Origin of the sequence: Ureibacillus chungkukjangi (assembly GCF_044795995.1) — a bacterium.
In the GTDB taxonomy this organism is placed as follows: Bacteria; Bacillota; Bacilli; order Bacillales_A; family Planococcaceae; genus Ureibacillus; species Ureibacillus chungkukjangi.
Genome location: NZ_CP085009.1, coordinates 2,436,856 through 2,494,526, shown reverse-complemented (window position 1 = coordinate 2,494,526; position 57,671 = coordinate 2,436,856). Strand labels below are relative to the sequence as shown.

61 protein-coding genes, 1 other RNA gene and 1 other annotated feature (1 of these 63 running past the window's edge) are annotated in these 57,671 nt (G+C 36.4%); of the genes, 52 read left to right on the top strand and 10 right to left on the bottom strand.

All coding sequences use genetic code 11. From position 1 onward, the window contains the following. The first annotated feature begins 89 nt into the window (after window positions 1-89). Window positions 90-330, top strand: a binding site (T-box leader). Between the two features lie 80 nt (window positions 331-410). The 4 genes from hisS (at window position 411) to LG296_RS12390 (ending at window position 4,886) form a co-directional block, all read left to right on the top strand. Continuing rightward, window positions 411-1,679, top strand: a complete 1,269-nt coding sequence (hisS, locus tag LG296_RS12405) for a histidine--tRNA ligase (RefSeq protein ID WP_107934585.1) — start codon at window positions 411-413, stop codon at window positions 1,677-1,679. Window positions 1,680-1,707: 28 nt separating this feature from the next. Next, the gene (aspS, locus tag LG296_RS12400; RefSeq protein WP_107934584.1) at window positions 1,708-3,480 is read left to right on the top strand and encodes an aspartate--tRNA ligase; all 1,773 of its coding nucleotides are present in this window, start codon (window positions 1,708-1,710) and stop codon (window positions 3,478-3,480) included. Window positions 3,481-3,787: 307 nt separating this feature from the next. Next, a non-coding RNA gene (gene ssrS / locus LG296_RS12395) (6S RNA) lies at window positions 3,788-3,983 on the top strand. Window positions 3,984-4,124: 141 nt separating this feature from the next. Next, complete coding sequence (locus LG296_RS12390) at window positions 4,125-4,886, top strand: ThiF family adenylyltransferase (RefSeq protein ID WP_107934583.1); 762 nt, start codon at window positions 4,125-4,127, stop codon at window positions 4,884-4,886. A gap of 42 nt (window positions 4,887-4,928) precedes the next feature. Here the strand turns inward: LG296_RS12390 and LG296_RS12385 are convergent, their stop codons facing one another. Further along, on the bottom strand, window positions 4,929-6,389 hold the full coding sequence (locus tag LG296_RS12385; RefSeq protein ID WP_107934582.1) for a methyl-accepting chemotaxis protein: 1,461 nt from the start codon (window positions 6,387-6,389) through the stop codon (window positions 4,929-4,931). Window positions 6,390-6,552: 163 nt separating this feature from the next. On the opposite strand from LG296_RS12385, the gene LG296_RS12380 reads away from it, so the two are divergent. The 5 genes from LG296_RS12380 to LG296_RS12360 all read left to right on the top strand — a co-directional run bounded on the left by LG296_RS12380 (window position 6,553) and on the right by LG296_RS12360 (window position 8,948). Continuing rightward, on the top strand, window positions 6,553-6,951 hold the full coding sequence (locus tag LG296_RS12380) for a hypothetical protein (protein ID WP_107934581.1): 399 nt from the start codon (window positions 6,553-6,555) through the stop codon (window positions 6,949-6,951). A gap of 210 nt (window positions 6,952-7,161) precedes the next feature. Next, on the top strand, window positions 7,162-7,680 hold the full coding sequence (locus LG296_RS12375; RefSeq protein WP_107934580.1) for a hypothetical protein: 519 nt from the start codon (window positions 7,162-7,164) through the stop codon (window positions 7,678-7,680). 347 nt (window positions 7,681-8,027) lie between these two features. Further along, window positions 8,028-8,588, top strand: a complete 561-nt coding sequence (locus LG296_RS12370) for a sigma factor-like helix-turn-helix DNA-binding protein (protein WP_181417915.1) — start codon at window positions 8,028-8,030, stop codon at window positions 8,586-8,588. Next, the gene (locus tag LG296_RS12365) at window positions 8,581-8,739 is read left to right on the top strand and encodes a YvrJ family protein (protein WP_107934578.1); all 159 of its coding nucleotides are present in this window, start codon (window positions 8,581-8,583) and stop codon (window positions 8,737-8,739) included. Before LG296_RS12370 ends, LG296_RS12365 begins: the two co-directional genes overlap by 8 nt. Further along, window positions 8,736-8,948: a hypothetical protein gene (locus tag LG296_RS12360; protein ID WP_107934577.1), complete on the top strand. Its 213-nt coding sequence runs from the start codon at window positions 8,736-8,738 to the stop codon at window positions 8,946-8,948. Before LG296_RS12365 ends, LG296_RS12360 begins: the two co-directional genes overlap by 4 nt. A 148-nt stretch (window positions 8,949-9,096) precedes the next feature. Here the strand turns inward: LG296_RS12360 and LG296_RS12355 are convergent, their stop codons facing one another. Beyond that, complete coding sequence (locus tag LG296_RS12355; RefSeq protein WP_107934576.1) at window positions 9,097-10,383, bottom strand: replication-associated recombination protein A; 1,287 nt, start codon at window positions 10,381-10,383, stop codon at window positions 9,097-9,099. A 115-nt stretch (window positions 10,384-10,498) separates the two neighbouring features. Between LG296_RS12355 and cymR the strand changes: the two genes are divergently transcribed. The 5 genes from cymR (at window position 10,499) to LG296_RS12330 (ending at window position 15,487) form a co-directional block, all read left to right on the top strand. Then, window positions 10,499-10,918 carry a cysteine metabolism transcriptional regulator CymR gene (gene cymR / locus LG296_RS12350; RefSeq protein ID WP_107934575.1) on the top strand — a complete coding sequence of 140 codons (420 nt, stop codon included), beginning with the start codon at window positions 10,499-10,501 and terminating at the stop codon, window positions 10,916-10,918. 81 nt (window positions 10,919-10,999) lie between these two features. Further along, a complete protein-coding gene (locus tag LG296_RS12345) occupies window positions 11,000-12,142 on the top strand; it encodes a cysteine desulfurase family protein (RefSeq protein WP_107934574.1) in 1,143 nt (380 codons plus the stop codon). Between the two features lie 21 nt (window positions 12,143-12,163). Then, window positions 12,164-13,285 carry a tRNA 2-thiouridine(34) synthase MnmA gene (gene mnmA, locus LG296_RS12340; RefSeq protein ID WP_107934573.1) on the top strand — a complete coding sequence of 374 codons (1,122 nt, stop codon included), beginning with the start codon at window positions 12,164-12,166 and terminating at the stop codon, window positions 13,283-13,285. Window positions 13,286-13,387: 102 nt separating this feature from the next. Next, window positions 13,388-14,047 carry a lipopolysaccharide assembly protein LapB gene (locus LG296_RS12335; protein WP_107934572.1) on the top strand — a complete coding sequence of 220 codons (660 nt, stop codon included), beginning with the start codon at window positions 13,388-13,390 and terminating at the stop codon, window positions 14,045-14,047. A 225-nt stretch (window positions 14,048-14,272) separates the two neighbouring features. Next, complete coding sequence (locus LG296_RS12330) at window positions 14,273-15,487, top strand: NupC/NupG family nucleoside CNT transporter (protein WP_107934571.1); 1,215 nt, start codon at window positions 14,273-14,275, stop codon at window positions 15,485-15,487. 71 nt (window positions 15,488-15,558) lie between these two features. Here LG296_RS12330 and hisA read toward each other — a convergent pair whose 3' ends face one another. Beyond that, complete coding sequence (gene hisA / locus LG296_RS12325) at window positions 15,559-16,317, bottom strand: phosphoribosylformimino-5-aminoimidazole carboxamide ribotide isomerase (protein WP_107934663.1); 759 nt, start codon at window positions 16,315-16,317, stop codon at window positions 15,559-15,561. A gap of 178 nt (window positions 16,318-16,495) precedes the next feature. Here hisA and LG296_RS12320 point away from each other — a divergent pair, with 178 nt between their 5' ends. The 6 genes from LG296_RS12320 to LG296_RS12295 all read left to right on the top strand — a co-directional run bounded on the left by LG296_RS12320 (window position 16,496) and on the right by LG296_RS12295 (window position 22,758). Continuing rightward, window positions 16,496-18,988 (top strand): ATP-dependent RecD-like DNA helicase, encoded by a 2,493-nt coding sequence (locus LG296_RS12320; RefSeq protein ID WP_107934570.1) that lies wholly within the window; start codon window positions 16,496-16,498, stop codon window positions 18,986-18,988. Beyond that, window positions 18,985-19,377 (top strand): VOC family protein, encoded by a 393-nt coding sequence (locus tag LG296_RS12315; RefSeq protein WP_107934569.1) that lies wholly within the window; start codon window positions 18,985-18,987, stop codon window positions 19,375-19,377. The genes LG296_RS12320 and LG296_RS12315 overlap by 4 nt, the downstream gene beginning before the upstream one ends. A 72-nt stretch (window positions 19,378-19,449) precedes the next feature. After that, complete coding sequence (locus LG296_RS12310; RefSeq protein ID WP_107934568.1) at window positions 19,450-20,100, top strand: SIMPL domain-containing protein; 651 nt, start codon at window positions 19,450-19,452, stop codon at window positions 20,098-20,100. 130 nt (window positions 20,101-20,230) lie between these two features. Then, complete coding sequence (locus tag LG296_RS12305; RefSeq protein WP_107934567.1) at window positions 20,231-20,653, top strand: DUF1801 domain-containing protein; 423 nt, start codon at window positions 20,231-20,233, stop codon at window positions 20,651-20,653. 65 nt (window positions 20,654-20,718) lie between these two features. Next, entirely contained in the window at window positions 20,719-21,489 is a 771-nt protein-coding gene (locus LG296_RS12300; protein ID WP_107934566.1) for a sporulation protein, read from the top strand. A 114-nt stretch (window positions 21,490-21,603) separates the two neighbouring features. Further along, window positions 21,604-22,758 carry an MFS transporter gene (locus tag LG296_RS12295; RefSeq protein ID WP_107934662.1) on the top strand — a complete coding sequence of 385 codons (1,155 nt, stop codon included), beginning with the start codon at window positions 21,604-21,606 and terminating at the stop codon, window positions 22,756-22,758. A 15-nt stretch (window positions 22,759-22,773) separates the two neighbouring features. Here LG296_RS12295 and LG296_RS12290 read toward each other — a convergent pair whose 3' ends face one another. Continuing rightward, window positions 22,774-23,457: a TerC family protein gene (locus tag LG296_RS12290; RefSeq protein ID WP_107934565.1), complete on the bottom strand. Its 684-nt coding sequence runs from the start codon at window positions 23,455-23,457 to the stop codon at window positions 22,774-22,776. A gap of 166 nt (window positions 23,458-23,623) precedes the next feature. On the opposite strand from LG296_RS12290, the gene LG296_RS12285 reads away from it, so the two are divergent. From LG296_RS12285 to greA, 12 genes are all read left to right on the top strand, one after another. After that, entirely contained in the window at window positions 23,624-24,418 is a 795-nt protein-coding gene (locus LG296_RS12285) for a GNAT family N-acetyltransferase (protein WP_107934564.1), read from the top strand. A 607-nt stretch (window positions 24,419-25,025) separates the two neighbouring features. Further along, complete coding sequence (gene alaS, locus LG296_RS12280) at window positions 25,026-27,686, top strand: alanine--tRNA ligase (protein WP_107934563.1); 2,661 nt, start codon at window positions 25,026-25,028, stop codon at window positions 27,684-27,686. Window positions 27,687-27,856: 170 nt separating this feature from the next. Further along, on the top strand, window positions 27,857-28,123 hold the full coding sequence (locus LG296_RS12275) for an IreB family regulatory phosphoprotein (protein WP_107934661.1): 267 nt from the start codon (window positions 27,857-27,859) through the stop codon (window positions 28,121-28,123). 8 nt (window positions 28,124-28,131) lie between these two features. After that, window positions 28,132-28,548: a Holliday junction resolvase RuvX gene (gene ruvX, locus LG296_RS12270; RefSeq protein WP_107934562.1), complete on the top strand. Its 417-nt coding sequence runs from the start codon at window positions 28,132-28,134 to the stop codon at window positions 28,546-28,548. A gap of 265 nt (window positions 28,549-28,813) precedes the next feature. Continuing rightward, window positions 28,814-29,119 (top strand): DUF1292 domain-containing protein, encoded by a 306-nt coding sequence (locus tag LG296_RS12265; RefSeq protein WP_107934561.1) that lies wholly within the window; start codon window positions 28,814-28,816, stop codon window positions 29,117-29,119. A gap of 221 nt (window positions 29,120-29,340) precedes the next feature. Then, window positions 29,341-29,868 carry a DUF1292 domain-containing protein gene (locus LG296_RS12260; protein ID WP_107934560.1) on the top strand — a complete coding sequence of 176 codons (528 nt, stop codon included), beginning with the start codon at window positions 29,341-29,343 and terminating at the stop codon, window positions 29,866-29,868. Window positions 29,869-30,446: 578 nt separating this feature from the next. Next, window positions 30,447-31,592 (top strand): endolytic transglycosylase MltG, encoded by a 1,146-nt coding sequence (gene mltG / locus LG296_RS12255; RefSeq protein ID WP_107934559.1) that lies wholly within the window; start codon window positions 30,447-30,449, stop codon window positions 31,590-31,592. A 223-nt stretch (window positions 31,593-31,815) separates the two neighbouring features. Next, window positions 31,816-32,448 carry an O-methyltransferase gene (locus LG296_RS12250; RefSeq protein ID WP_107934558.1) on the top strand — a complete coding sequence of 211 codons (633 nt, stop codon included), beginning with the start codon at window positions 31,816-31,818 and terminating at the stop codon, window positions 32,446-32,448. Window positions 32,449-32,454: 6 nt separating this feature from the next. Next, window positions 32,455-33,387 carry a peptidase U32 family protein gene (locus LG296_RS12245; RefSeq protein ID WP_107934557.1) on the top strand — a complete coding sequence of 311 codons (933 nt, stop codon included), beginning with the start codon at window positions 32,455-32,457 and terminating at the stop codon, window positions 33,385-33,387. 28 nt (window positions 33,388-33,415) lie between these two features. Further along, the gene (locus LG296_RS12240) at window positions 33,416-34,681 is read left to right on the top strand and encodes a U32 family peptidase (protein WP_181417924.1); all 1,266 of its coding nucleotides are present in this window, start codon (window positions 33,416-33,418) and stop codon (window positions 34,679-34,681) included. Continuing rightward, entirely contained in the window at window positions 34,682-35,320 is a 639-nt protein-coding gene (gene udk / locus LG296_RS12235; protein WP_107934555.1) for a uridine kinase, read from the top strand. A 238-nt stretch (window positions 35,321-35,558) separates the two neighbouring features. After that, entirely contained in the window at window positions 35,559-36,041 is a 483-nt protein-coding gene (greA, locus tag LG296_RS12230; protein ID WP_107934554.1) for a transcription elongation factor GreA, read from the top strand. Window positions 36,042-36,072: 31 nt separating this feature from the next. Here greA and LG296_RS12225 read toward each other — a convergent pair whose 3' ends face one another. Further along, a complete protein-coding gene (locus tag LG296_RS12225; RefSeq protein WP_404427000.1) occupies window positions 36,073-36,216 on the bottom strand; it encodes a hypothetical protein in 144 nt (47 codons plus the stop codon). 102 nt (window positions 36,217-36,318) lie between these two features. On the opposite strand from LG296_RS12225, the gene LG296_RS12220 reads away from it, so the two are divergent. Both LG296_RS12220 and mtnN read left to right on the top strand, forming a co-directional pair. Next, window positions 36,319-37,002, top strand: coding sequence for a YrrS family protein (locus LG296_RS12220; RefSeq protein WP_404426999.1), 684 nt, complete (start codon window positions 36,319-36,321; stop codon window positions 37,000-37,002). A 67-nt stretch (window positions 37,003-37,069) separates the two neighbouring features. Further along, the gene (gene mtnN, locus LG296_RS12215; RefSeq protein WP_107934552.1) at window positions 37,070-37,762 is read left to right on the top strand and encodes a 5'-methylthioadenosine/S-adenosylhomocysteine nucleosidase; all 693 of its coding nucleotides are present in this window, start codon (window positions 37,070-37,072) and stop codon (window positions 37,760-37,762) included. A gap of 215 nt (window positions 37,763-37,977) precedes the next feature. On the opposite strand, the gene sigK is transcribed toward mtnN, so the two are convergent. Together sigK and pssA are read right to left on the bottom strand one after the other, a co-directional pair. Next, entirely contained in the window at window positions 37,978-38,724 is a 747-nt protein-coding gene (gene sigK / locus LG296_RS12210; protein WP_107934551.1) for an RNA polymerase sporulation sigma factor SigK, read from the bottom strand. A gap of 297 nt (window positions 38,725-39,021) precedes the next feature. After that, window positions 39,022-39,561 (bottom strand): CDP-diacylglycerol--serine O-phosphatidyltransferase, encoded by a 540-nt coding sequence (pssA, locus tag LG296_RS12205; protein ID WP_107934550.1) that lies wholly within the window; start codon window positions 39,559-39,561, stop codon window positions 39,022-39,024. Window positions 39,562-39,681: 120 nt separating this feature from the next. On the opposite strand from pssA, the gene LG296_RS12200 reads away from it, so the two are divergent. From LG296_RS12200 to LG296_RS12145, 12 genes are all read left to right on the top strand, one after another. Next, complete coding sequence (locus LG296_RS12200) at window positions 39,682-40,464, top strand: phosphatidylserine decarboxylase (protein ID WP_107934549.1); 783 nt, start codon at window positions 39,682-39,684, stop codon at window positions 40,462-40,464. A gap of 85 nt (window positions 40,465-40,549) precedes the next feature. Beyond that, complete coding sequence (locus LG296_RS12195; RefSeq protein WP_107934548.1) at window positions 40,550-41,068, top strand: YqeG family HAD IIIA-type phosphatase; 519 nt, start codon at window positions 40,550-40,552, stop codon at window positions 41,066-41,068. After that, window positions 41,068-42,171 (top strand): ribosome biogenesis GTPase YqeH, encoded by a 1,104-nt coding sequence (gene yqeH / locus LG296_RS12190; RefSeq protein WP_107934547.1) that lies wholly within the window; start codon window positions 41,068-41,070, stop codon window positions 42,169-42,171. The genes LG296_RS12195 and yqeH overlap by 1 nt, the downstream gene beginning before the upstream one ends. Window positions 42,172-42,220: 49 nt before the next feature. Further along, window positions 42,221-43,054, top strand: a complete 834-nt coding sequence (aroE, locus tag LG296_RS12185; RefSeq protein WP_107934546.1) for a shikimate dehydrogenase — start codon at window positions 42,221-42,223, stop codon at window positions 43,052-43,054. A gap of 16 nt (window positions 43,055-43,070) precedes the next feature. Then, window positions 43,071-43,376 carry a ribosome assembly RNA-binding protein YhbY gene (gene yhbY, locus LG296_RS12180; RefSeq protein WP_107934545.1) on the top strand — a complete coding sequence of 102 codons (306 nt, stop codon included), beginning with the start codon at window positions 43,071-43,073 and terminating at the stop codon, window positions 43,374-43,376. Window positions 43,377-43,388: 12 nt separating this feature from the next. Next, the gene (locus LG296_RS12175) at window positions 43,389-43,961 is read left to right on the top strand and encodes a nicotinate-nucleotide adenylyltransferase (protein ID WP_107934544.1); all 573 of its coding nucleotides are present in this window, start codon (window positions 43,389-43,391) and stop codon (window positions 43,959-43,961) included. After that, entirely contained in the window at window positions 43,948-44,511 is a 564-nt protein-coding gene (yqeK, locus tag LG296_RS12170; protein ID WP_107934543.1) for a bis(5'-nucleosyl)-tetraphosphatase (symmetrical) YqeK, read from the top strand. The genes LG296_RS12175 and yqeK overlap by 14 nt, the downstream gene beginning before the upstream one ends. A 27-nt stretch (window positions 44,512-44,538) precedes the next feature. Continuing rightward, window positions 44,539-44,886 carry a ribosome silencing factor gene (gene rsfS / locus LG296_RS12165; protein WP_107934542.1) on the top strand — a complete coding sequence of 116 codons (348 nt, stop codon included), beginning with the start codon at window positions 44,539-44,541 and terminating at the stop codon, window positions 44,884-44,886. Next, entirely contained in the window at window positions 44,883-45,626 is a 744-nt protein-coding gene (locus LG296_RS12160; protein ID WP_107934541.1) for a class I SAM-dependent methyltransferase, read from the top strand. Before rsfS ends, LG296_RS12160 begins: the two co-directional genes overlap by 4 nt. A gap of 121 nt (window positions 45,627-45,747) precedes the next feature. After that, window positions 45,748-46,374, top strand: a complete 627-nt coding sequence (locus LG296_RS12155) for a helix-hairpin-helix domain-containing protein (protein ID WP_107934540.1) — start codon at window positions 45,748-45,750, stop codon at window positions 46,372-46,374. A 78-nt stretch (window positions 46,375-46,452) separates the two neighbouring features. Further along, the gene (locus LG296_RS12150) at window positions 46,453-47,025 is read left to right on the top strand and encodes a ComE operon protein 2 (RefSeq protein WP_107934539.1); all 573 of its coding nucleotides are present in this window, start codon (window positions 46,453-46,455) and stop codon (window positions 47,023-47,025) included. A 100-nt stretch (window positions 47,026-47,125) separates the two neighbouring features. Next, complete coding sequence (locus LG296_RS12145) at window positions 47,126-49,303, top strand: DNA internalization-related competence protein ComEC/Rec2 (RefSeq protein WP_107934660.1); 2,178 nt, start codon at window positions 47,126-47,128, stop codon at window positions 49,301-49,303. Between the two features lie 52 nt (window positions 49,304-49,355). Here the strand turns inward: LG296_RS12145 and LG296_RS12140 are convergent, their stop codons facing one another. Continuing rightward, window positions 49,356-49,520, bottom strand: coding sequence for a YqzM family protein (locus LG296_RS12140; RefSeq protein WP_107934538.1), 165 nt, complete (start codon window positions 49,518-49,520; stop codon window positions 49,356-49,358). A gap of 171 nt (window positions 49,521-49,691) precedes the next feature. On the opposite strand from LG296_RS12140, the gene holA reads away from it, so the two are divergent. The 3 genes from holA (at window position 49,692) to LG296_RS12125 (ending at window position 52,809) form a co-directional block, all read left to right on the top strand. After that, window positions 49,692-50,702 (top strand): DNA polymerase III subunit delta, encoded by a 1,011-nt coding sequence (holA, locus tag LG296_RS12135; protein WP_107934537.1) that lies wholly within the window; start codon window positions 49,692-49,694, stop codon window positions 50,700-50,702. 98 nt (window positions 50,703-50,800) lie between these two features. Then, window positions 50,801-51,490 (top strand): hypothetical protein, encoded by a 690-nt coding sequence (locus tag LG296_RS12130; protein ID WP_107934536.1) that lies wholly within the window; start codon window positions 50,801-50,803, stop codon window positions 51,488-51,490. Then, entirely contained in the window at window positions 51,487-52,809 is a 1,323-nt protein-coding gene (locus LG296_RS12125; protein ID WP_107934535.1) for a hypothetical protein, read from the top strand. Before LG296_RS12130 ends, LG296_RS12125 begins: the two co-directional genes overlap by 4 nt. 60 nt (window positions 52,810-52,869) lie before the next feature. On the opposite strand, the gene LG296_RS12120 is transcribed toward LG296_RS12125, so the two are convergent. Then, a protein-coding gene (locus LG296_RS12120) for an IS3 family transposase (protein WP_235867716.1) occupies window positions 52,870-54,200 on the bottom strand; the annotation gives its coding sequence in 2 pieces (ribosomal slippage) (window positions 52,870-53,819 and window positions 53,819-54,200; 1,332 coding nt in all). A 197-nt stretch (window positions 54,201-54,397) separates the two neighbouring features. Then, entirely contained in the window at window positions 54,398-54,649 is a 252-nt protein-coding gene (gene rpsT, locus LG296_RS12115; RefSeq protein WP_107935387.1) for a 30S ribosomal protein S20, read from the bottom strand. 165 nt (window positions 54,650-54,814) lie between these two features. Here rpsT and gpr point away from each other — a divergent pair, with 165 nt between their 5' ends. The 3 genes from gpr to lepA all read left to right on the top strand — a co-directional run. Then, window positions 54,815-55,843: a GPR endopeptidase gene (gpr, locus tag LG296_RS12110; protein WP_107935388.1), complete on the top strand. Its 1,029-nt coding sequence runs from the start codon at window positions 54,815-54,817 to the stop codon at window positions 55,841-55,843. Between the two features lie 48 nt (window positions 55,844-55,891). Next, window positions 55,892-56,755 carry a stage II sporulation protein P gene (gene spoIIP / locus LG296_RS12105; protein WP_107935389.1) on the top strand — a complete coding sequence of 288 codons (864 nt, stop codon included), beginning with the start codon at window positions 55,892-55,894 and terminating at the stop codon, window positions 56,753-56,755. Window positions 56,756-57,076: 321 nt separating this feature from the next. After that, a protein-coding gene (gene lepA, locus LG296_RS12100; protein WP_107935390.1) for a translation elongation factor 4 crosses the window boundary here: on the top strand, window positions 57,077-57,671 show its start. It continues 1,244 nt past the right edge of the window; the window shows 595 of its 1,839 coding nt (coding positions 1-595); it begins with the start codon at window positions 57,077-57,079; its stop codon lies beyond the right edge, outside the window.

The following is a 57,671-nucleotide window of genomic DNA, read 5'->3' as shown; positions in this document are numbered from 1 at the left end:
TGTAATATGCAATAAAATCTACACTTTTTTGAAAATAGTTGACAAATCTGCCATAGCACAATTAAGATAGGATATATTATATAAAGCAATGAATGCCATTGACCAAGAAAGTAGAAATTACCTCTGTAGACAAGAGAGGGAAAGACTTAGGCTGAAATCTTTCCTACTACAAGTAGTAACGAACAACACTTGAGAGGCTCTTTTTCGAAAAACAATACTGTTTAGTAGGGAAAGACGGAAAACGGCCGTTATCCGTTTACGAGAGGATGTACTTTTTGTACATCAACTAGGGTGGAACCGCGGAAGTAACTACAAGCTTTCGTCCCTTGCTATATGCAAGGGGCGAAGGCTTTTTTATTTTCCCTAAAAAAATACCACGAAGTAATAGATGAAAGAGAGGAGTTTTTTTTATGTCTTTTAAAGTACCAAGAGGAACACAAGATATACTGCCTGAACAAACACCTAAATGGCAAAAAGTTGAGTCAATCCTAAGAGAACTAACTCATGTTTATCGTTATAAAGAAATCCGTACACCAATTTTTGAACAAACAGAACTTTTCCAACGCGGTGTTGGCGATACAACTGATATCGTTCAAAAAGAAATGTATACGTTTGAGGATCGTGGAGGACGTTCGTTAACGCTTCGTCCTGAGGGAACTGCATCAAGTGTTCGCGCCTATGTAGAACATAAAATGTTCGGATATCCAGATCAACCTGTAAAGCTTTCATATATGGGGCCGATGTTCCGTTATGAGCGTCAGCAAGCAGGGCGTTATCGCCAATTTGTACAATTCGGTGTAGAAGCCATTGGTAGTAGCGACCCAGCAATCGATGCTGAAGTAATCTCACTTGCAATGGACATTTACCAAACAGTTGGTTTAAAAGATTTAAAATTGGTCATAAATTCTCTTGGAGACAAAGAAACGAGAGAGGCACACAGAACAGCCTTAATTCAACATTTTGAACCGAGTATTGGGGAATTCTGTATGGATTGCCAAAATCGTTTAGCAAAAAACCCTTTACGGATTTTAGATTGTAAAAAGGATCATGATCACCCACTAATGCAGTCAGCTCCAGCCCTAACTGACTACCTAACAGAAGCATCGGCAAAATATTTTGACCAAGTGAAGCAATATCTAGATGTATTAGGGATTACGTATGTAGTGGATCCAAACTTAGTTCGTGGTCTTGACTACTATAATCATACTGCATTTGAAATTATGAGTACTTCTGATGGTTTTGGTGCTATTACAACTCTTTGCGGTGGTGGTCGTTACAATGGATTAGTAGAAGATATTGGTGGACCAGATATGCCGGGTATCGGATTTGCAATGTCGATTGAACGTCTACTTTTAGCACTTGAAGCTGAAGGCGTAGAGCTAGATGTGGAAGATAGCCTAGATATCTATCTAGTAGCAATGGGCGACGAAGCAAAATTGAAGTCTGCTGAACTAATGAGCTCTTTCCGTGCAAAAGGAATTTCTGCTGATATGGACTATATCGATCGGAAAATGAAAGCACAAATGAAGTCAGCGGACAGACTGAGTGCCAAATTTGTCCTTGTAATGGGTGAATCAGAGCTTGAAGAAATGGCTGTTAACGTAAAAGAGATGGCTACAGGAAATCAAGAGAAGGTTCCATTCGCTGAACTTGTTACTTACTTATTAGAACATAAATAATGATTTGTTAAAAAATGGAGGAAAGAAAATGGCTCATAGAACACATGCATGTGCACAAATTACCGAACAACAGCAAGGTGAGAAAGTAGTATTAAAAGGATGGGTACAAAAACGTCGTGACTTAGGTGGGTTAATCTTTGTAGATGTCCGTGACCGTAGTGGAGTCGTACAGGTAGTATTTGGCGACGAAGCAAAGGACGCACTAGCTGTTGCTGAAAAAATTCGTAACGAATATGTCGTTGAAATTGAGGGGACAGTTGTACTTCGCGACGAAAGTCAAATCAACCCGAACATTAAATCAGGTAAAATTGAAGTAATTGCTTCTTCTATTATCATTATAAACGAAGCAAAAACTCCTCCATTTGCAATTGATGATAAAGTAGAAGTTTCTGAAGACTTACGTTTAAAATATCGCTATTTAGATCTAAGACGTCCAGCAATGTTTAACACATTTAAATTACGTTCAGATATTACACGCTCGATTCGTAATTTCTTACAAAATGAAGGCTTCCTAGAAGTAGAAACACCAATTTTAACAAAATCAACTCCAGAGGGTGCGCGAGACTATTTAGTGCCATCCCGTGTACATGAAGGTGAATTCTATGCATTACCACAATCACCACAGTTATTTAAACAATTATTGATGGTGTCAGGCTTTGAGAAGTACTTCCAAATCGCACGCTGCTTCCGTGACGAGGATTTGCGCGCAGACCGTCAGCCAGAATTTACACAAGTAGATATTGAAACTTCATTCATGTCAATGGATGAGATTATCGGCATGAACGAGCGTTTAATCCAAACGGTTATGAAAGAAGCAAAAGGTGTGGACGTACAACTGCCATTCCAACGTATGTCATATAAAGAAGCGATGGAACGCTATGGCTCAGATAAACCAGACGTTCGCTTTGGCTTAGAGCTAGTTCAGCTTTCAGAAATCGTTCGTGATTCTTCGTTTAAAGTATTTGCTCAAGCTGTAGAATCGGGTGGCGAAGTAAAAGCGATCAATGTAAAAGGCAATGCAGACAAATATTCTCGTAAGGATATCGATGCTTTAACAGAGTTTGTTAAAATCTACGGTGCAAAAGGCTTAGCTTGGTTAAAAGTCACGGACGAAGGATTAAACGGACCTATCGCAAAATTCTTTGAAGGTGAAGTTGCAGAGAGCCTGATGTCAGCAACAAATGCAGAAAGCGGGGACCTTTTATTATTCGTAGCTGACGCATCACCTATTGTAGCAGCGAGCTTAGGAGCTTTACGTAACAAATTAGGTAAAGAGCTAGGCTTAATCGATGAGTCTGTTTATGCGTTCTTATGGGTTACAGACTGGCCATTACTTGAGTATGATGAAGAAGCAGGGCGTTACTCAGCTGCTCACCATCCATTTACTCGTCCGTTCGAGGAAGATATCGAAAAAATGGAAACAAATCCTGCTGATGTACGGGCACAAGCGTACGATATCGTATTAAATGGTTATGAACTAGGTGGAGGTTCATTACGTATTTACGAACGTGACCTTCAAGAAAAAATGTTTAAATTGCTAGGCTTTACACAAGAGGAAGCTCAGGAACAATTTGGTTTCCTATTAGAAGCATTTGAATATGGTGTTCCACCGCACGGAGGACTTGCATTCGGTTTAGATCGCTTAGTAATGCTATTAGCTGGTAGATCGAACTTGCGTGATACAATCGCATTCCCGAAAACTGCTACAGCAAGCTGTCTATTAACTTCTGCTCCAAGTGAAGTTTCAGATGCACAATTGCAAGAGCTTAGCTTAGCTGTAACTAAGAAAAAAGAAGACTAATTACATTAGAATAAAGTTAACGCAAATGGCTATGGAATATTCAGCTGTTTGCGTTATTTTTTGGTCAGATTGATTACCTATTAAAATTTACAATCTATACTCACGTGTAAATAATACATTGCTTGAAAAAACTTTTCTAATATATAAAAAATCCCTACTATGGATTTAGTATTCTGCCAATCAATATGATGATAAATAAGACAAATCTACTAATCGCGAATAAAATATAGTAATAAAGAAAGAAAATTAATATTTTCACTTTTTATTATTGAAAATTCAGATAATGAGTGTTATTATATTTTTAATACGAATCCTAAAGTGTTTGATAAGCTTTTTATACTGTTTTGACCGAACAACAAATCGTCGGGAATTCATATTTTGCTTTGACGAACAAGCCCTGCAAATGGACGAGGGAAGTTTAAAGAAGTGAAGAGAGTACCCACCTGTGAATAATGCGGGTTCAAAACGATGCTTTCCATGCTTGCGGCATATTTGGGATTCGTCATGCCAAAACTCTCCTACTAGTTAGGGGAGTTTTTATTTTCTTTAGAGATTCAGTTTTGGTTTAGGATTCAAATTTACAGTAAGGACTTTAGTATGTTATAATTCCGAGTAGTAAAATACAGATTGAGAGGCATACAATTATGTTACATCAGTTTTCAAGAAACGAACTAGCTATCGGAAAAGAAGGCCTTGAGAAGTTAAAAAATACGACTGTAGCCATTTTAGGAATTGGTGGAGTAGGATCTTTTGCTGCAGAAGCTTGCGCACGCAGTGGTGTTGGTCGAATTATTTTAGTAGACAAGGACAATGTTGATATTACAAATGTGAATCGTCAATTAGTTGCGTATCTTTCAACAGTTGGAAAGTCGAAATCAGCTGTTATGAAAGAACGAATTGCAGATATAAATCCTGAGTGTGAAGTCATTGATATGCATATGTTCTATACAGAAGAAACTTATGAAAATTTCTTTGCACAGAATATCGATTTTGTTATTGATGCATCTGATACCGTGATGTACAAAATCCATCTGATGAAGGAATGCTTAAAAAGAGGGATTCCGATCATTTCAAGTATGGGTGCCGCGAACAAAATGGATCCAACGAAGTTCCAAATTGCTGATATTTCAAAAACACATACAGATCCACTAGCAAAAGTAATTCGTACAAAGCTTCGTAAAGAGGGGATTACAAAAGGAGTTACTGTAGTATTTTCAGATGAATCACCAATTGTTGTTCGTCCAGATGTAGTGGAAGAGGTAGGGAATCCGAATGCTCAAATTCGAAAGGCCAAAATGCCTCCTTCGTCAAATGCATTTGTCCCTTCTGTTGCAGGTTTAATAGCAGCAAGCTGGGTAATCAATCAAATTTTAAAAGATGTGCAAATTACAAGAGTAAATCACTAATACAAAAGGAGGTGTCCAGTGAAATGGGGCACCTCCTTTTTGTTATTGACGGATATTTAATGTTTCTTGATACGTTTCTTCAACATGCTTTGAAACCTGCTGCTGTTCTTGATTCACACTAGTCAGGATAGAGCTTAATTGGTCAACAGCTGCAGTGGATTCTTCAATGATTGCAGCGAAATCTGTTGTACTTTCTTGAATCGCTTTACTATTCATTTCAATCATCTCAACGGCTTTAACAAAATGATTAAGATCAGTTTTTAGTGAGTTCATCGACTCGAATAATTCAGTAAAGGTTTGATTTGATCGTTCTGCAGTCTCGATTTGGTTTGTCATATGCTTTAAACCGTTTTCTAGCTTTGATAAAGCATCCTGATTATAAGCATTTACTTCAGAAAGATTCTGATCAATTTTGATGAGGGTTTCATCGGTAGTACCAGCTAATTTACGAATCTCTTCTGCTACTACTGCAAACCCTTTTCCATGCTCACCAGCTCGTGCAGCCTCTATAGAAGCATTAAGAGCAAGTAAATTTGTTTGGTTTGTAATACCTTGAATTGCTAACGCAAATTGATTTGTTTCATTAATCTTTTTCGAAAGAATATGGAATGTGTCATTTAATTGAGTAAAGAAGGTTTTGAATGAATCTATTTCTGATGAAAGTTCATTCATTGCGTCCGCACCCGAAAAGGCACTTTTACTCGCCACTTCTGCATTATTTACAATGGTATTCAATTGCTCTTGAATTCGTGAAATTTCAGCTGTAGTAGCCTCGGTACTATGTACAATTTCAAAAACATGATCAGCTTGGCGTTGTGAGCCAGCACTTACTTCCTGGATAGATGTAATCATGTCATTTTGAGCAAGAGAAGCGTTCATCATACTGTTTGTAATCGTTTCTAATTTAGAAGTAATATTTTGCACAGCTAAGTCTAAGTGACCATTTAAGTTTTGCTCGTGTATGGCTTTTTCATTTGCTACGCTTATTAAGCCTTCAATGTTATGAACCATTTTTTTGTTTTGACGAACTTGAAGAAACACGCCTAAAGCCATTAATGTATGAACAACGAACACGTTCGCTGGATCAATTGCAAACCCTTGCGTATCTAAAACAAAATTTAAAATTAGGCAAATCAAAGAACCGATATAGCCAAGAATAAAGACTTTATAATGGTTGTGTATACTACCAATTATTAAAGTAAAGAAGCTTAATACAATTGTTGCTAAAGTTACTTTGTTAGATATGATCGTTCCATAAACAGTAAATACAACCGCAATAATTGTTAGATATGGAAATGCAGAGCGAAGTATTTCTATTTTTCTTTGGATTAGAAAATAGAAAAATACAATGATTACTGGAAGTAGGACAGATAAAGCAATGCCGATTGGTCGTCCAATTATAAATTGAGCAATTCCTCCAAGTAATCCGGCAATACCGTAAACTAACATTAAAATTGTATTTTTTTCAAATAGGTCTTCCTTTTTTAATTGTTCCAAATTCATGATGTAACCCCCTTTAGTACTATCTATTAACGATGAAAAATTAAGTATATTTGATTAATTTATACATTAATTTCTTTCTTTTGTCACTATATTAATAGAAAAAAAGGTAAACTTGTTTAAATATATAAGAGAATATAATTAGACAGGAAATGAGGGGATAATTTTGAGTGGAATTTTCGAGCTAGAATATAGAGGTTTAAATCTATTAGATGAAATTAGTTCTGTAGAAATAGCTATTGATAGTCTTCAAAAAGTGATTCATATTTATGATATCAACCAAGTTGTAGAGCCTGAATTTAACTTTTCTACAAAACAATATCAAATGTGTGAGGGCTTTTATAAAATGGCGAAAGTATTAGCCGATAAGAATTTTTTTCAGTCAGAAAATCATAAACAGGCTCATTGGATAGACGAAGTAACATGGATATTCTACGGTTCTAGAAATTCTATTTTGAAAATTGTAAAGGACACAATAATTGAGATTCCCAAAGAAGGGCTTTCAAGTGAAAAATATAATTTAGTTCATGGGCTATATCCCAAATATGTATTAAGGGTATTATAGAAAATATTATTTTACTTATATAATGATTTTCGACATATTTTGCAGTGGAAAAATCGAAGGATAACAGTGGAAAGAAAGCTAAAAAAAGAAACTTTTTTACATTTATATCACATTTTTTGCGTGAATTTTTAACTTCCTTAAAATTATGCTAGTAATATTGTTATAGTATTCTTACCTTTATAAAGGGGAGTAACGGGGAGGGGGATATAAGTGTCAACAAAAGTACCTTTGAAGAATGCTGTGTATTTACTTCAAATTAAAGAGCAATTGGATGAGATTGTGTTTAATTATATAGATACATCTCAAAAATGGGAAGTAGCCTACGATAAGTTAGACGAACTACTTGAAAAGGCTACAATCTATTACAATGGCTTTATGGAGGCTAATGGGGATAAGCCTAAGGAGAATACGTCTGCCATTTTATTTTTAAACATTTCATTCAGATTAATCTATTTCCATACGATTTCTTATTATCATTTAAAAGTAACAAATAAAGAAGCGGTAAAAAATCAAGTTTTAGAGTTGATTACGCTAGCTGCTAACTGTATTCCGGATGTACAAAAGGAAGGACATGCGGAATACTTAAACGAGATTGCTAAAAGCTATGAGGAAATTTCACAAGTTAAGGGAAAACAAGTGGAATTTGAACAATCCATTATAGAGCAAGATAATAGAATAGTTGATTGCTTTAATTATTATTCAAAAGCATCGAGTTTATTCTTAAAATAACTGTTTAAAAGGTAGAGTCGCATTATTGCAACTTTACCTTTTTTTACATGAAAACATAATTCCTTTTCCTCATTTTACTGTTTAAAGTTATAAAAGGTTGTTATTTTAGGGAAAGATTGTCCTTTATAAGATACATAAATGCTAACTTGATTATTTCAACATACCACAATTCTATTTAAAAAAATCCTAAGTTCTCCAGTCTAAAACGAATAACTATCGTTTCAAAATTAGTCGAAATTATAGGCTATTTTATTAAAAAATACTTCAATAATTTGGTATATGTACTCTTTTAAGTATTTTTAGGTTTAACTATAATGAAACAAATGTTCTTTTAAGGGGGTATGAGGATGGAGGAAACTCAATTTAAGAACCCATTATTAAAAGCGTTTTTAAGAGAACTGGAGCATTGGGAGCTTTATAAGCAATACTGTGAGTCGCCTAGTGAATGGTTGAAGAAATTACTTGATGAACGATTTGTACAATTTTATATTCGTATTCGTGCTATTGCTTATTTTTCTAAAATAATCTATTTTACTGCTCGCCACTTTGATATGGAAAGAAGAAAATACGAAAAACGTTATGTATTAACGCTAGATAGCTCTAGTAACGATGGTAACGGGAGTAAAAATGAAGGCTACAACTCTTTCAAGGAAATGATTGTGGATGAATCGGCTACTACACGTTTTCAAGAAAAGCTGAGTCATGAGTTAAATCAGTATATTCAGCATCCGAGGTTGTTCAAAGCTATACAGTCGTTAAATGAGCGGCAACAGCAAATTTTATATCTGGCCTATGTTATTAATATTTCAGACACAGAAATAAGTAAAAAGTTAAATGTGACGCAACAAGCTATATCAAAATCCAAAAATAACGCTTTAGCGAAGGTGAGGCGATTGATAAATGCTTGAAGATCAATTAGTTAACTTAATTAGTAACAATGGTTTTCCTATTGTCATCTCGATGTACCTATTATTCAGGTTCGAAAAGAAAATTGAATGTCTTGAACAATCGATTCAGGCACTAAGAATTGAAATGGATTATAGAAGAGACAAGGAGTGATTCCTATAAAAGAGCATATCTCGCCCTTAGAGCTGATTGAGCTGCTTAAGCCGAAAATTAAGAAAGAGTTAACACAAACAGATCCAAAAAATCGTGACGATTTAGAACATGAGATAATTCTAAAGATTTTGGAAGGGTTAAAGACAAGGACATTCCAAAGAATCCCAACATTTTTTGAATTACTCGAAAAAGAACAACAGAAAGAATAGGTTAAATAATCGAACTGATTTAATACACATTTATTAAAAGGGGGTTGGAAAGTTCAAATAACAACCTTTTTATTAAAATTTTAAATATGTTTAATTATTAGATGAAAAAGAGGTTATCCGATGACCGTGGATAACTTCTTTTACTTTGTTATTTTTTATTTTTGAACGTTTTTAATTTTTCATAAATGGCAGCAGTACGCTTTTCTTCCCCTGCTAAAACTGGTTTGTAAAATTCTATATTTGTTAGGCTTTCAGGCAGGTATTCTTGATTTACCCAGCCTCCAAATGTACCTATTGGATAGTCATGGGGATATTGATATCCAACATGTCCTAGAACCTTGGCCCCTGCATAATGGCTATCTCGAAGATGGGATGGAATATCTCCGGTTTTACCTTCGTGGATAGCTGCTGTAGCTGCATCTAATGCAGAGTATGCAGAATTTGATTTAGGAGATAAGCACATTTCAATGACTGCGTTTGCTAATGGAATTCGTGCTTCGGGTAGCCCCAAGGTTTTAGCTGCTTCCGTTGCTGCATAGACGTGTGCACCCACAGCGGGATTCGCAAGACCAATATCCTCGTATGCCATCACTAGTAGTCTTCTACATACAGCGATTAAATCTCCATTTTCAAGAAGATGGGCTAAATAATATACCGCTGCATTTGTATCACTGCCTCGCACTGATTTTTGTAGCGCCGAGAGTAAGTTGTAATAATGTGAGCCGCCTTTATCTCCATAGACACCAATTCTTTGCGATAGGTGCTCAATGATATGATCCTCAACAATAGCCTTGCCATCTACTTCATCAGAAGCATAGAAAATCGATTCTAAAAGTGTTAAAGCTTTTCTGGCATCCCCATTTGAAGCTAAGGCAATTCTGTCTATTTGCTCTTCAGTAATTTCGATAACCTCTTTACCAAGCCCTCTGTCCGCGTCAGATAGAGCAGCTGAAACTAACTGTGCAATATCCTCCTGGCTATGTCGTTTAAGCTGAAGAATTTCACCACATCTTGAACGGATAGCTGGATTCACATCATGAAAGGGGTTTTCAGTTGTAGCTCCGATTAAAACAATTGACCCGTTTTCTACATGTGGTAAAAGTGTATCTTGCTGTAATTTATTGAAACGATGGATTTCATCTAGAAATAATATGACCTTCCCCGCAATTCTTGCTTCTGAAACGATTTGTTCCACATCTTTTTTTCCTGCATTTGTTGCATTTAGAGCGAAAAAGGGAAGCTTTGAGCTGCCGGCAATAGCGTAGGCAATTGAAGTCTTGCCGATTCCTGGCTCACCATATAAAAGCATTGAAGGGACATGACCGTTATAGATCATTTTGTACAGTGCTGTATCTTTTCCAACTATATGCTGCTGCCCGATAACCTCGTTTAGATTTCGTGGGCGCATTCGATATGCTAAAGGTTCGTTGTGCATGTCTTCCTCCTCCATATGACTTTACTACTTCTATATTAGTGCTTTTCCAAGTGGAATTAAAGGATTTATGATATACTTGAGCTAAAGAATGGACAAGAAAAATAGAGGTGTTATAATGAAAATTTCTACAAAGGGTAGATACGGATTAACAATTATGATTGAATTAGCAAAACATTATGGAGATGGACCCATTCCATTGCGACAAATTGCAGCAGAAAAAGGATTATCAGAAGCCTATTTAGAGCAGCTTGTTTCACCATTGCGTATTGCTGGTTTAGTTAAAAGTGTCCGTGGAGCATATGGTGGTTATTTATTGGCATTACCTCCAAATCAAATCTCAGCAGCTGATGTGATTAAAGTGTTAGAGGGACCAATTCAACCAGTCGAAGGAATTGAAAACGAGGAGGTACCACAGCAGCAGCTATGGATGAGAATTCGTGACGCTGTGAAAAACGTACTCGATACAACTTCGATTGAAGACCTTGCAAATTACAATGATGAAACCGATGTAGATGGTTACATGTTCTATATTTAATAGAGGCTAACCCGTAACTAATAATTACTTTTATATACTAATAACTGTTTATACAGTTCTTAAAGGAGCTTTTGATTTACGATGGAAACAATATATCTAGACCATGCCGCGACATCACCAATGCATCCTGAGGTAATTGAAGTGATGAGCCAAGCTTTTAGAGAAACTTTCGGCAATCCTTCTAGCATTCATACAGCAGGTAGAAAAGCGCGAAAGGTTTTAGATGATGCTCGTACTAGTTTAGCCCGTGCAATTGGTGCAAAGGATACGGAAATTATCATGACAAGCGGTGGAACTGAAGCAGATAATACGGCGATTTTTGGTGTAGTCAATGCTCTTCAATCTAAAGGAAACCATATTATCACAACTCAAATCGAGCATCACGCAGTACTAAATGCATGTGAAAAGCTTGAAAAAGAAGGATATGCGGTTACTTATTTACCGGTAGACAAGAGCGGTCGAATCTTGATTGAAGACTTTAAAAAGGCACTACGTGAGGATACTATTCTTGTAACAATTATGTACGGTAATAATGAAGTAGGGACAGTTCAGCCAATTGCAGAGATTGGTGAGGTTTTGAAGGCGCATCAAGCTATTTTTCATACAGATGCAGTTCAGGCATTTGGAATTGAAAAGTTAAATGTGGATGAGCTTCAGGTTGATTTACTAAGTGTCTCTAGTCATAAGTTAAATGGACCAAAGGGAATTGGTTTTTTATATCAACGTTCAGGTACTCCATTAAGTGCAACGTTTTTTGGTGGCTCGCAAGAAAAGAAAAGAAGAGCAGGTACAGAAAATGTACCAGCAGCAGTTGGTTTTGCAAAGGCTGTAGAGATCGCTCAAAACGAGATGAAAGTAAAACAAGCACAATATAAACATTTTAGAGATATTTTCCTAAATGTATTAGATAGTGAAAAGATTGATTACAAGGTTAATGGAAATGCTGAGCATGCATTGCCACATGTATTAAATATTAGCTTTAAAGGGATGGAAGTAGAATCCTTCTTAGTTAATTTGGATATGTCAGGTGTTTATGCTTCGAGTGGCTCTGCGTGTACTGCTGGTTCAATTGATCCGTCTCACGTACTAGTAGCAATGTTTGGCAATGATACAGAAGAACTCCGTAACTCAATTCGGTTTAGTTTTGGACTCGAAATAACAGAAGAAATGATTAAGCAAGCAGCCGAACGTACAGCGAAGATTGTAAAAAGGCTAGCGAATTAATATAGAAAAGGTGAAACGACAATGGTAGAAACAAGAGACCCATCACAAATCCGTGTTGTTGTTGGAATGTCTGGTGGGGTCGATTCGTCAGTTGCAGCCTACTTATTAAAAAAACAAGGCTATGATGTAATCGGAATATTTATGAAAAACTGGGATGATACAGACGAATTTGGAGTATGTACAGCAACAGAGGATTATGATGATGTTATTAAAGTGTGTAACCAAATTGGTATCCCATATTATGCAGTAAACTTTGAAAAACAATATTGGGACAAAGTATTTTCTTATTTCCTTGAAGAATATAAAGCAGGTCGTACACCAAATCCGGATGTTATGTGTAATAAAGAAATCAAGTTTAAAGCGTTTCTTGACCACGCTATGAAGCTGGGTGCAGATTATTTAGCAACAGGTCACTATGCTCGTGTAGAAGAACGTGATGGTGAGGTAGCTATGCTGCGCGGTGTGGATAATAATAAGGACCAAACCTACTTCCTAAATCAATTATCTCAGGACCAATTAAAGCATGTTATGTTCCCGATTGGGGATATCGCAAAGCCAGAGGTTCGTAAAATTGCTGAAGAAGCAGGCCTTGCAACAGCAAAGAAAAAAGACTCTACAGGTATTTGCTTTATCGGTGAGCGTAATTTCAAAGAATTTTTAAGTCAATACCTACCTGCACAGCCTGGTAAAATGGAAACGTTTGATGGACGTGTTATGGGTACCCATGATGGTTTAATGTACTATACAATTGGTCAACGTCACGGCTTAGGAATTGGTGGAGACGGTGATCCTTGGTTTGTTATTGGGAAGGATTTAGAACGCAATGTACTATATGTTGAACAAGGCTTCCACCATGATGCGCTTTACTCGACTTCTTTAAAAGCTGTAAAAATGAGCTTTACATCGAATAAGGACAAATCTTCTAAATTTAGCTGTACAGCAAAATTCCGTTACCGCCAAGAGGATACTCCTGTTGAAGTAGAGCTTTTAGAGGACGGGACAGCACTGATTACTTTCCAAGAGCCTGTACGTGCTATTACACCTGGTCAAGCGGTCGTATTATACGATGGCGATGAATGTCTAGGTGGCGGGACTATTGATGAAGTATTCAAAAATAGTGAAAAATTAACGTATGTAGGATAAGGACACTCAACTTTGTCCTTTACTTAAAAAGTTCTACATAATTCAAACGAAGGCTTAGTGTTATAAAAATGGCAGTATGCCCTTAGTTTAGAGGTGAAGATAATGGATTATAACGAAATAGGAATTATTGCATTCCAGGAAAAACGATATGAAGATGCAGCAAAAGCATTTACTGAAGCAATTGAAAATAATCCCGATGAAGCTATAGGTTATGTTAATTTTGGTAATTTATTAGCAGCGATGAATGATAGTGAACGAGCGGAGCGTTTTTTCCAAAAAGCAATAACGGTTGATGAAAAAACTGCTACTGCATACTATGGCTTAGCTAACTTATACTACGATGCAGAACGTTACATTGAAGCAGCAAAGCTGTATCAAAAAGCGATCGAGCATGGGATTCAAGGTGCAGATGCTTACTATATGCTTGCCAAATCCTTCGAAAGAGATGAAAAAGTAAAGCTTGCACTTCCATATATGCAAAGAGCTGCAGAGCTTGCCCCGAACGATTTGCAAATTCGATTATCATATGGGATTTTACTCTGTACATTAGAAATGTTTGATGTAGCAAAGGATGAGCTTGAATTTGTGTTAGTCAAGAATCCGAAAAGTGCAGATGCTCATTATAATTTAGGCGTTCTTTACGCAGTATCTACTGAAGATACAGCATTAGCTATGGAGCATTTGAAGGAAGCCTATACAATCGATTCAAATTTTGACCAAGCAAAATATATTTACGATATGATTAGTCAAAGACATAACTAATTCATAAAAGGATATAAGGAGTTGTTCTCGAGTGATTGAGACACAACTCCTTTTTTGCTTTGCAAATTTAATTAGAATGATTTTGCCAAGAAGCAGGATACTAAGAAAAGAAATTTAGTTTCTTTCAATGGACTTAGGGAATGAAATGAGTAGTAAAATGCGCTTCTTATTTGTCCCTTGTTTTAGTGAATTCAAGTTTTTTAAATTTGTAAAGCAGGTGTTTATATGAATATTTTATGGGGTATTTTAGGGATTTTCGTTGTGTTATTAATTGCATATGTCTTTTCTAGTAATAGGAAAGACATTAATTGGCGTACAATCGGCGGAGGTTTAGCAATTCAGTTGATCTTCGCATTTATCGTTTTGAAGTGGGAATTTGGCAGAAATATTTTAGTTGAAATATCAAATGCTGTACAAAAACTAATAAGCTATGCCAATGAAGGGATTTCATTTTTATTTGGTCCTTTAGCTGATCCCGAATTTACTGGTGGGATGGTTTTTGCATTAAGTGTTTTAACCATCATTATTTTCTTTTCAGCATTAATCTCTGTTTTGTACTACCTGCAAATTATGCAACTAATCATCAAGTTTTTAGGTGGAGGATTGTCCAAATTACTTGGAACGAGTAAAGCAGAATCTGTGAATGCAGCGGCCAATATCTTTGTTGGTCAAACTGAAGCACCACTAGTTATTAGACCGTTTCTAGGGAAGATGACAAAGTCAGAGCTCTTTGCTGTTATGACAGGTGGGTTGGCATCTGTATCGGGTTCAGTGCTTGTGGGCTATTCATTACTAGGTGTTCCATTAGAATATCTAATAGCTGCAAGCTTTATGGCTGCTCCGGCAGGGTTGGTGATGGCAAAGCTAATGTTGCCAGAAACGGAAGAAGTCAATGAATCGAACTTTAAGCTAGATAAAGACACTGAATCGGCAAATGTCATAGATGCTGCTGCGCGTGGAGCAGGAGACGGATTAAAGCTTGCGGTGAATGTAGGAGCGATGCTGCTCGCTTTCATTGCCTTAATAGCATTAATCAATGGGATATTAGGTGGCATTGGTGGGCTATTTGGTTTTGGAGGCTTAACACTTGAAGGAATTTTAGGTTATGTGTTTTCTCCATTGGCATTTGCAATCGGAGTACCATGGAGTGAGGCAATAGAAGCCGGTTCATTTATAGGGCAGAAGCTTGTTTTAAATGAGTTTGTTGCTTACTCAAACTTTGGACCAGTTATACCGGAGCTTACCGAAAAAACTGTCATGATTATTAGCTTTGCGTTATGTGGATTTGCAAATCTTAGCTCAATGGCAATATTGATAGGTGGTTTAGGTTCAATGGCACCAAGCAGAAGGCCAATTATTGCAAAGCTAGCCGTAAGAGCTGTAATCGCTGGTACCTTAGCATCGCTAGTCAATGCTGCTATAGCGGGTATGTTTTTATAAAAATAAGCGTACAAATCGAAAAGTGATTTGTACGCTTTTAATTGTTGGATATTAAAAGGAGATGTCTACTATTATTCCATTTTACAAAAAGAAACAACATCGTGATAACTCAAATCTCCTCCGAAAATATCTAGTGCACTTCCGATTGTTACATGTAATTTTCCGTTAGAAAGGTCTTTAAATTTTTGCAGGTCTTCTAGTGAGCGTACACCACCTGCATATGTAGTAGGGATGGATGTCCAAAGGGCTAAGTCTTTTACCAATTCTTCTTGCATCCCACTTCTTTTTCCTTCCACATCCACCGCATGGATTAACAGCTCGTCACAAAACTGTTCGATATAGCTGATGGATGCTTCATTTACCTCAAAATCACTAAATTTTGTCCATTTATCAGTTACAACAAACCATTTGCCATCGCGTTTTCTACAGCTTAAATCAATTACTATATGTTCTTTGCCAACAGCTTCTACGAGCTTTTCTAATCGAGCTAAGTCTAATTTCCCGTCGTGAAAAATATAGGAGGTTACAATAATATGAGATGCACCGGCTTCGATATATTTTTTTGCATTCTCGGAGGTAATGCCCCCCCCGATTTGTAAACCGCTTGAATAGCTTTGCAGTGCAAGCAGTGCTGCTTCCTCGTTACCGGAACCGAGCATAATGACATGCCCTCCAGTTAAGCCATCTTCTTTAAACATTGTCGCAAAATAAGCTGAATCATTTTCTGATATAAAGTTTTCAACTACACTTTTGTCTTGATGGCCTAACGTGCTTCCGACGATTTGTTTAACTTTTCCATCATGCAAATCAATACAAGGTCTAAATTCCACTTCTTTCACAAATCCCTTCTCAATTAAAAAGTTGCTGTATTTAAATACGAATAGTTACATAATTATCATAGCATTCAAAATCAAAAAATTCGAGGTAGCCAATCTTTTTCATTATAAGACAGTTATCCTTTCATATGGTAAAATTATAAGTATTATGGCAAGAGAAGAGGTAGTAAGGATGGCAGAAAATCTTAATTTATTTGAAGTGAATAAATTGTTTATTCTTGGCCGTCCAATTGTGTCCATTTTTCATAATGCGACGAATATGTATTCAATTGTTCGAGTAAAAATACAAGAAACAAATTTACAATATGACGACAAGGAAATTATCGTAGTAGGCTATTTTCCAAAGCTAAACGAAGAAGAGTTATATCGATTTACGGGCGTTTTAAAAACTCATCCGAAATATGGGCAACAATTTCAAGTGGAAACCTTCGTCAAAGAGGTGCCAGCTACGGAACAGGGGATTATCCATTATTTATCGAGTGACTTATTTTCAGGTATAGGACGAAAAACTGCTGAAATAATTGTGGAAAAATTAGGTGTTGATGCAATCCGTATTATTATGGAGGATCCCTATGCGCTAGATAGCGTCCCACGTTTAAATGACGAGAAAAAGTCCAAAATTCGTGAGACCTTAGAACAAAATCTCGGTCTAGAGAAGGTAATGATTAAGCTCAACGAATGGGGTTTTGGTCCGCAACTTGGGATGAAAATCTATCAAACGTACCGTGAAGAAACCATAACACTTCTTACCGAAAATCCGTTTCGACTTATAGAGGATGTTGAGGGTGTCGGATTTGGGCGGGCAGATGAGCTGGGAAGTAAGCTAGGAATCACTGGAGCACATCCAGATCGCATAAAAGCGGCGGTATTACATGTGTTAACCAACGCATCGCTTTCGGATGGACATGTGTATTTAGACGCAGAGCATGTTTTACCAGAAGTAAAATCGATGCTTGAACAACGCCAACCCCAACAAATTCCTTACGAGACAATCTCGAAAGCCATTATTGAAATGAGAGAGGAAAGTAAAATTTGCGGTGAAGAAACGCGACTTTATTTACCTTCTCTATTCTATAGTGAGGTTGGGATCGCCTCTAAAATTTTGGAGCTGTTAAATCAAAACGGAAAACCACGATTTTCAAAGGATGAAATTCGGAAAGCTATTGGGGAAGTTGAAGAACGGTTAGAGGTTTCTTATGCTGAAACACAAGCGAAGGCCATCGAGTGTGCACTTAATTCCTCTCTTATGATTTTAACTGGTGGACCTGGGACAGGGAAAACAACTGTAATTCGAGGGTTTGTAGAGGTATATGCAGAGCTTCATGGCCTGTCATTAAATCCAAAGGAATATGCACAAAAAGAAGAGCCGTTTCCAATTGTATTAGCTGCACCTACAGGAAGAGCTGCGAAAAGATTAGCAGAGTCGACGGATCTTCCTGCAATGACGATTCATCGTTTGCTCGGATTTAACGGGCAAGAAAAAGAAGAAGAAACAGAACGTGAAATCGAGGGACGTCTTATCATTATTGATGAGATGTCGATGGTCGATACTTGGCTAGCACATCAACTTCTAAAAAGTATAAGTGAGGATGTACAGGTTGTTTTTGTAGGAGACCAAGACCAATTGCCGCCAGTTGGACCTGGACAAGTATTAAAGGATTTGTTGGCATCTAAAAAAGTGCCCACAGTAGAATTAATCGATGTTTACCGTCAAGCTGAGGGCTCTACGATTATTGAATTAGCCCATCAGATTAAAAAAGGAAATATCCCAAGCTCTGTAGAAAATAAAACAAGTGATCGTTCTTTCATTAAAGCATCAGCAGATCAAGTTGCAAGTGTAGTTACACAGGTAGTTAAAAGTGCTGTTGCAAAAGGTCAATCGATTCGTGATATTCAAGTATTAGCTCCAATGTACAAGGGACCAGCTGGAATCGATATGTTAAACAAAAAAATTCAGGAATTAGTTAATCCTAATAATGATGGGAAACGAAAAGAGCTTGTCTTTGGAGATGTAACCTATCGAATTGGTGATAAAGTATTACAGCTTGTCAATCAACCAGAAAGTAATATCTTTAATGGTGACATGGGGGAAGTTATTGCAATCCTTCGAGCAAAGGAGAACATCGAAAAGCAGGATTTACTTGTTGTTTCCTATGATGGTAATGAAGTTACATACCAACGGGGAGATTTGAATCAAATTACCCTTGCCTATTGTTGTTCCATTCATAAGTCACAGGGGAGCGAATTCCCAACGGTCATTATGCCGATTGTGCGAGGCTATTCAAAAATGCTTCGGCGTAATCTCCTCTATACAGGAATTACGAGAGCTAAAAACTTTTTAATTTTATGTGGAGAACCAGATGTCTTTACTGCCGGTCTGTCCAAAACAGATGATTTGTTGCGTTTAACAAGCTTAAAGGCAAGATTGAATCCAATGGAAATCGATGAAATTGAAAAGGTTGAGCAAGGTGTTACGAAGGAAGCTTCAAAGGCCTTGAATCAATCGACAGAAGTAAACGAGCAACAAGAAGCGGTGCAAGTTAATGGAGAGGTAATCGCGCCAGTCTTAAATGTGGAAACCGCTCCTTATATTCATCCTTTAATAGGGATGAAAGGTTTATCGCCGTATGATTTTTTAGAGGATGAAAAGGAGAGTGTAAAATGACAAAGTTAACCCCGTTTTTAATGTTTCAAGGTCAAGCTGAAGAAGCTATCCAGTTCTACGCTTCTGTTTTTAAAGATTTAGAAATCGTTTCGATGGTGAAGTATGGACCAGAAGCTCCTGAGATTGAGGGAAAAATAGCAAATGCAGTAGTTAAGCTACATGGCCAAGAATTCTACTTTAATGATAGTAATATCAAGCATGAATTTACCTTTACCCCGTCAATTTCGATGTTTTTAGATTTCGATACAGAACAAGAGCTAGATGAGGCTTTTACGAGGTTTGCTGAAAATGGGCTGGTTTTAATGCCTCTTGCTAGCTATGGGTTTAGCAAAAAGTTTGGCTGGGTTCAAGATACCTTTGGTGTATCATGGCAGTTAAATCTTCACTAACTAACTGAAAAACGTGGCAAATTTCTACTTTTCAAGCATATAGTAGTTCTATGAAAAGGAAAGGGGATATTGATGGATTATCAAAATTTAATTCAACATCCTTCTCACAAGCCTCGTATAATTTCAGTAGTAGGGAATAGTAAAATTGAAGTGAAGCCTGATTATGCAGAATTGCAAATTGAGGTCGTAACCCAATCAAGTGACTTATCTACAGCTCAAAGAGAAAATGCTCAAAGAATGAATCAGGTCATACAAGCTTTATTGGCATTGAATATTAATCGGAATGATATTCAAACTGCTTTTTTTAATGTTTTTCCACGCTATGATTTTGTAGAAGGAAAGCAAGTATTTCGAGAATACGAGGTTTCAAACGGACTAACAGTAAATGTGCATGATGTAAATAGTGTAGGCATAGTTATTGATACAGCTATAAAAAATGGTGCCAACCGCATTTCTCAGTTAGAGTTTAAGTTAGCAAACGATTCTCTCCACTATCAGAAAGCGTTACAATTGGCACTTCAGAATGCGCATGAAAAAGCGGATGCTATTGCATCATCCCTTAGACTTACTTACAAGCCGCTACCAGTTGAGATTATAGAAGAAACTTCCGGTGGTCCGATTCTTTTAAGAACGGTTGCTGTAACGCAAAGCTCCTTTGAAACCCCAATTGAACAGGGCATGATTACTGTAGAAGCAACTTTAAATGTAAAATATCAATTTTAAATGCTGGAGAACTTATATTTTGTAGGTTCTCTTTTTTTATGAAGAGGAAAAGTAACAGTAAATGAAGAAGTTAGAGTGGATAAAATATATTTACCTTGCAGCAATACTGACAAGAAGGAGAGGGTGCATTATGGCGGAATATGAACAAAAAACAAAAGAAACAGATCAAAGCGTAATTGAATTTATAGAATCTGTTGATAGCGCCAAAAAAAGAGAAGATGCATATAAGCTTTTAAAAATATTTGAAGAGACTTCGGGTTTCGAAGCTAAAATGTGGGGGCCGAGTATTATTGGCTTCGGTTCTTACCATTATAAGTATGAATCTGGGCATGAAGGGGATGCACCACTTGTTGGGTATTCTCCTAGAAAAGCAAAAATCAGTTTATATTTTGCAACAGGTGATAGCGCTAGGGAAAAACTATTAGAGCGTTTCGGAAAGCACACATCTGGTAAAGCCTGTGTCTATATAAATAAGTTAGCTGATGTAAATGAAGACGTGTTAAAGGAATTAATAACAGACTCGATATTTTTTTTACAAAAAATGTATCCATAAGTTGAAACCTTCAGTACCTTATATCCGTATTAAAAAACATTATAACTTTGATGGGAGTTTTTGAAATGGCATTTTTTAAAAAATTTGGTGCAAGTATCGGCATTGGATCGGCAAAGGTCGATACAAAATTAGAGAAATCTGCTTATGAAGCAGGGGAGGAAATCAAAGGTGAAGTTGAAATCTATGGTGGTAATGTAGAACAACAAATTAATACGATTTATTTAACTTTATATACGACATATATTAAAGAAGCGGATGATAAGAAGTATACTGCTAATGCAGCAATCCAAAAGTTTAAAGTAAGTGATCCGTTTATTATTAATGCGAACGAAACGAAAATCATTCCTATTTCATTTAATATCCCTCTTGATGTTCCGATTACAGTTGGTAAAACAAAGGTATGGGTTGCTACCGAGTTAGATATTAAAAATGGATTGGATTCAGGGGATCGAGATTATATAGATATCCGTCCATCAAAAATTGCTTCAAGAATATTAGATGAAGTACAGCAATTAGGTTTTAGACTGCGAGAGGTAGAATGTAAACAAGCCTCTCATAAACTAAGAGGGAACTATCCATTTAGTCAGGAATTTGAATTTGTTCCGACAAGTGGTGCTTTTCGAGGGAAACTAGACGAGTTAGAAATTGTTTTTCTTTCTCAATCTGATAACCAAGTTGAAATACTTATGCAGGTAGATCGAAAAGCAAGAGGGCTAGGTGGGTTCTTTGCTGAAGCACTTGATACCGATGAAACTCATGTCAGAATGACAATCACTCAACAGGACTTACATTTATTAGGTCGACAATTAGGACAAATTATTTCAAAATACTCATAAGAAAAAAAGAAGTCGCTAAAAGTAAAATTGCTTTTAGTGACTTTTTACATTTTTTATCAATTTCTCATTTTAAATATGCTATTATTCAACTATATGGGAGGTTGAATGACGATTATGAACGATCAGCGATGGTTGTCCCAAAATTTCTTTATTTTTTTCTTTACTTGGGGCGTATATTTACAGTATTGGGCAGGTTGGTTGAGTGAGGCAAAAGGATTATCTGTCTCTGAGGTTAGTCTTATTATGGGATTTGGTTTAGTAGCGCGTGCTATATCAACAATGTTTATTTTCCCGTTTGCATCAAAATATTTAAGTGATAAAAAGTTAACACAATTTTTAGTGATAAGTGCATTGATTGCTGCAATTTTATATATTCCTTTTAATCATTTCATTACTTTGTTTATTGTAACGATGATTTTTAGTTTGTTTTATCCTTCGTTATTACCGGCAATCGAAAGTAGTGCATCAACCCTTGTTCAGCAAGGGAAAGTACATTATGGAAAAAGTCGTTCCTATGGCTCAATAAGTTTTGTGATTTCTGTTTTCATTCTTAGTATTATTATTGGCTACCTAGGTGAGGATGCAATTTTATGGAGTATGATCGCTTATTTAATCATTATGCTGGGCTTACAAGCTATGCCTGCACCAGAAGTATTATATGTGAAGCCAACAGTAGAAGACCGTTCTCAAAAATTTTCTATGAGAAGCTTGTGGAAAATAAAAGGGTTCCCAATTATCATGATACTAGCAATTTTACTACAGGGCTCACTAGCGTCCTATTATAACTATAGTTATATCTATTTACAGCAATATTTACAGGTCAATACCTTTTATATTGGGTTAATCTTAAATGTAGCTGTGATTTTTGAGATTTTATTCTTTTTAAAGGTGGATCACCTTTTTGTTAAGTGGAAAACATCATCCTTATTCCTTCTAGCAGCAGCAGGTTCAACCTTAAGATGGATTATGATTTTCCTATTCCCGAATGTATGGGTGTTTGTCTTATCACAGTCCTTACATGCCCTAGCATTTGCAATGGCTCATTATGCATTTGTTCAATACATAACGCGCAATTTACCTAAACAACAATTATCTAATGCACAGGGTCTATATTCTGCGTTAGCTATGAGCTTAAGTGCAGCAGTATTAACCTTATTTGGAGGGTTTTTATATGAGATTACTCCCGGCCTAGCCTTTTTAGGTATGATTGTTTTTACAGTGCCGGCTATCTTCATCATTCTATTCACAAAAAAAGTCTATCAATATTAAAAGAAAAAGTCGTCCCTAGCTAGGGACGACTTCTCTACGTCTAAACAGATATTTTACAGATAATCCAATGATCAGTACCACGCCTACAACGATAATTTCAAATGTATAAATATCCTTTTGCGTTGTGAAAAAAGGTGAAATATAGCTGTCCTTTACAATCATTTTCGCAGCTGTCCATGTTAAAAGTGCTGACCCTAGCACAATGATAAGTGGGAATTTCTCCATCAGTTTGGTAACAAAGGCACTACCCCAAACTACGATAGGGATTGAAACGATTAGACCAATAATCACCAGTAAGGTACTGCCATGAGCTGCCCCAGCAACTGCAATAATATTGTCTACCCCCATTAAAACATCTGCAAGCAGAATTGTGCCGATTGCTCCCCAAAAATTCTTTTTACTTGGCTTCACATGCATATCTTCTTCTGTCAATAGAAGCTTATAGGATATGTACAGAAGTAATACGCCACCAACTAATAGGAGACCGTCAAATTGAAGTAGTTTGACTGCGACCAATGTCAGAAGGATACGAACAAAAATGGCACAGAAGGTTCCCCAAAAAATGACTCGCTTTTGCTGATTCTTAGGTAAATTTTTAGCAACCAGTCCAATCAGTAAAGCATTATCCCCTGCAAGTACTAAATCAATCATGATAATAGTAACTAAAGCAGTTAAAAATTCACCGGATAATATTTCCATTACATACTCTCTCCCGTCTTTTCTAAGCAATGTTCGTCCACTTTACCATCAATATATGAAAAGAGAGTTCTATTAAGAAGAGAGATTATGGTTAAACCTTACTTGAATTATGTAGAAAAATATGGTAATTTCTTAATAATTTTATAGTCGATATGGGGGGATAGATATGATAAAAAAACTTACAGAAGCAAATCGTAAGCAGCTTATGGAATTTATAGGGAAAAAACCTGCAGAGAATTTATTTATAATCGGGGATGTTGAGGCCTTTGGGTTTGAAAGTGATTTCCAAACACTTTGGGGTCAATTCAATGAGGCTAATGAGCTCGTTGCAGTACTATTAAGATATGAAAGTAATTATATTCCTTATGCAGAGGGAGTCTATGATGTAGAAGGCTTTGCTGAAATTATAAACAGTGATCCAAATATGCGCGAGTTATCAGGACTAAAAGAAGTAGTAGAAAAACTTGAGCCCTTGATTCCAAAGAAAAAGAAAACAAATAGCTCCTTTTACTATGCAAAATGCCAGAAGCTACTAGAAACAAAGAGTGATGATGAGTTAGCTCGTGTTGAAAGGTTAAGCTTAAATGAGCTTGTAGAAAATGTTGAGCTGTTAAAGGGTGTACCAGAGTTTCAAGCAAGTAATATTACTGTAGAATCCAAGAAGCGTATGATTGAAAATAACACTGGCCGTACATACTTTATTCGAGTAGATAAAGAGATGGCGACAACTGCTTCAACAACGGCAGAAAATAGTTCCTCAGCAATGGTTATTGCAGTTGCGACAAAGGAAAAATTCAAACGCAGGGGTCTTGCTTCAGATTGTATGATTAAATTATGTAAAGATCTTTTAGAAGAGGGAAAAGAGCTTTGTCTGTTTTACGATAATCCGGAGGCAGGAAAAATATATAAGCGTCTTGGATTTGAAGATATTGGCTTTTGGAATATGTATCGTTTTGAATAATCGAAAAAAGTAAATTAGTTATAATTGACACAATCAAATCCATTTCATATAATTTATTAGAAAATACGAATTTACCTATTATTGGTTTCGTATACTAATTTCTCATACTTTTAAAACAATGATGGAAAAAGTACGTTTATGCGTTTCGAACAGAAAGAGATTCCTAAGGCTGAAAGAATCTTACGTAAACCTTTAACGGAAAAGCTACTCCTGAGTGCAGCTAATCCCTGACGTTCACTTACGTTACAGTGCTTGAGATATAAGTTTGGTTTCGTGAAAATGATTGATTTTAACTTTTAAATAGAGGTTAAAAAGAAATCGTTTCTCAGTTGAGTCGTAAAGGTGAAAACCTTTGACTTTAACCGACTTATAAATTAGGGTGGTACCGCGAATACAGTCTTCGTCCCTTCACTGGGATGAGGGCTTTTTATTTTGTTTAAAAATTGGCGGAATTAGCTATTGTTTTTGCGACACTTTGAACAAGCATCGCATATTTTCATGACTTAACCGGATTTTTATCCAAATCTGGTGAAAACTATCTACTATCATTGAATTTTGACACCATCATGTAAAAACAAATTAAATTAATTTTGGAGGTATTTTTAAGATGAAGGCATCAGATATTCGTAACAAATATTTAGAATTTTTTATTGAAAAAGGACATGCACAAGAACCCTCAGCACCATTAGTACCAATTAATGACGCATCATTGCTTTGGATTAACTCAGGTGTGGCAACATTAAAAAAATATTTTGATGGTCGTGTAATCCCGGATAATCCACGAATTACAAATGCTCAAAAATCAATTCGAACAAATGATATTGAAAATGTGGGGAAAACAGCTAGACACCATACATTCTTTGAAATGCTAGGAAACTTCTCCATCGGTGATTACTTTAAAAAAGAAGCTATTCACTTTGCATGGGAATTTTTAACGGATCCAAAATGGATGGGCTTCAATCCAGAACTTTTATCTATCACGATTCATCCAGAGGACCAAGAAGCATATGATATTTGGAGAAACGAAATTGGCATACCAGAGGATCGTTTAATTCGTATTGAGGGGAACTTCTGGGATATCGGTGAGGGTCCATCAGGTCCAAACTCAGAAATTTTCTACGATCGTGGATTAGAGTATGGGAATGATGAAAATGATCCTGAGCTATATCCAGGTGGAGAAAACGAACGCTATCTTGAGATTTGGAATTTAGTATTCTCACAATTCAACCATAATCCTGATGGCACATACACACCACTTCCAAAGCAAAATATCGATACGGGTATGGGTCTTGAGCGTATGGCATCTGTTGTTCAAAATGTACCAACAAACTTTGATACAGATTTGTTTATGCCAATTATCAAGAAAATTGAAGATTTTTCAAACCGCGGCTACAAACGTCCTGGTGAAATTGACTTAAAAGAAATCTTCGGTAGTGAAGAAGATGTGAATACACCGTTTAAAGTAATCGCAGACCATATTCGTACGGTTGCTTTTGCAATTGGAGATGGAGCACTACCATCAAATGAAGGACGCGGTTATGTATTACGCCGTTTATTACGTCGTGCGGTTCGTTATGCTAAACAAATTGGAATTGAAAAGCCATTTATGTTTGAGCTAGTTCCAACTGTTGGAGAAATTATGAAGGACTTCTACCCAGAGGTAAAAGAAAAAACAGAATTTATCCAACGTGTTATTAAAAATGAGGAAAATCGATTCCATGAAACACTTGATGGTGGATTGGCGATTCTTTCAGAGGTTATTAAAAAAGAACAAGCTGCTGGATTAAATGTGATTCCAGGTAGTGATGCCTTCCGTCTATATGACACATATGGTTTCCCTGTTGAGCTTACAGAGGAATATGCACAAGAAGCTGGTATGACAGTTGACCATAAAGGCTTTGAATCAGCAATGGAGGAGCAACGTGAACGTGCTCGTGCAGCTCGTGCTGATGTGGATTCAATGCAGGTTCAATCAGAAGTTCTTGCTAACTTAAAGCAAGAATCGAATTTTGTTGGCTATGATACATTACAAACGGAAACCAAAGTAGTCGCATTGGTTGCAAATGGTCAAATCGTTGAGACTGCTTCTGAAGGTGAAGAGATTCTTGTTATTTTAGCAGAAACACCTTTCTATGCTGAAATGGGTGGTCAGGTTGCTGACCATGGAACAATTGAAAACGACACATTTAAGGCTTTTGTAAAAGATGTACAAAAAGCGCCAAATGGTCAATCACTTCATACGGTTGTAATTGAATCTGGTGAAATGAACTTAAATGACAATGTAGTGGCAAGGGTTGATCGTGATGTGCGAAACCTAGTTGTGAAAAACCACACAGCTACACATATTATGCAACGTGCATTAAAAGATGTATTAGGTGACCATGTTAACCAAGCAGGTTCTTATGTGGGTCCAGATCGTCTACGCTTTGACTTCTCTCACTTTGGTCCAGCAACAAAAGAAGAGATTGAAAAAATTGAACGTATTGTTAATGAAAAAATTTGGGATGATATTGAAGTAGTTATCGAAGAAATGCCAATCTCAGAAGCGAAAGCAATGGGAGCTATGGCATTATTCGGCGAGAAATATGGTGATCTTGTTCGTGTTGTTCAAGTAAGTGACTACTCTGTTGAGCTTTGCGGTGGTATCCATGTTAAACGTTCATCAGAAATTGGTTTATTCAAAATCGTTTCTGAGGCAGGTATTGGGGCAGGAACGCGACGTATTGAAGCTGTTACTGGAAAAGCTGCTTACGAGGCTGTTAAAGAAGAACAACGTATTTTAGAAGAGTCTGCTGGACTTTTAAAGGCAAATCCAAAAGATTTAGTGGCACGTGTTGAAAATCTACAGCAAGAGTTAAAGGAACAGCAACGCGAAAATGATGCTCTATCCCAAAAAATTGCTAATTCTCAAGCAAGCGCAGTACTTGATGCTGCTCAAAAATTGGGAGATGTAACAGTTTTATCGACAAAAGTTGATGCGAAGGATAATAATCAACTACGTCAAATGATGGATGATTTAAAAGGGAAATTAGATAAAGCTGTCATTGTACTTGGAGCTGTTGATGGTGACAAAGTAATGATTTGTGCTGGAGTATCGAAGGACCTAGTTGGAGGAAACTATCACGCAGGCAATATCGTGAAAATAGTGGCTGAAGCTTGTGGTGGTAAAGGTGGCGGTCGTCCAGATATGGCGATGGCTGGTGCGAAGGATGCTTCCAAACTTGAAGAAGCATTAGTTTCTGTGTATGATTACGTTAAATCATTCTAATTTCACCTCAATAGAAGAGTGAAATTTTCATATTGCAAATTTACTTCATGTAAAAAATGGTAAGAATACCATTCCAATATTTGATTGCAAACAATAATAAGTTATAATAAAGAAAACGGGGATGTAGTACGTCGTTGCATTTCCTAATTTCTGAAAGCGAGGTGCTGGTCTTGAGTTCGTTTGATAAAACAATGAAATTTAGTTTCCCAGAAGAATCAATGGAACAAGAAGTAAAGCAAGTGATGCTGAAGGTGTACTCTTCACTAGAGGAGAAGGGGTATAATCCTACAAATCAAATCGTAGGGTATCTTTTATCTGGTGATCCGGCATATATCCCTCGCCATCAGGATGCAAGAAATCTAATACGTAAGCTTGAGCGAGATGAAATTCTTGAAGAGCTAGTAAAGTTTTATATTAAGATGAATAACGAGGCATAAAAGTAACTATGAGAATCATGGGTTTAGACGTAGGTTCAAAAACAGTCGGCGTTGCAATTAGTGATGCGTTAGGCTGGACAGCACAAGGAATTGAGACTGTAAAAATTAACGAAGAATCAGGCGATTTTGGTATTGACCGTATAAAAGAGCTTGTGAAGGAATATGCTGTTACCGAATTTGTGGTAGGTTTTCCAAAGAATATGAATAATACAGTCGGCCCTCGTGGAGAAGCCTCTAATAATTATAAAGCATTATTAGAAGAAACCTTCCAATTACCTGTTAAACTGTGGGATGAGCGATTAACAACTATGGCTGCAGAGCGTATGCTTATCGAAGCTGATGTTAGCCGTAAAAAGCGCAAACTAGTAATCGACAAGATGGCGGCTGTAATGATCCTACAAGGATATCTAGATAGTAAGAACTAAGTTTCAATTTCTTGAAAGTTAATTCTTTTGCTCCTCGAGTTTGAGGCATGGGCAAATGCCAATGACCGAAGTTTATCGTACAAGGCAATTATTATATCCTTGAGCAAGTTAACATCAAATTGTAACAAGCTCAAGGGTTATAGCTTGCTGCAAACGTGTATGACAGTGTAATATATTCACTGCTTGTTAACGAGTAACAAAGAGCAAATAAACTTTCGCACTAGAGATGTAGCAAAGTTAAAAATTAATGAAGAGGTGACCAATAATGGTACAAGAACACGATCACGAACAACGAAATATTACAATCGTAGACGAAAATGGTAACGAGCAGTTATGCGAAGTAATCCATACTTTCGACTCAGAAGATTTTGGTAAATCATATGTACTTTATTCTTTAGTTGGTGCAGAAGAAGATGATGAAGGCCAAATCGAAATCTTTGCTTCTGCGTTTACTCCATCAGAAAACGGTGAAGACGGAGAATTAGAACCGATCGAAACTGAAGCTGAATGGGATTTAATTGAAGAAGTTTTAAACCAACTTGAAGATCAATTAGACGAAGAAGAAGAATAATAACTAAATGAAAAGGTAGGCGTAAATTTGCCTACCTTTTTTAGCTTATAGAAGCATATGTTTTTAAAAAATACCTTGAAGTTGTAACAGGTGCTTTGCCTCTTTTTGGCCGAGCTGTTTTTCTCCTCTTGCTGATAAGAAGCAGCAAATTTAGGGGATTGATATAAAATAATACTGCTATTTGCAAAGATATTATTAATCAAAATATGGAGGTGCCTAATATGGATGAGCAAAATTTTAAAATTCAATTAGAGGATGGTACAGAACAAGAGTGTAGAGCGATTATTACATTTGATAGTGATGACCATTCTTATGTGTTATATTCAATAGTTGATGAGGCTGGAAATGATAGCGAGGAAGTGTCAGCACTTCGTTTTGAGTTAGATGAGAACGGTCAAATGACAGATTTCACATCTCTGGAAACAGAAGAAGAGTGGGAAATGGTAGATGAAGTCCTAAACACCCTAATCGCTGAATTTGGAGATGGCGAAGAAGATTTCTTTACCATTTCAGATGAAAACGGTAAAGAGGTTGTGTGTGAAGTAATCCATCGTTTTGAATTAGAAGAGTTTAATAAATCCTATATTCTTTATACTTTTGCAGACCAAGAAAATATGGAAATCGGCGAGATTTTTGCAGCCTGCTATATTGCGGGTGAAAAAGGTGAAGTTCAAGACCTATTACCGATCGAAACTGATGAAGAATGGGAAAAAGTTGAACAAGAGCTAGCATCGTTAAATCAAAAATAAAATGAATAAGGCTGGTCGAAAAAGTATTAGTAAAATACTTTTCGACCAGTTTTTTGTTTTCCGCGCGATTGGTTCTTGCTGAACATAGAGGATGGTTTTGAGGGAGTGTGTGCTTTGGAAAGGTGGGGCGAGTTTTTTGTTACCGCGTGGAGAGAGAAACTGTTTGAATCGTAGTAATAGAGTGTGCTTTGTTACCGTGTGGAGAGAGAAACTGCTGGGATCGTAGCAATAGAGAGTACTTTGCTACCGTGTAGAGAGAGAAATTGGTTGAACCGTAGCAATAGAAAGCACTTTGCCACCATGTGGAATGAATTACTGGTTGGAACGTCGCAATAGAGGAAGTTTTGCTACCATGTGGAGAGAGAAACTGCTTGGATCGTAGCAATGACACATGCATTGCTACCTGGTGAATCGAGAAACTGCAAGGAAAGTAGTAATAGAAAGTGTTTGGTGCAATAGGCTACATCTAAGTTTATTGCACCTGTCGCAAGCTTTCGGCGTAGGTAAAACCCGTCACATCTGAAGATGTGGCGGGTTTTGTTGTCACCATTTGTATTTTCTTGTATCATATTAGGGAGATGTTAGGGGGTACGTTGGTGGATAATAATAATGAATCTAAAAAACAAGAGATGATTGAAAAGATGACGATACGTAAAAAAGAAGGACGAGTTGTTCGTCGGATTGTAACGATAGTGACGTTGGTTATTTTATTGGTTGTTGGGATTGTAGGAGTTAGTGGTTATTTTTATGTGACTTCTGCACTTGAGCCGGTTAATCCGGAGGCTACTACTGAAATTCCATTAGAAATTCCGATGGGATCGGGAATCTCGACAATTTCGTCTATTTTAGAAGAAAACGGTATTATTAAAAATGCACGTATTTTTAAATACTATACAAAATTTAAGAATGAATCGAATTTCCAAGCCGGTGATTATATAATGACTCAGTCTATGACACTTGATGAAATTATCGAAAGCTTAAAAACTGGGAAAGTATACCGTGAGCCTGTATTTACAGTAACAGTTCCAGAAGGGTTAACGTTGGATCAGATTTCAGGGATTATCGAAAAAAATACGCAATACTCTGCTGAGGAGTTTTTGACATTAGTCAACAGTACTGAATTTATCCAAAATATGATGGGTACTTATCCTGACCTCATTACCGAGGAGATCTTAAATGGAAGTATTCGTAATGCATTAGAAGGTTACTTATATCCTTCAACTTATTCATTCTACGAAGAAAATCCATCATTACAGGAAATTGTGGAAACGATGATTTCATTAACCAATGATGTCGTTATGCAGTACGCAAGTATACTAGAAGAGAAAGAGATGACAGCACATCAACTTCTAACTTTTGCTTCATTACTTGAGGAAGAAGCTACAGCTCAGACAGACCGTGAAACAATTGCTAGTGTCTTTTATAATCGCCTAGATATTAATATGCCATTACAAACCGATCCAACTGTTTTGTATGCATTAGGCTCTCATAAAGATCGTGTACTTTATGAAGATTTAGAGGTGGATAATCCATATAACACTTACGTGATTCAAGGATTACCTCCAGGGCCGATAGCAAATGCCGGAAAAATTTCCATTGAAGCGACACTTAATCCGACCGATACGGATTATTTATACTTCCTAGCTGATGCTGAAGGAAATAATCATTTTGCCAAATCGTATGATGAACATTTACAAAATATCAATAAGTTTTTAAATCAATAAAAGATAAAACACTTTAGAAGGAAACGAGTATATTTATTATTTCACGAAAAGTTTAGAAAGCTAGCTTTTCATCCAGTGAATAATAAAGATTTATTCGCTTTCCTTCTATTTTCATGATATTATAAGTTGTGTTTTTTTAGGATGAAGTAGATTGTAAATCTCTATTTTTAATCTCCTACCATAAATAAAATATAAATTCTTCAATATAAAGGGGTTCACATGAATGGAAATTTCTAACACGTACATAGAATCCTTTATTCAGCCTCGTAATGAATTATTGATGGAAATGGAAACGTATGCAAAGGAGCATCATGTGCCGATTATGCAATTATCGGGTATTGATGTATTAAATCAGCTGCTACGTATTCAAAAACCATCTAGTATATTAGAAATAGGGACAGCCATTGGTTATTCTGCGCTACGCATGGCGATTACTTTACCAAACTGTACAATTGTTACTGTTGAAAGGGATTCAGAACGAGTTGATCTTGCAAAGCAATTTATTGCACGCTCAGAAGCAGCGAATCGTATTACAGTGATTGAAGGAGATGCATTAGAAGTAGATGTAGAAAGTATTCAATCTAGCTTTGATGCTGTTTTTATTGACGCAGCTAAGGGTCAATACATGCGCTTTTTTAAAAAGTATTCTCCTTTAGTACCCTCGGGCGGTATTTTATATATCGATAATATGTACATGCATGGATTATCTGATTTAGATATCAAAGAAGTCCCAAGGCGGAAAAGAACAATGATTCGCAATTTGAAAACCTTTGCTGATTGGATAATGGCACATCCAGATTATGATAGTACATTTTTCCCTGTCGGCGACGGCTTACTAATTTGTTTGAAGAGGTGACGAATTATGAAAAAACCTGAATTATTAGTGACACCAAAGTCTGTAGATCATATAAGTGCATTGATCGAGATGGGCGCAGACGCTTTTGTTATAGGTGAACACCAATTTGGTTTACGTCTAGCAGGTGAGTTCTCAGTAAGTGACGTGGAAAAAGCAACGAAGCTAATCCATGAGGCTGGAAAAAAAGTATACGTTGCAGTTAATGCTATTTTCCACAATGATCGTATTGATGCTCTTGATAATTATTTAAAAGAAATGCAACGAATTGGTGTTGATGCATTAATTTTCGGCGACCCAGCCGTGGTAGTAGCAGTTCGTGAATTAGAAATCACGATACCTCTACATTGGAATCCGGAAACAATTGCGACGAACTGGTTCCAAGCAAATTATTGGTATGAACGAGGAGCAAAACGTACAGTCCTTGCTCGTGAACTTTCATTAGATGAAGTAATTGAGATTAAAGAAAATGCACAGCCAGAAATTCAAGTTCAAATACATGGAATGACATGTATGTTCCAATCTAAGAGATCCTTATTAGGGAACTATTTCTTATACCGTGATGAAGTAATGGAAATAGAAAATCGTAAGGCAAATAAAAATATGTTCTTACATGACAAGGAACGTAAAAATAAATACCCGATTTTTGAAGATGTAAACGGAACACATATTTTTTCTCCAAATGATATGTGTCTAATCGATGAATTAACAGAGCTTTTCGAAGCGGGGATTGATTCCTTAAAATTCGATGGTGTTCTACATACTGAAGGTTACATCAACACGGTAACTAATTGTTATCGACAAGCTATTGACGCATATTTCGATACCGGTGAAGATGCTTATGATGATATTAAGGACGAGCTTTTAGAGAAAATTGAAGAAATTCAACCAGAATTACGTCCACTCGATACAGGCTTTATCTTCAAAGAAACAGTTTATTAGAAAGGAGAACCTTGCCTTGTTACAGCTAATAGAAAACGAAAAAATTCGTGAAACCGTAAATGGTAAACGTGTTATTACTAAAAAACCTGAGCTACTAGCACCTGCTGGAAGCTTAGAAAAGTTAAAAGTTGCTGTTCATTATGGTGCTGATGCTGTATTTATTGGTGGTCAAGAATTTGGCTTACGTTCAAATGCAGGCAACTTCTCCATCGAAGAAATGCGTGAAGGTGTTGAGTTTGCGAAAAAATATGGTGCTGTTATTTATGTAACAACTAATATTTTTGCACATAATGAAAATATGGCTGGCTTAGAGGAGTATTTACAAGCAATTGAAGGTGTCGGTGTAAGAGGTATTATTGTTGCAGACCCTTTAATTATTGAAACTTGTCGCAGCGTGGCACCGAAACTAGAAATCCATCTTTCAACACAGCAGTCATTATCGAATTGGAAAGCTGTGAAGTATTGGAAGCAGGAAGGACTGCATCGTGTTGTTTTAGCACGTGAGGTAGGTGCAGAAGAAATGTTCAAAATGAAGGAAGAGGTAGATATTGAAATCGAAGCCTTCGTTCATGGTGCGATGTGTATTGCTTATTCAGGTCGTTGTGTATTATCAAATCATATGACAGCTCGTGACTCAAACCGTGGCGGCTGCTGTCAATCATGCCGTTGGGATTATGATTTATATGAAGAGGTTGATGGTGGGGAAAAGGCTTTATTTAACGAAGATGACGCACCATTTGCAATGAGTCCAAAAGACTTGAAGCTGATTGAGTCTATACCACATATGATTGAGCTTGGGATTGATTCGTTAAAGGTTGAAGGTCGCATGAAATCAATTCACTATGTGGCAACTGTTATTTCTGTTTACCGTAAAGTAATTGATGCTTATTGTGCAGATCCGGATAATTTTAAAATTCAAAAAGAGTGGCTTGAAGAATTAGATCGTTGTGCAAACCGTCCAACGGCATCAAGCTTCTTTGAAGGTGAGCCAGGCTACGAGCAGCAAATGTTTGGTGACCATGCCTCTAAAATGAAATGGGATTTTGCAGGTCTAGTTCTTGACTATGACCAAGCTACACAGATGGTTACTCTACAGCAGCGTAATTACTTTAAAACTGGAGATACAGTTGAGTTCTTTGGTCCTGATATTGAATCCTTCAAATTAACGGTTGGTCAAATTTGGGATGAAAAAGGTAATGAGCTAGAAATTGCTAACCATCCATTACAAATTGTAAAATTTAAGTGTGAGCGTCCGTTGTTCAGCTACAACATGATGCGAAAGGAGAATATTTAAATGTCGAAAAAGCGCCCTTTAGTAATAGGGATTGCAGGCGGTTCATGTTCTGGAAAAACGAGCGTGACTCATGCCATCTATGATGTCTTTCGTGAGCATTCCGTGGTTGTAATTGAACAAGATTACTATTATAAAAATCAAAGTCATTTAACTTTTGAAGAACGTCTAAAAACAAACTATGATCATCCGCTAGCGTTTGATAACGATTTATTATTAGAGCATGTTAACAGCTTATTACAAAGACAAGCTATTGATAAGCCTGTTTATGACTATGTAAATCACACACGTGCAGATGAGGTCATCCATGTAGATCCAAAGGATGTTATTATCCTAGAGGGAATCCTTGTATTAGAAGATAAACGATTAAGAGATTTAATGGATATTAAATTATTTGTTGATACAGACTCAGATTTACGTATAATTCGTCGTATTGAGCGAGATATTAAGGAACGAGGCAGAACAATAGATTCTGTTATCGATCAATATTTAACGGCTGTTCGTCCAATGCACAATCTATTCATTGAACCAACTAAAAGATATGCAGATGTTATTATCCCTGAAGGTGGAGAAAATGAAGTTGCAATTGATTTAATGGTAACAAAAATTAAAACAATTCTTGAAACTACAACAATTGTGTAATATGATGAGTGAGTATTGGAATTAATTAGTATAAAAAAATATTGCGATTACAAGTTAAATTCGGTTATTAGTTAAGTAGGTTTAGGGATTCTATTTAGTCCTTTTACCTCATATGCTTAACTACTAACCGGGTTTTATTATTACATCTTAAAATGGAAAACGATTGCATTTCCTTTGTTAAGGTGTGTATAGTATTGTTTCAAGTAAAATTTCGTGATGATTTAAGGAGTGAGCTATTTTGGCAAATGAAAAACAATACCCAATGACTATAGCTGGGAAACAAAAACTAGAAGAAGAATTAGAACAATTAAAAACAGTTAAACGTAAAGAAGTAGTAGAGCGTATTAAAATTGCTCGTAGCTTCGGTGATTTATCTGAGAATTCTGAATATGATTCTGCTAAAGAAGAGCAAGGATTTGTTGAAGGACGTATCACAACAATCGAATCGATGCTGCGTAATGCAATAATCATAGAAGAATCTGGTGCAAGTGATGTTGTTACTTTAGGTAAAACGGTTTCTTTCGTTGAACTACCAGAAGGTGACGAGGAAGAATATACAATCGTAGGATCTGCTGAAGCCGATCCATTTGAAGGTCGTATTTCAAACGATTCTCCAATCGCGAGAGCTCTATTAGGACGCAAAGTGGATGATATCGTAAAATTAACTACTCCAGGTGGAGATATGGAAGTACGTATCGTAGCAATTAAAACAGCTAACTAATTTAAATTACTTAGATTCCTTTATTTTTGGCTTAATACATAGCCTCTAGTTTCGGAAATGGAATTTCCTTTAAGTAGGAAATTGGTTGTTTCTTAAGTGGTCTAAAGTTAATTTTAGATAATATTTGAATATCAAAGTCGGCAAAATCATATAAAGATTTTGTCGACTTTTTCATTTACTTTAAAATTTTAACAAGATTATTAAATCTAGAGTAAATAATGGTATTCAACTGGAATCTTGATACAATAAAGGTAATGAAGTAAAGGAGGATTCAATTATGTCTAAAGGAAAAGAATCTTTAACACGAACTGAACACAAGCGTAGTGAACAACGAAGCAAAAAAAGTAAAGTGGACAAAATCTTAAACATTCTGATTGCAATTGTTTCAATTCTTATAGTTTTAAATGTGGTAACAATTTTTAGTGATGATGATAAAGAAAAGGAACAGGCAGATGAACTAGTCGAAAAACAAGATGACAATAAAAATGACGAGATAGAGGATACTAAAAATACAGAATCTAATTCTGGTAAAAATGTTGCTTCAGCAGAAGAACTTGAGTCAGATGAAACAGAAACACAAGAAGGTGTTAATTCAGACGCAACTACTGATTCGAAGATTATTGTGCAAGCATCAAATGATCCGACTGTTGAGGAAGTGATTGTTAATCCTGAGTGGAAAGTAACGCCTACTAAACAAGTAGGCGAGCATGTTTCGGCATACGAAAAAGGGCATCCAGATTACGAGGAAAAGTTAACAACATTCCGTCAGGCTGTTGGATTAGGTGAAAATGATATCATTTTTTGGTCTGTTAAAAACGGTGGAAGTGCTGATAGCTCTATAGCAGTTGTTTCGACAGGGGACAAAACTGAAAATTATCGCATCCACATCCAATGGTTAGAAAACGAAGGTTGGAAACCGGTAAAGGTTGAAAAGCTGAATCAATCAGTAGGGGCAAGATAGCCAATCTATTGACGTTAAGGCATATATTCTTTAATATATGTGTGTCAAGAATTGGAGGAATTATAAAATGAAAATTGCAGTAATTGGAGCTATGGAAGAAGAAGTTGAATTATTAAGAAATTCACTTACAAATACGGAAGTAACTACTATTGCCAATAGTGAATATACAACAGGTACTTATCACGATAAAGAGGTTGTTTTACTTAAAAGTGGAATTGGGAAAGTGAATGCTGCTATGACCACTACAGCATTGCTATACGAATTTAAACCTGATGTAGTTATTAATACCGGTTCAGCTGGGGGATATGATCCTTCGCTAGAAGTGGGTGCCATCGTTATTTCTGATGAAGTACGTCATCATGATGTTGATGTAACGATTTTCAATTACGAGATGGGGCAAGTTCCTCAATTACCAGCAGCCTTTAAATCAGATGAACGTTTAATGAAATTAGCTGAGGAAGCTGTTTCAGAGATTGGCGAGCACCAATATGGTGTAGGGTTAATTTGTTCGGGAGACTCCTTTATGAATGATCCTGAGCGTGTTAGTAAGGTGAGAGAATATTTCCCTCAAATGAAAGCTGTTGAGATGGAAGCTGCTGCAGTCGCTCAGGTTTGCTATCAATTTAAAACTCCTTTTGTTGTAATCCGTGCATTATCGGATATAGCTGGAAAAGAATCAAACATTAGCTTTGAAGAATTCTTACCAGTTGCTGCAAAGCATTCGACAGAAATTGTCCTTAAAACAATCGAAAAACTCTAATCGTCACCTATTGTTCACAAACGAACTTGATGAAGAGAAAAAATCAAAGTAATATAGAAGTATGAATGTTAGGGGGGAACGCTATGTTAATGCTTATGGCAGGCTCTGTAGCTATCACAGCAATTTTAGGAATTCTTATTTATTCTGGAGCAAAAGAAAACACTTATCATTAAGAAAAAAGCTCATTAAGGTTCTAGAACCCTAATGAGCTTTTTCTAATTGTTTAAATGAGAGGACTCAATTTCAGCTTTTCGACTTTCTTTCTCGGCTTGATTATGCTTAAACTGTTGATAGAGCTTTACGAGTGCACGCTTTTCAATCCGTGATACATAGCTTCTTGAAATTTTTAGCTTCTTTGCAATTTCCTTTTGAGTTAATGGGTCATTATTGTTTAATCCATATCGATACACTATTATTTCTAGCTCTCGCGGATCTAGGGTACCTAAGTAAGCGTAAAGCTGTTCAAAACTTTCCTTTTGCTCGATTTTATCTATGGCAGGTTGTTCCTCAAATTGTAGTAAATCTCGGATTTGTAATGATTGTCCTTCTTTATCTACTCCAATAGGTTCAAATAGAGATACGTCTTTTTGTACCTTCTTTTGTGCGCGTAAATGCATTAAGATTTCATTCTCAATACAACGTGCAGCATAAGTGGCTAAACGGGTTTTTTTATCTGGTGTATAGCTACTAACCGCTTTCATCAACCCGATTGTACCAATGGATATATAATCGTCTAGCTGCTCGTGCTGAGGATGGAATTTCTTGACGACATGTGCGACAAGCCTCATATTTCTTTCGATCAAATCGAGACGTGCTTGTTCATCGCCAGCCATAAAGCGTTCAATCGCTTTTGCTTCTTCCTCTTTAGAGAAAGGTCGATGAAAAGCCTGCCCCTTTAAATACCCAAGTAATGACGGAATGTCTAACCAAAGCTGCATTAGTGATGCCAAAATTCCGCTCAATCACGTCATCCTTTCTGCCTTTTTCGACATTATATGATAAACTTTTCAAGAACATGAAAATTAAAGCAGATAAAATTAGAAAACCGATATAAACCAGACTTTTATAGGTTCTGCAGAATGGTGTAAACTCTAATTATTAGCGTTTTGATCATCACATTTACCACAAGCAATACATAACGAGTTGGGCACTGAAAAATTACCATCAACCTATTTATACGCAATACAAACGTTGTTGGTGATTCGACATGTAGCAGGACATAAAAAAACGATGCCATCAAAAATGATGCATCGTGTGGTTTAGACCTTTTTTAATGTTAATGTACATACCATTAGAATAGATAAAGTTGGGAATAGGAAAAGGTAAAATTGTGGACCAACTACTGGAATTAGAAAGTAAGAAAAAGTTATAACGGTTCCGGCAGCAGTGATTGGCAGCCCGATGAAATAGCCCGTAGCATTTGAAATATTGAAGCGAGCCAAACGGAAGGCTCCACAAGCCATATAAAGAATCGTTAATATTATTCCAATCATTCCAAATTCACGGAGAATACATTCGTACATTAATAGAGCAGGAGCTACACCGAATGATATAATATCACCCATGGAGTCCAATTGTTTACCGAGTTCTGATTCTTGATTAAATTTTCGTGCTACCTTACCATCATATCGATCAAGAAAAGCGGCAATAAATATAAATAGAACACTGTAACTGTATGCTTCATTTATTGTTGCCATTATCGAAGCACCACCGAAGGACAAATTACATAGTGTAATTAGGTTAGCAGCGTGCGATTTAATTTTTTTAATCGTGGAATCCACCATATGGATTATAAACATGGGGAAACACTCCTTTGCGCTAAATATATTTATATATTATACTTCGAAACAGCGTAAATTGTAAGTCAATAAAAAATCCTTAAATTTACATTTAAAAATTAGACTTTGTTGGGGGTTCCTATGAAAGAAAAAATATATCAATCACTTATTGAACTTACGAATGGAAAATACAGCTCTTTCATGCTTAAAAAACTTGTTACATCGCCAATAAGTAAAAATCTTATTGGGCGCTATAGTAAAGTATACGGAATAGATGTCAATGAGGTTTCAGGTGATTTAAAAAGTTTTGCAAGTTTACAAGATTTCTTCACTAGACAGTTAAAAGAAGAAGTTAGACCTGTAAATCTATCAAAGGATTTGTTTGTAAGTCCAGTTGATGCAAAAGTTGAATCCTTTGGTCAAATTGGTGAGGATGCTATCTTTACTGTAAAAGGAAAGCCATATACCCTTATGGATCTGTTAGGGAATGAACAGGTAATAGATAAATATAAAAATGGACAGTATATTGTATTTTATTTAAGTCCTGCTAATTATCATCGTATTCACAGTCCTCTCGATGGGACAGTGATTCGGCAATATACACTTGGAAATAAATCCTACCCGGTAAATCAGTTGGGTTTGACGTACGGCAAGAAGCCGATTAGCAAAAACTATCGTATGGTTAGTGAAGTACAATTTCAAAATAATAAACATGTCACGCTAATTAAAGTGGGTGCTATGTTTGTAAATTCCATTACTTTAACGAATGTATCGACAGCCTGGAAAAAAGGTGAAGAGATAGGGTTTTTTGGTTTTGGTTCAACGGTAGTTATGTTGTTTGAGAAAGACTCGATTAGCTTTACTGAAAATATAAATAAAGGGCATAATGTGAAGATGGGTGAACCTATCGCAATTATGTTATAATTGTCCAATGAGAATCTTTACAAACAGAGGAACCATCCTCCATTGATTAAAAGGAATCATATAATATTTTGAAGGAGTCAAGGCTTTGTATAATTTTTTGTTGCCGAGAGAGTTTGTAACTACAGTATTTGAAATTACGCCTGAAAAATTAGCTGCCTTAGGAATTAAAGGGATTATTACTGATTTAGATAATACTTTAATCGAATGGGACAGGCCAGATGCGACGGAAGAAATAGCTACGTGGATGAAGCTAATGCAGGATGCGGGCATTCGTGTAATTATCGCATCAAACAATAACCAAGAACGTGTAAAGCGATTTGCAGAACCACTTGGAATTCCGTTTATTTATCGTGCAAAAAAGCCATTAGGAGCAGCCTATTATGCAGCAATGAAAGAAATTCGTTTGAAAAGCAATGAAGTTGCAATGGTTGGCGATCAATTACTAACGGATATTATGGGTGCTAATCGTTTGAAATTATATACATTTTTAGTCCGACCTGTAGCGGAGTCGGATGGTTTTGTTACGCTTTTTAACCGTTTTGTTGAACGTCGTGTATTTAATATGTTAAAGCGTAAAGGAATTAAAACTTGGGAGGAAAAGTAATGAATGAAAATCATAGCTGTATTGGCTGTGGAGCGGATATACAAACAGAGAATCCAAAGGAATTAGGCTATGCACCGCCATCTTCATTGGAAAAAGAGGCGATTATCTGTCAAAGATGTTTTCGTTTAAAAAATTATAATGAAATACAGCCGGTTAGTTTAACAGATGATGACTTTTTAAGAATCTTGAATGGTCTTGGAGAGCAGCAAGGCTTAATCGTTAAAATTGTTGATATTTTTGACTTTAACGGAAGCTGGTTGCCTGGTCTCCACCGATTCGTTGGAAAAAATCCAGTATTATTAGTGGCCAATAAAGCAGATTTGTTACCAAAATCAGTAAAGCCTAAAAAGGTGATTAACTGGCTTAAACGTGAAGCAAAAAGCTTAGGACTGCAACCAATTGATGTAGTTCTAGTAAGCGCCCATAAAGGAATGGGTATGGGTGAGGTAGTAGATGCGATTGAAATGCATCGAAAAGGCAAGGATGTATTCGTTGTGGGTTGTACGAATGTAGGAAAATCTACTTTTATCAACCGAATTATTAAGCAGGCAACTGGGGAAGGTAATGTTATTACAACTTCTCATTTCCCTGGTACAACTCTTGATATGATTGAAATACCTCTTGATGATGGTGCAGCTATTTATGATACACCAGGTATTATTAATCATCACCAAATGGCTCATCATATTGATTCAAGTGAGTTAAAATACATTACACCAAAGAAAGAAATCAAACCGAAAGTCTATCAGCAAAATGAAGGACAAACTTTATTTATCGGTGCACTTGCTCGCTTTGATTTTATAAAGGGTGAACGCTCTGCCTTTACAATCTATGCAGCTAATGATTTGCCGATACATCGTACAAAGCTTGAAAAGGCCGATACATTGTATGAAGAACATAAAGGGGAACTTCTTGCACCTCCAACAAAGGAGCATATACATCTGCTCCCTGAGCTTGTACGTCATGAATTTGCCATTAAAGAGGGGAAAACTGATGTAGTAATTTCAGGTCTTGGTTGGGTTACAGTCCAGCATCCCAATGTAGTAGTTGCAGCACATGCTCCTAAAGGGGTAGAGGTATTCATTCGTCCGTCTTTAATATAATCTTAAGGTTTTATGAAGAGTCAAGACTTGGAAAAAGAGGTTTTTAGAAATGAAAAAATGGTTTGCAGTAATTGGGGATCCGATAGCTCATTCAAAATCTCCTAATATGCATAATGCTTGGTTTGAAGAAATGAATATTGATGCTGCTTATATTCCACTTCATGTAAAAAGTGAAAATCTGGAGAGTGCTATTTCATCATTAAAAACATTAGGAGCTAGTGGATGGAACGTCACGATTCCACATAAACAAACCATCATTCCGTTTTTAGATGAACTCGATCCGCTAGCTGATAAAATGGGTGCTGTTAATACAGTCGTTCGCCTTCAGGATGGACGACTTAAAGGATATAACACGGACGGAGCGGGATTTGTCCATGCGCTTGAAGAAGTGATAGGAAAAGATAACAAGGACCAGGAAGTGCTGTTAATAGGTGCTGGGGGTGCTGCGCGAGGTATTGCCTTTGCCCTGCAGCTGTTTGGCTATCGCAAACTAACAATAACGAATCGTACTGTTGAAAAAGCTGAGGACATTATTGTGGAGTTAGGTGAAGGGAAAGCTATGTCTATCAAAGAGGCAGAGCAATCACTGGGAAAATTTGGTATCGTCATCCAATCTACATCAGTTGGGCTTGCAAATGGTGAAGTTAAATTGCCACTATCCCTAGAAAAGTTACAAGAAGGAGCAATTGCTGCTGATATTGTGTATAATCCATTAATGACACCATTTTTATTAGAGGCACAGAAGAAAAACGTGACAATAGTAAATGGTTTAGGAATGTTTGTTCACCAAGGAGCTATTGCTTATAATTATTGGCTTGAACAGTATCCCAACACAAATAACATGATAAAAAGATTAACTGAGGAACTAGTGCAGTTAATTTAGGAGGACATTAAGTTTTATGCTTACAGGCAAACAAAAAAGATTTTTACGTGCAGAGGCACATCATTTAACACCAATTTTCCAAGTAGGAAAGGGTGGCGTAAATGATCAAATGATTAGTCAATTACGTGATGTATTAGAAGCTCGTGAATTAATAAAAGTACGTATTTTAGACAATTGTGAAGAAGATAAAGATGATGTAGCAAATGCTCTTGCAAAAGGAACAGGTGCAGAATTAGTTCAGCTAATCGGACTAACAGTTGTTTTATATAAAGAATCACGAAACAATAAAAAGATTGTCTTACCAAAAGTAGACAAGAAATAAGGTGTGTTAGCAATGAAAAAAGTTGGCATTATAGGTGGGACATTCAATCCTCCCCATATCGGACATTTAATAATGGCAAATGAGGCGTTTGATGCGCTATCTCTTGATGAAGTCCGATTTATGCCAAATGCTATTGCGCCACACAAACAATTAGCCGATGATGCATCCATGGAAAATCGTCTCGAAATGGTGAAAATCGCCATAAAGCCATATGAGCATTTTAAAATTGAAACAATCGAATTAGCGCTCGGCGGAGTTTCTTACACGTATAATACGATTGTAGAGCTTCTAAAGCGGGAACCAGATGTACAATTTTACTTTATCATTGGGGGCGATATGATTGATTCCCTTCATACATGGTATAAGATTGATGAATTAGTCAGATTAGTTCAGTTTGTTGGTCTAAAAAGACCTGGAACGAAATCGGCTACTACATATGATGTGAAAATTGTAGAGGCTCCTGAAATTGATCTGTCTTCAACCTTAATAAGAGGACGATTAAAAACAGGCAGCACACTCCAGTTTTTATTGCCCGATGGTGTGGAGAGTTATATTCGAAGGGAAGGTCTATATGGAACGCGATAATTATTTAGCGGCAATAAAACCACGTATGCCTGAAAAAAGATATATTCATACTATTGGTGTAATGGAAACAGCAATTCACCTTGCTAATAAGTATGGTGAGAAAAGTAAGTCTGCCGAGACAGCGGCAATCTTACATGATATTGCTAAATATGCTGATGAGGATTGGATGCGTAAAATTGTAAAAGATAATGGTCTCGACGCACGACTCGTTAATTGGGGCTCAGAAATTTTACATGGTCCAGTAGGGGCATGGATTGCAGAAACTGAATTTAATATTAATAATGAAGATATTTTAAATGCTATTCGTTTTCATACTACCGGTAGGGCGAGTATGTCAAAATTAGAGAAGATTATATATATAGCGGATATGATTGAACCAAATCGAAAATTTGCCGGGGTAGATAACCTGCGAAAAGTGGCAGAGGAAGATTTGAATTTAGCTATGAAAGCTTGTATTAGTCATTCAATTGGGTTTTTAGTTCAAACAGAGCAGCAAATTTATCCTGTATCGATTGAATGTTTTAATGATGTTATTTCAAAAAACGCTTAGGCGTTAAATAGAGAGGAAAAGTGAAGAATGACACAAACTTTACTAGAGATTGTTTATAAAGCAATAGATGATAAAAGAGGTGAGGATATCGTTGTACTAAATATGGAAAATATCTCATTACTAGCAGATTATTTTCTAATATGTAACGGTAATTCTGATCGTCAAGCACAAGCAATTGCTAAAGAAGTTCAAGACAAAGCACAAGAGCACGGCTATGATGTAAAACGTGTAGAGGGATTTGACTCGGCTCGTTGGATTTTAGTTGATATTGGAGATATTGTTGTACACATTTTCCATAAAGATGAGCGTGCATTTTATAATTTAGAACGTCTTTGGGGAGATGCTCCTCAGCTTGATGTACCAACTGCAGAATGATAAATTCTAGCTATGAAAGATTTGCGCTTGTGTACGATCAGTTAATGCAAGATATTCCGTATGACCAATATGTCAATTGGGTGAAAACATATGCTCCACAAGAGCAGTACCCCAAATTATTGGATATTGGCTGTGGTACAGGAACACTTTCCCTTCTCTTTCATCAACAGGACTATAATGTAAGCGGAATTGATTTATCTGAGGATATGCTAGCTGTTGCCTATGAACGATTACAGGCTCATGGAGCTTCAATTCCTTTATTTACAATGTCGATGGATGAATTGGAAGGCTTCTCTGATTTGGATGTTGTAACAATTCCGATTGATTCTATTAACTATGTACCACAAGTAGATGCGGTAATTGAAACACTAAAAAGAATTCACGGTGCCTTACGTGAGGGCGGTCAACTATTTTTTGATGTGCATTCACTGTTTAAAATGGATCATATTTTTATGGAAAGTCCTTTTACGTATGATGATGGAGACATCACTTATCTGTGGTATACAGAGCCAGGTGAGTTCGAGCATTCGGTTTATCATCAAATGACCTTCTTTTTGAAGGAGGAAAGTGGACTTTTCGAAAGATTTGATGAAGAGCACTTTCAAAGAACCTTTCCTGCAGACATGTACGTACAATGGTTAAAAGAGATTGGTTTTACTCAAGTTGAAGTAACAGCGGATTGGACAGATGAACCTCCAACTGAGGAAAGCGAAAGAATTTTTATCCGTGCAATTAAATAATACAATTTAGACACTTTTCATTTGAAGGTAAATTATGTATATTATAAATATACTCCATATGATTTACCTTCCTTGAGAGGTGTTTTTTATATTTCAGCAAGCTTTAAAAAAGTATGGAAAAATGGTGCTATTCCCCGGCATCGTTTGTTTAATTCTCCTTTATGTTTTCCTGCAACAAGATACTTCAAGTGAAGAAGAAACCTTTACGATTACAACAATTCCACAAGAGCAAAATGAAGAGGTAGTCGAGAATGAGGCTACAACAAATGCCACAATTGAGCAACCTAAAATTGAAGAGATTATGGTTGATGTAAAAGGTGCCGTAAAATCACCAGGAGTTTATATCTTAACTGCAGATGATCGAATTATAGATGCGATTGATAGAGCTGGTGGTTATACTGAAGAGGCTCAATCCACAGAGGTAAACCATGCACAAAAGCTTCAGGATGAGATGCTCATCTATATCCCTAAAATAGGCGAGGAAATAGACCAAGAGAATTCGATTGGACAAGTAGTAGTCAGCTCTACAGCCGCATCATCTAGTTCACAAGGTACAAAGATAGATTTGAATAGTGCCGATGAGGCAGCATTAACAACACTCCCTGGAATTGGTCCTTCAAAAGCACAAGCAATTCTAGCGTTTCGTGAGGAAAATGGCTCCTTCAAAACAATTGATGATTTGAAAAATGTGACTGGTATCGGAGAAAAAACCTTTGAAAAATTAAAAGAATTTATCGTAGTGAAATAAGAAATAGCAAATTAGACACATTTGCATAATAAGGCTTTTCCATCTAAACTATTGATAAGACAGTTTGGAGGTAATCATATGGAGCGAATAACATGGGATCAGTTTTTTATGGCACAAAGTCATCTATTGGCCCTAAGAAGTACATGTACTAGATTAGCAGTTGGTGCGACAATTGTCCGAGAGAAAAGAATTATTGCAGGTGGCTACAATGGTTCGATTTCAGGCGACGAGCATTGTATTGAGGATGGCTGCTATGTTGTAGATAATCATTGTGTTCGAACAGTTCATGCTGAAACAAACGCATTACTGCAATGTGCGAAATATGGTACACCAGCTAATGGTGCGGATATATATGTAACACATTTTCCTTGTTTGCCTTGCTCAAAAACTATTATTCAAGCAGGCATAAAAAACTTATATTATGCAAATGATTATAAAAATAATGCGTATGCATTAGAATTATTTAAAAAAGCGAATGTAAATGTTGTACAAATTCCTTTTGACGAATCTAAAATTGATTTTTTAAAGGATGAAAAACTTGAGCTCGCCGTAGGGATGCTAGATAAGCTAAGAAATCTGGGTGCTTCTAAAGAGGAGCTACAGCCTTTTGAAGAGAAGGTGAAAGAACTATTTGATCTCGTTCAAGCATAAATGGATTTTCTATGCCTTATCGGTTCTCATTGCGTCAATTGCGGCTCATGAATCGGTGAGGCTATTGTTTTTATTGGTGCCAATTACACTATTACTCTACATGAAAAAATTTAGTATTATTCATATATTAAGTATCACTATTACGGCTGTATTCAGTTTTACTTACTTTACGCAGGCTCTCCATGCAATCGAAAAACCACTCCAATTTCCAACCGATTTAACATGGACAGACGAATATAAAATAAATGGTGATTCTTTGCGCGGTTTTATGAAGGACTCCCAAGAAACGAAGGTTTACGTCGTTTATCAATTTGAATCTGAAAAGGAAAAGCATTCTTTCCAGCAGTATTCGTTGGCAGGGCGTAAATATTTAGTGAACGGAGATCAGGTTGAACCCGCACAACCAAATCATGAATTTGCTTTTGATATGGGGAGCTATTTAAAGAGTAAGGGTGCTATCGGAGTTGTGGAAATATCTGATTGGCAATACATCGAAACCCGTAACAGTATCTCCCAAAGGATAGCAAAGCAACGATTTAAAGTGAAAAAGCACATTGAAGAAGTATTCCCACCATCACTTGTAGCAGAAGCACAGGCCTTAATTATTGGCTTGAAGGAAAATATGGACGATGAAATGACCAGGGCTTATCAAAAACTAGGCATTACTCATCTGTTTGCCATATCTGGACTTCATGTGGGCATAGTGGCATTCATATTTTATCAAGGACTTTTAAGGCTTGGTGTTAGGCGAGAACTTGCCTCTATCGTTCTTTTAGTTATTTTACCGATTTATGCTTTACTAGCAGGTGGAGCACCATCAGTGTGGCGTGCTGTTACCGTTGTTGAGCTAATTATGATTAGCCGTCTTAAAGGCAAACTGGCAGCAGCTGATGCCCTCTCCATTAGTTTTATATTTTTTGTCTACTTAGAGCCTTGGTCTATTTATCAGATCGGCTTCCAATTATCCTATTTGGCAACAATTAGTCTAATTTACTCGGGTCAATTTATTAATCGGTATTCCTTATGGATTGTTCAATCCTTTCTCATTACCTTCGTTTCTCAGTTACTCGTTTATCCATTACTTCTATTGCATTTTTATGAACTTAGCCTCTCATCTTTATTAGTAAATATATTCTTTGTGCCACTATTCTCTTTCATTATTTTACCCGTAAATATCATTCTATTAGCCACCTCTTATGTTGTTGAACCACTCGCAGCCTTAATGTTTTTTATCTATGAGCCACTAAGAAGTATGCTAACAACAATTATCACCTGGTTACAGGCAATCCCCCATCAAATGTGGAATCCTGGAAGGCCAACTCTTATTACAATAACTATTGCCTATTTTAGTGTTTTTGCAACATTTTATTTAATTGATGTAAAAGTGAAACTATCGAAAGTCCTTGCTGTCCTTCTTCTTCCTGCATTACTCATCCATATTAGTGGGAAAATGACGAATGATTTAATTATTACATTTGTCAATGTTGGACAAGGGGATTGCGTTGTCATCGAATTACCCTTTAAGGACGAGGTTTATTTGATTGATACAGGTGGAATTTTGAGATTTAACCAGGAGGAATGGAAAAAGACTAAAAGTCCATATGAAATTGGAAGAGATACTGTTGTACCCTTTTTAAAGGGGAAGGGTATTTCTAAAATTAATAAATTGATTTTGACTCATGCAGATAGTGATCATGTTGAAGGAGCAGAGGAAATATTGCAGGAAATACAAGTTGAAGAAATACACATCTCACCAAGCTCCTACTCCAAAGAAGTAATGACAGATTTGCTAGTAGAGGCAAAGCAACAGAAAATTCCCGTAGTAGAGCAAATTGCAAATGTAAGCTGGGTGAAAAGAGGGGTATCATTTTCTTATCTATGGCCAGTTGACACAACTTATGAAGGGAACAATGATTCACTTGTGTTGTACCTTACAAAAGGAAATTTCGAGGCTTTATTCATGGGCGATGTAGAGGAAGCAGGGGAGGAATCAATCCTGCAAAAATATCCTGAATTAGCTCAGGTAGAGCTTTTGAAGGCAGGGCATCATGGGAGTAAAACGTCGAGTAGTGAAGCGTTTGTGAAAAGATTCATGCCAGCAATAACAGTCTTTAGTGCTGGAGAAAATAATCGTTATGGTCATCCTCATTTGGAAGTGGTTGAACGTTTTCAAAATTTAGGTTTAACAACTTTAGCAACTGGAGAGGTTGGAACAATTGAAGTAAGGCTGGATGGTGAATCGGTTAAAGTAAAATCGAGTAAACAAAATAAGCATTAAAAAAGAGGAATCTCAAGTTTATCTTGAAATTCCTCTTTTCGCGTAACACCGATTATGCTGCTACTTCAACAATGATTGCGATAATAAACATAATTGCAAAAAATACGAATGAAACGCCAAATCCTATACCAGCATCGATTGCTTGGTTACGCATAGATGCGCCATTTTTTCCTTCAAAAGGATTGTGTGTTACAACGTTTTCATCATGTGATGACATACCTATCCCTCCTACTCAACATCAATTATAAGTGAATATATTATAAAAAGCTATATCCAATAAATCAATTTCTACTAACTAACTTTTGTCTTATTGAAAATTTTTATACATGGATGATAGAAAACGAAAAACGTGTATACTTATATATACGAAAAGTTAGGAGGAAGCAATATGTTTACAAAAGCTTGGAAAGAGATTAAAAATGGGCAAATTGCTCCTGTATATTGTATTTATGGAGAAGAATCTTATTTTATCGACGAAACAATCAAACGAATAAAAGAAGCGTTAAATACAGCTGAAGAAGCAGAGGTTATGACCTTTGATATGGACGAGCAGCCTGTTGATTTAGTGATTGATGAGGCAGATACGTTTCCATTCTTTTCTGAAAGAAAATTAGTCATTGCCAAAAATGCTTCATTTTTAAAAGCAAGTGAAAAAGGGAAAGAGAAAATAGAGCATGATTTAAAGCGGCTTGAAAACTGGCTAGCCCACCCATCCGATTTTTGTGTCACGTTATTTATAGCACCTTACGAAAAATTAGATGAACGAAAAAAAATAACGAAAGCCGTGAAAGAAAAAAGTATACTGCTTCATGCTGAAACACCAAAAGAAAATGATTTAGCTACTTGGATTCGAAGTGAGGTCAAAGGCTTTGAGAAAAGTATAACTGATGATGCAGTAGATAAGTTAGTGGAAATGGTTGGAGCCAATATGCTGCAGCTCCAAATAGAAATTGAAAAAATGGCTTTATATCTAGGTGAGGAAGGACAAATTACCGTACATCTGGTTGAAGAATTAGTAGCTAAAACATTAGAGCATGATGCTTTTAAAATGTTAAATGCTTATTTATCTCGCAATGTCTCTGAAGCACTTCAGATTTATCATGATTTGCTAAGACAAAAGGAAGAACCAATCATGTTAGTGGGCCTTTTAGCTTCAAATATTCGTACAATGAGTAATGTTTATTATTTGCAGAAAAAAGGGTATCATCCTAATCAGATTTCAAAGCAGCTAAAGCTTCACCCATATCGAGTGAAGCTGATGCTGGAAAATAGACAACGCCCTAATGAGGAACGATTATTAAAAGCACTAAAAAATTTGTCAGAAGTTGATTTGAAATTAAAGTCCATTAGTGGGAATAGAGAAAGGTATTTAGAAATGTTTCTTTTAAAAGCTTTATAAACCTATTGGAGTATTTTGGGGGTTGTGCATTTAAATCTATTTACATTATCTGTTATATTAGTAAAAACATATATTTCTAAGAAAAGAAAGGACTACACATGGACTATCAATTTAGATTTTGGCAATCATTATTAAATCCTAGTAAATTAGCCTTTGCATTAGATAATCAAGAACAAAATCATCGATTAAAAGGTTATCATAGTCGATTCTTTATACTTCTGGGCTTAACGATTTTCTTTTTCGTTATTAGAAGTGTCTGGGGAATGGGTTCTGAAAATTTGACTCATCTTATGGCTGAAAACTTAGAAGAGGAGTATATTGTAGGTCGATATTTAGCGGTGTTAGGTGCCGCAATCAAAGGGTTGTTATTTTTTGCTTTTCATTACTATTTTGTCGCAATTTGTTTAGCGATATTGACTGATTATTCCTTTAAAGCGATTTCGAAGATACAAATCTTTGTTATTGCGAGTATTCTACTAGAAAAAGCTATACTTTTTATTGTTTTCGCCATGTCCGGATTTACGACGGCAATATCATTTTTGTCATTAGGTCCGATAAGTACATATTTAACAGATGAAAGCTTTGTCATTTACTTTTTTAATCAGCTTTCTATTGCTACAGCTGTTGCTATTTTTATTCAATATAGTTTTCTGTCGCAATGGGAGGATGAGAGTAAGGGCTTATTATTAACAAAAATAATTGGCATACATATTTTCTTTGCTCTTGTAACAGCTGGAATTAGTGTCTTACCTCTCTATGATTATGTTACTAAGGTGGTAGGTTTATGAAAAGTAATAGGAAACATTGGATTGGTTTAGGTAGTGTTTTATTATTAGTATTTTTAACAGTAAATTGTGTAATTATTTTTAAAGAGGATAGCAAAATTGCACGCTCATACTATATTACCGATTATGAAAGAGTAGCATTAGAGCAACAAAGGGCTTATATAGAAAAAGAGGCAATGCTTATCCCACATGAAGAGATTCGAATTACAGCTGATGCAAATGCATTATCACAGATTTCTGTCCGTCCCGGTCAAAAAATTAGTGCCAACGAAGAGATTGCCGCCTATAAAACGGAAGAAGCTACACAGGAGCAGTCTAAGATCCAATCTGAGGTGAATGCCTACGAAAGTGAGTTGACGACCTTAGAGGGCATTCTGAGACGATTAGAGGCACAGGATATAAATGATCCAGTTACGACGATTGATTCAGAACAAATTGATGATGAACTATCTATTACAGTAGAAACAGAGATAATGCAGGGAACTCCTGTAGAAGCGATTGCATCAATTGAAAAGCAAATCGCTGAGGTAGAAAGAAATATTGCTATATTAGAAGACCGAATTTCTGACCTTAGCTTTTCAAATGTTCTCTCAAGTCCGATTGATGGGGTAATTGGAGAGGTTATTGATGAAAGTGGAGCTATTACATTTATAATTTATACAGACCAAAAAAACCTCATCACCTACGTTTCAGAGCAAGAGTGGGAAAAGGTTGCAGAAAATCAATCTGTTGAGCTGGATCAATCCATTTTCGACACGGTAGCTGAACATGAAGGATTAACAAATGCTGAAGATACTAGTAGCTCAGTAGAACCGCAAGTCGAAATACTAGGAACTATTGTAGAAAAGCAAACTATTCCAGCTACTAGCTCCCTTTGGTATAGAGAAATGGAAAAGGTAGTAAAATTACCTGAACCACTTTCCTTTGAGGTAAGAGTGGATTTGAATGAGGAAGTCGTTAATAAACCATATGCTAGTCTAACTAAGGCAAAAGTTATTATTAACGAAACACCAAGTGCCTTTAGAGTAGATAAGAACTGGGTACTAAAGAAAAAAATAGCGGATGACAAAGAAACAAAAGAAGCTACCTTCGTGTATGCAATAGACGTAGATGGGAAAATTCGAAGTTCGATAGTGGATGTTGCCTTCGAAGACAGAGGAGAAGCGATTTTGAGTGGTATTTCAAATGGTAGTATTGTGTTATATGACCAAATTAAAAACGAACCTTCAAATGCATTTTTCCCAATGCCATTCGAAACACCAAGTAAAAGCACTTTAAATGAGCTTAATTGGAAGCAATACGCTAAATATATTATTTTCTAAAAGGAAGCTACCTAGAGGAATTAAAGTGTACCCTTTGTAAAGGACATTTTGAAAAAGAGCCTAGGCAACTTGTTGAAGCTGCTGTCTGTATTTTGCAGGCGGCAGCTTTTTTAAATTCCATTGCCCACGATAATGATTGTAATAGGTCATGTAACTTTTGATTTCACGTTTTACTTCTTCAAGCGTTTCACAATTGCTAAAGTTTGTTTCATCTTTTAAATGCCCAAAGAATGATTCTTGAGGCGCATTATCCCAACAGTTTCCTCGCCGTGACATAGACTGACCTAAACCCATTTTCTTCACCAATGCCTGGTAAATCGGGCTTGTATAATGGAAACCCTGATCGGAATGGATAAAGGCATCTTCTGCTAAATGCGAATGTTTTTTTAATTTCTTCAACGTATTCAGAGCGATGTCCAAGTGTAAAGAAGATGACACTTCATAAGCTAGAATTTCGTTCGTTTCAGCGTCCTTAATCGTTGATAAATATGCACGTTTGCCGTTTCGATATGGCAAATATGTGATGTCTGTCAATAACACTTTACCCACTATACCTTGTTTAAATTTGCGTTTTAATTCGTTCGCATAAATGCGGTGTTCTTTCGTCGCTTTGACCATTCTTCGATAAGGATTTGCCTTGCGAATTGGACAGATGATGTTAAATTTCTTCATAATGCGGCGAATCCGCTTTAAGTTATAGGTGATGCTATATTGGCTTTGAAGCGTCATTTTAATTTGGCGTGCTCCCTTTTTACGTCCTCGGAAATGATACGCCTTTAAAATGATGTCTTTCACCACTTCATCTGCTTCATCTTGTTTGGCGCGATTTTGCGCTGATTTTTCATCAAAATGATGATAGAACCCTGAACGAGACACACCCATTACCTTACATAGATAGCTCACCATACGCTTTAGTTTATACTTTTGAAGCGTCTGGTGGATTAATTCAAATTTTAGTTTCGTTTCGATTGTAATTTCTTCTTCAACATCTGCCTTTCGAGTAGATCGAGCTTTTTTAGTAGTTCATTTTCTGCACGTAATAACTGGTTTTTCGCTTCTAAACGGGCGATTTTTTCTTCTGGGGTTAATTTCCGTTCAGAAGGTCGGCCGGAATTCATTTTACGAGTATCTTGTAAACCTACAATGCCAGAATTACGATAGGCTGCACGCCAGCGTTTCCCCGCTGTTTTAATACGATCCATTCCAATTAAGTCCACACTTAAGCCAGCTTCCTCGAAGATATCTCTAGGTAGCTTCCCCTGTTCATTTTCTGCAATAAAATGACGTTTGAATTCGTCGGTATAGGTAATCGCTTTCTCGCTGACTGACTTTACATAAGGGTTTCTTTTTAGCAGTTCTTGTTCTTTTTTCGTTAATAATCTTTTCGTCATTCTAATTCCGCTCCAACATCTTTTTTCTCATTATAAACAAAAGTACCCTACAAGAAGGACTTTTTTTAAAGTGTCCATCTTATAGGGTACATTTTAAATCTCTAGGTAGTTTTTTTTCTGTTTGAAGGGAAATTATCAAACGAAAAAGAGGTTTTCCAAATCATAAAAGTTATGATTTAGGAAAACCTCTTAATGTATTAGTTAGCTTTTTTAGCTAAACGTGATTTTTTACGAGCTGCTGCGTTTTTATGGATAAGACCTTTAGAAGCTGCAGAATCAAGAGCTTTGCTAGCTGCTACTACTAATTCTTTAGCGCCCTCAGCATTGTTTGCAAGTGCTTGTTCAGCTTTTTTCACAGTTGTACGCATAGCTGATTTCGCTTGAGCGTTAGCTGCGTTAGCTTTCTCAGCAACTTTAACACGTTTAATTGCAGATTTAATGTTTGGCATATCTTTCACCTCCTAAATAAGGTACGAGATGAGTTATCTTCTCACTATTTTCGTTTGTCAATACAACAAAAATCATTCTACCAAACCCTAGAGTTAATTGCAATAGTTAAATGCAAAGAATATTTACTTGACAGTTTGTCTAACATATAAACGAGGTGATTATTAATGATAGAAGTTAATTGGAGCAGAACCGATTTAATTGATGAATCAGCCGAAGTAGTTGAGCATCAGACCAAGCATCAAAAGAATAGATTAGAGCAAACAAGTGGAGTTGCAATCGATGAATTTACGGAAGGTCGAGTAAAAGTCACAAAAGTAGTGGTTGATGATCACGGTCAAGAGCAAATCGGAAAAAAGGAAGGGACTTATATTACACTATCTGTTCCGACCTTAACTATAGACGATTCAAACGGGTTTGAGCAGCTTGAAAAGGCTTTTACAAAATATCTTGATGATATTCACAAAGATGTAAAGATTACAAAGGATAGTAAGGTTCTTGTAATAGGTCTAGGAAATAAAACAATAACGCCTGATGCAATAGGTCCTTTTGCAATAGATGCAATGCAAAATGAGCAATCTGAAAATCCTAGTGATCATTTTATAATGTATGCACCAGGTGTAACGGGGCAAACAGGTTTTGAAACTAGTGATTTCATCCGTGCCCTTACAGAAAAAGTTAAACCTTCCTTAGTTTTAGTAATTGATGCATTAGCAACAAGAGGAAGCTCGCGTTTATGTAAAACAATTCAAATTACAAACACAGGGATTCATCCAGGCTCCGGGGTAGGTAATCAACGTACTGAAGTTTCGAAAGAAGTGATGGGGGTTCCTGTTACGGCGATTGGGGTTCCTACAGTTGTGGATGCAACAGTAATCATTGCAGATGCGATTGATAATGTGTTCCGTTCGATCGCTGCAAAAATTGAGGAAAAAGGGAAGCCGTCTGGTAAGCTCTCTGTCTCTTCTTGGACACCAGATTCCAATCAAAGAGTCGATATGAATTTAATCAAGCCGATTTTCGGTGAATGGTCGACTTGGTCAAATGAAGATCGACTTCAGTTATTTGAAGAGGTTTTTGCATCACATCCTGAAAGACTGATTGTAACGCCAAAAGAAGTTGATGTTTGGATTACAAAATATTCAATCTTGGTAAGCAAATGTCTATTTAAGTGGATGGAACATAAAGTGAATTAGTTCTAAAAAGTCCTCTTCCTCCATATCGTAGTGGAAGGAGAGGATGCCATGTTAAAAAAATTAAAAATTCTATCTGTTTTTCTAGTCTTCTTTTTTATGTTACCAATCATCACAGGACTATTGCCTTTTCCGAACAATCAAAAATATGAGCCTCCTATGGCCGAAGAAAAGCAAGTAGTCTATGCTTCTTCCAATGTTCAATCAGACAAAACTGCAGAAGATGTAACAGCAACAGAAGTGACAGCAACAGGAGATAGTAGCGCAAGTGATGTTACACCGACAATGGATTCATTTGACGTATTATTTGTTTTTACGCATTCTCAAGAAACCTATAAACCGTTTGTAAAAAGTCAAACAGGTACCGTTGCTGTATATGATGACCAAGCAAATTTACTATCTATGTCTAAGGCAATGGAAGATTACTTTAAACTAAACGGTTTAAACGCAACGACTCTTGATGTTGATATTATGGCTGAAACAGTAAAACAGGGGAAGACAATGGCGTCTTCTTATTCAACTGCGCGCACTTTTTTAAGTCAGGAGTTGAAGGAAAATAAGTATGACCTTATTCTTGATATTCATAGGGATGCAACAGGTCATAAGCAGTCGACTGTCACACATAAAGATGTTGGCTATGCTAAAACCGCATTTGTTATCGGTGCAGAAAATCCAAACTATAAGACGAATTTAAGTCAAGCCAACGCTCTAAATCAGGCTTTAAATCAAATTGTCCCGGATATATCTAGAGGCATTATTGAGAAGTCTGGAGATGGAGTTGATGGAGTTTATAATCAAGACTTATCAAATAATCTGTTACTAATTGAAATCGGTGGAATTGAAAATACTGAGGATGAGGTTTATCGAACAATCGCTGTACTTGCACAAGCGATTGCGAAAACCTATGTAAATTAAAGTGAAAATCTTAAGTTCATTGTCTACATTGATTTTATAAGTGAATAATAATATTTTGCGTTTTTTCTCACTACATCATTGCTAAAGTTGTTGTGTCACTGCTATAATTCAAGTTAGTTTAGCCTTTTTTTGTAGGAAATGTAAAAGAAAATATAACAGGTTACCAAAGAATCAGTAAGAATGCATACTGATAAGGGTTAATGCCTCCAGCGTATTCTAAAGAAGTTAGAGCCTTAAAACTCTATCTTCTTTGGTTGTTTTTCGCATGATGAGCGAAAAATTAATGCGTAGGAGGCGTATTTGATTAGGAGTGGACACGACATGAATCGAGAAGAACGTTTAAAACGACAAGAAAACATACGAAATTTTTCTATTATTGCCCATATCGATCACGGTAAATCTACATTAGCAGACCGGATTTTAGAAAAAACAAAATCAATTACAGCACGTGAAATGAAAGCTCAATTGTTAGACTCTATGGATTTAGAGCGCGAACGTGGAATAACAATTAAGTTAAATGCTGTACAGTTAAAATATGTAGCTAAAAACGGTGAAACTTACACATTCCATTTAATTGACACACCTGGCCACGTCGATTTTACATATGAGGTATCTCGTAGTTTGGCAGCTTGTGAAGGCGCAATTTTAGTAGTTGATGCTGCACAAGGGATAGAAGCACAAACATTAGCTAATGTATATTTAGCTCTTGATAATGACCTTGAAATTTTACCAGTAATAAACAAAATCGATCTACCTGCTGCTGATCCAGAACGTGTACGTGGAGAAGTAGAGGATGTTATAGGACTTGATGCTTCAGAGGCAGTGCTAGCTTCTGCTAAAGCTGGTATTGGTATTGAAGATATTTTAGAGCAAATTGTAGAGAAGGTACCTGCTCCAACGGGTGATCCAGAAGCTC

Excerpts from the sequence above, each read along its gene's own strand:
- LG296_RS12315 (WP_107934569.1), top strand. The coding sequence starts at position 18,985 with ATGACAAAGTTAACCCCGTTTTTAATGTTTCAAGGTCAAGCTGAAGAA.
- rpsT (WP_107935387.1), bottom strand. The coding sequence starts at position 54,649 with ATGCCAAACATTAAATCTGCAATTAAACGTGTTAAAGTTGCTGAGAAA.
- LG296_RS12150 (WP_107934539.1), top strand. The coding sequence starts at position 46,453 with ATGGAGCGAATAACATGGGATCAGTTTTTTATGGCACAAAGTCATCTA.
- LG296_RS12305 (WP_107934567.1), top strand. The coding sequence starts at position 20,231 with ATGGCGGAATATGAACAAAAAACAAAAGAAACAGATCAAAGCGTAATT.
- alaS (WP_107934563.1), top strand. The coding sequence starts at position 25,026 with ATGAAGGCATCAGATATTCGTAACAAATATTTAGAATTTTTTATTGAA.
- LG296_RS12245 (WP_107934557.1), top strand. The coding sequence starts at position 32,455 with ATGAAAAAACCTGAATTATTAGTGACACCAAAGTCTGTAGATCATATA.
- spoIIP (WP_107935389.1), top strand. The coding sequence starts at position 55,892 with ATGTTAAAAAAATTAAAAATTCTATCTGTTTTTCTAGTCTTCTTTTTT.
- LG296_RS12370 (WP_181417915.1), top strand. The coding sequence starts at position 8,028 with ATGGAGGAAACTCAATTTAAGAACCCATTATTAAAAGCGTTTTTAAGA.
- LG296_RS12175 (WP_107934544.1), top strand. The coding sequence starts at position 43,389 with ATGAAAAAAGTTGGCATTATAGGTGGGACATTCAATCCTCCCCATATC.
- yqeK (WP_107934543.1), top strand. The coding sequence starts at position 43,948 with ATGGAACGCGATAATTATTTAGCGGCAATAAAACCACGTATGCCTGAA.
- LG296_RS12385 (WP_107934582.1), bottom strand. The coding sequence starts at position 6,389 with ATGAATTTGGAACAATTAAAAAAGGAAGACCTATTTGAAAAAAATACA.
- LG296_RS12335 (WP_107934572.1), top strand. The coding sequence starts at position 13,388 with ATGGATTATAACGAAATAGGAATTATTGCATTCCAGGAAAAACGATAT.
- LG296_RS12145 (WP_107934660.1), top strand. The coding sequence starts at position 47,126 with ATGAAAAAATTTAGTATTATTCATATATTAAGTATCACTATTACGGCT.
- LG296_RS12265 (WP_107934561.1), top strand. The coding sequence starts at position 28,814 with ATGGTACAAGAACACGATCACGAACAACGAAATATTACAATCGTAGAC.
- LG296_RS12160 (WP_107934541.1), top strand. The coding sequence starts at position 44,883 with ATGATAAATTCTAGCTATGAAAGATTTGCGCTTGTGTACGATCAGTTA.
- LG296_RS12155 (WP_107934540.1), top strand. The coding sequence starts at position 45,748 with ATGGTGCTATTCCCCGGCATCGTTTGTTTAATTCTCCTTTATGTTTTC.
- rsfS (WP_107934542.1), top strand. The coding sequence starts at position 44,539 with ATGACACAAACTTTACTAGAGATTGTTTATAAAGCAATAGATGATAAA.
- yqeH (WP_107934547.1), top strand. The coding sequence starts at position 41,068 with ATGAATGAAAATCATAGCTGTATTGGCTGTGGAGCGGATATACAAACA.
- LG296_RS12290 (WP_107934565.1), bottom strand. The coding sequence starts at position 23,457 with ATGGAAATATTATCCGGTGAATTTTTAACTGCTTTAGTTACTATTATC.
- ruvX (WP_107934562.1), top strand. The coding sequence starts at position 28,132 with ATGAGAATCATGGGTTTAGACGTAGGTTCAAAAACAGTCGGCGTTGCA.
- holA (WP_107934537.1), top strand. The coding sequence starts at position 49,692 with ATGTTTACAAAAGCTTGGAAAGAGATTAAAAATGGGCAAATTGCTCCT.
- LG296_RS12310 (WP_107934568.1), top strand. The coding sequence starts at position 19,450 with ATGGATTATCAAAATTTAATTCAACATCCTTCTCACAAGCCTCGTATA.
- LG296_RS12330 (WP_107934571.1), top strand. The coding sequence starts at position 14,273 with ATGAATATTTTATGGGGTATTTTAGGGATTTTCGTTGTGTTATTAATT.
- mltG (WP_107934559.1), top strand. The coding sequence starts at position 30,447 with ATGTTAGGGGGTACGTTGGTGGATAATAATAATGAATCTAAAAAACAA.
- LG296_RS12250 (WP_107934558.1), top strand. The coding sequence starts at position 31,816 with ATGGAAATTTCTAACACGTACATAGAATCCTTTATTCAGCCTCGTAAT.
- aspS (WP_107934584.1), top strand. The coding sequence starts at position 1,708 with ATGGCTCATAGAACACATGCATGTGCACAAATTACCGAACAACAGCAA.
- LG296_RS12345 (WP_107934574.1), top strand. The coding sequence starts at position 11,000 with ATGGAAACAATATATCTAGACCATGCCGCGACATCACCAATGCATCCT.
- LG296_RS12390 (WP_107934583.1), top strand. The coding sequence starts at position 4,125 with ATGTTACATCAGTTTTCAAGAAACGAACTAGCTATCGGAAAAGAAGGC.
- aroE (WP_107934546.1), top strand. The coding sequence starts at position 42,221 with ATGAAAAAATGGTTTGCAGTAATTGGGGATCCGATAGCTCATTCAAAA.
- LG296_RS12355 (WP_107934576.1), bottom strand. The coding sequence starts at position 10,383 with ATGCACAACGAACCTTTAGCATATCGAATGCGCCCACGAAATCTAAAC.
- LG296_RS12220 (WP_404426999.1), top strand. The coding sequence starts at position 36,319 with ATGTCTAAAGGAAAAGAATCTTTAACACGAACTGAACACAAGCGTAGT.
- gpr (WP_107935388.1), top strand. The coding sequence starts at position 54,815 with ATGATAGAAGTTAATTGGAGCAGAACCGATTTAATTGATGAATCAGCC.
- yhbY (WP_107934545.1), top strand. The coding sequence starts at position 43,071 with ATGCTTACAGGCAAACAAAAAAGATTTTTACGTGCAGAGGCACATCAT.
- LG296_RS12260 (WP_107934560.1), top strand. The coding sequence starts at position 29,341 with ATGGATGAGCAAAATTTTAAAATTCAATTAGAGGATGGTACAGAACAA.
- LG296_RS12320 (WP_107934570.1), top strand. The coding sequence starts at position 16,496 with ATGGCAGAAAATCTTAATTTATTTGAAGTGAATAAATTGTTTATTCTT.
- hisS (WP_107934585.1), top strand. The coding sequence starts at position 411 with ATGTCTTTTAAAGTACCAAGAGGAACACAAGATATACTGCCTGAACAA.
- LG296_RS12225 (WP_404427000.1), bottom strand. The coding sequence starts at position 36,216 with ATGAAAAAGTCGACAAAATCTTTATATGATTTTGCCGACTTTGATATT.
- LG296_RS12125 (WP_107934535.1), top strand. The coding sequence starts at position 51,487 with ATGAAAAGTAATAGGAAACATTGGATTGGTTTAGGTAGTGTTTTATTA.
- mtnN (WP_107934552.1), top strand. The coding sequence starts at position 37,070 with ATGAAAATTGCAGTAATTGGAGCTATGGAAGAAGAAGTTGAATTATTA.
- LG296_RS12300 (WP_107934566.1), top strand. The coding sequence starts at position 20,719 with ATGGCATTTTTTAAAAAATTTGGTGCAAGTATCGGCATTGGATCGGCA.
- udk (WP_107934555.1), top strand. The coding sequence starts at position 34,682 with ATGTCGAAAAAGCGCCCTTTAGTAATAGGGATTGCAGGCGGTTCATGT.
- LG296_RS12285 (WP_107934564.1), top strand. The coding sequence starts at position 23,624 with ATGATAAAAAAACTTACAGAAGCAAATCGTAAGCAGCTTATGGAATTT.
- LG296_RS12365 (WP_107934578.1), top strand. The coding sequence starts at position 8,581 with ATGCTTGAAGATCAATTAGTTAACTTAATTAGTAACAATGGTTTTCCT.
- cymR (WP_107934575.1), top strand. The coding sequence starts at position 10,499 with ATGAAAATTTCTACAAAGGGTAGATACGGATTAACAATTATGATTGAA.
- LG296_RS12295 (WP_107934662.1), top strand. The coding sequence starts at position 21,604 with ATGAACGATCAGCGATGGTTGTCCCAAAATTTCTTTATTTTTTTCTTT.
- pssA (WP_107934550.1), bottom strand. The coding sequence starts at position 39,561 with ATGTTTATAATCCATATGGTGGATTCCACGATTAAAAAAATTAAATCG.
- LG296_RS12140 (WP_107934538.1), bottom strand. The coding sequence starts at position 49,520 with ATGTCATCACATGATGAAAACGTTGTAACACACAATCCTTTTGAAGGA.
- mnmA (WP_107934573.1), top strand. The coding sequence starts at position 12,164 with ATGGTAGAAACAAGAGACCCATCACAAATCCGTGTTGTTGTTGGAATG.
- LG296_RS12130 (WP_107934536.1), top strand. The coding sequence starts at position 50,801 with ATGGACTATCAATTTAGATTTTGGCAATCATTATTAAATCCTAGTAAA.
- LG296_RS12200 (WP_107934549.1), top strand. The coding sequence starts at position 39,682 with ATGAAAGAAAAAATATATCAATCACTTATTGAACTTACGAATGGAAAA.